This is a genomic window from Blastococcus sp. SYSU D00669, from assembly GCF_054050715.1.
In genome coordinates this window covers 55,169-110,682 of record NZ_JBJGZV010000003.1, presented here as the reverse complement: position 1 = coordinate 110,682, position 55,514 = coordinate 55,169, and the positions used below count along the sequence as shown (strand labels likewise).

Annotated in this window: 58 protein-coding genes (2 of these 58 running past the window's edge); 30 read left to right on the top strand and 28 right to left on the bottom strand. The window is 74.5% G+C overall.

Going from position 1 to position 55,514, the window contains the following annotated elements; all coding sequences use genetic code 11:
- The 9 genes from ACI8AF_RS03950 to ACI8AF_RS03910 all read left to right on the top strand — a co-directional run.
- Positions 1–939, top strand: partial view of a purine-cytosine permease family protein gene (locus tag ACI8AF_RS03950; protein ID WP_456538362.1) — the 3' portion only. Its footprint begins 507 nt before the window's first position; the window shows 939 of its 1,446 coding nt (coding positions 508–1,446); its start codon lies beyond the left edge, outside the window; its stop codon occupies positions 937–939.
- Positions 936–1,475, top strand: coding sequence for a cysteine hydrolase family protein (locus tag ACI8AF_RS03945; RefSeq protein WP_456538361.1), 540 nt, complete (start codon positions 936–938; stop codon positions 1,473–1,475). Before ACI8AF_RS03950 ends, ACI8AF_RS03945 begins: the two co-directional genes overlap by 4 nt.
- Positions 1,472–2,872, top strand: coding sequence for a mycofactocin biosynthesis glycosyltransferase MftF (gene mftF / locus ACI8AF_RS03940; protein WP_456538360.1), 1,401 nt, complete (start codon positions 1,472–1,474; stop codon positions 2,870–2,872). Before ACI8AF_RS03945 ends, mftF begins: the two co-directional genes overlap by 4 nt.
- A 91-nt stretch (positions 2,873–2,963) precedes the next feature.
- Positions 2,964–4,283, top strand: coding sequence for a GAF domain-containing protein (locus ACI8AF_RS03935; RefSeq protein ID WP_456538359.1), 1,320 nt, complete (start codon positions 2,964–2,966; stop codon positions 4,281–4,283).
- A 90-nt stretch (positions 4,284–4,373) separates the two neighbouring features.
- Positions 4,374–5,615: an MFS transporter gene (locus ACI8AF_RS03930; RefSeq protein WP_456538358.1), complete on the top strand. Its 1,242-nt coding sequence runs from the start codon at positions 4,374–4,376 to the stop codon at positions 5,613–5,615.
- 241 nt (positions 5,616–5,856) lie between these two features.
- Entirely contained in the window at positions 5,857–6,402 is a 546-nt protein-coding gene (locus tag ACI8AF_RS03925) for a (2Fe-2S)-binding protein (RefSeq protein ID WP_456538357.1), read from the top strand.
- A complete protein-coding gene (locus ACI8AF_RS03920; protein ID WP_456538356.1) occupies positions 6,399–8,906 on the top strand; it encodes a xanthine dehydrogenase family protein molybdopterin-binding subunit in 2,508 nt (835 codons plus the stop codon). Before ACI8AF_RS03925 ends, ACI8AF_RS03920 begins: the two co-directional genes overlap by 4 nt.
- A gap of 28 nt (positions 8,907–8,934) precedes the next feature.
- Entirely contained in the window at positions 8,935–9,792 is an 858-nt protein-coding gene (locus ACI8AF_RS03915) for an FAD binding domain-containing protein (protein ID WP_456538355.1), read from the top strand.
- A gap of 108 nt (positions 9,793–9,900) precedes the next feature.
- Positions 9,901–10,926 (top strand): SRPBCC family protein, encoded by a 1,026-nt coding sequence (locus tag ACI8AF_RS03910; protein ID WP_456538354.1) that lies wholly within the window; start codon positions 9,901–9,903, stop codon positions 10,924–10,926.
- 3 nt (positions 10,927–10,929) lie between these two features.
- On the opposite strand, the gene ACI8AF_RS03905 is transcribed toward ACI8AF_RS03910, so the two are convergent.
- From ACI8AF_RS03905 to ACI8AF_RS03895, 3 genes are read right to left on the bottom strand one after another with little or no spacing between them, the layout of a single operon-like run.
- Positions 10,930–11,574 carry an alpha/beta hydrolase family protein gene (locus tag ACI8AF_RS03905; RefSeq protein ID WP_456538353.1) on the bottom strand — a complete coding sequence of 215 codons (645 nt, stop codon included), beginning with the start codon at positions 11,572–11,574 and terminating at the stop codon, positions 10,930–10,932.
- Positions 11,574–12,248 (bottom strand): HAD-IA family hydrolase, encoded by a 675-nt coding sequence (locus ACI8AF_RS03900; protein WP_456538352.1) that lies wholly within the window; start codon positions 12,246–12,248, stop codon positions 11,574–11,576. The genes ACI8AF_RS03905 and ACI8AF_RS03900 overlap by 1 nt, the downstream gene beginning before the upstream one ends.
- A complete protein-coding gene (locus ACI8AF_RS03895; RefSeq protein ID WP_456538351.1) occupies positions 12,245–12,931 on the bottom strand; it encodes a DedA family protein in 687 nt (228 codons plus the stop codon). Before ACI8AF_RS03895 ends, ACI8AF_RS03900 begins: the two co-directional genes overlap by 4 nt.
- Positions 12,932–12,988: 57 nt before the next feature.
- Here ACI8AF_RS03895 and ACI8AF_RS03890 point away from each other — a divergent pair, with 57 nt between their 5' ends.
- Positions 12,989–14,296, top strand: coding sequence for an amidohydrolase family protein (locus ACI8AF_RS03890; protein ID WP_456538350.1), 1,308 nt, complete (start codon positions 12,989–12,991; stop codon positions 14,294–14,296).
- Positions 14,297–14,316: 20 nt separating this feature from the next.
- Here ACI8AF_RS03890 and ACI8AF_RS03885 read toward each other — a convergent pair whose 3' ends face one another.
- Positions 14,317–15,117 carry an MBL fold metallo-hydrolase gene (locus tag ACI8AF_RS03885; protein WP_456538349.1) on the bottom strand — a complete coding sequence of 267 codons (801 nt, stop codon included), beginning with the start codon at positions 15,115–15,117 and terminating at the stop codon, positions 14,317–14,319.
- Between the two features lie 226 nt (positions 15,118–15,343).
- Here ACI8AF_RS03885 and ACI8AF_RS03880 point away from each other — a divergent pair, with 226 nt between their 5' ends.
- The 5 genes from ACI8AF_RS03880 to ACI8AF_RS03860 all read left to right on the top strand — a co-directional run bounded on the left by ACI8AF_RS03880 (position 15,344) and on the right by ACI8AF_RS03860 (position 20,510).
- Positions 15,344–16,855 carry a TldD/PmbA family protein gene (locus tag ACI8AF_RS03880; protein ID WP_456538348.1) on the top strand — a complete coding sequence of 504 codons (1,512 nt, stop codon included), beginning with the start codon at positions 15,344–15,346 and terminating at the stop codon, positions 16,853–16,855.
- The gene (locus ACI8AF_RS03875) at positions 16,852–18,240 is read left to right on the top strand and encodes a metallopeptidase TldD-related protein (RefSeq protein WP_456538347.1); all 1,389 of its coding nucleotides are present in this window, start codon (positions 16,852–16,854) and stop codon (positions 18,238–18,240) included. Before ACI8AF_RS03880 ends, ACI8AF_RS03875 begins: the two co-directional genes overlap by 4 nt.
- A gap of 241 nt (positions 18,241–18,481) precedes the next feature.
- Entirely contained in the window at positions 18,482–18,784 is a 303-nt protein-coding gene (locus ACI8AF_RS03870; protein WP_456538346.1) for a hypothetical protein, read from the top strand.
- A gap of 42 nt (positions 18,785–18,826) precedes the next feature.
- Positions 18,827–19,318 carry a hypothetical protein gene (locus ACI8AF_RS03865; protein ID WP_456538345.1) on the top strand — a complete coding sequence of 164 codons (492 nt, stop codon included), beginning with the start codon at positions 18,827–18,829 and terminating at the stop codon, positions 19,316–19,318.
- Positions 19,319–19,550: 232 nt separating this feature from the next.
- On the top strand, positions 19,551–20,510 hold the full coding sequence (locus ACI8AF_RS03860) for a C40 family peptidase (protein WP_456538344.1): 960 nt from the start codon (positions 19,551–19,553) through the stop codon (positions 20,508–20,510).
- Positions 20,511–20,595: 85 nt separating this feature from the next.
- Here the strand turns inward: ACI8AF_RS03860 and ACI8AF_RS03855 are convergent, their stop codons facing one another.
- Positions 20,596–20,985: a hypothetical protein gene (locus ACI8AF_RS03855; protein WP_456538343.1), complete on the bottom strand. Its 390-nt coding sequence runs from the start codon at positions 20,983–20,985 to the stop codon at positions 20,596–20,598.
- 122 nt (positions 20,986–21,107) lie between these two features.
- Here ACI8AF_RS03855 and ACI8AF_RS03850 point away from each other — a divergent pair, with 122 nt between their 5' ends.
- Positions 21,108–21,455, top strand: coding sequence for a VOC family protein (locus ACI8AF_RS03850; RefSeq protein ID WP_456538342.1), 348 nt, complete (start codon positions 21,108–21,110; stop codon positions 21,453–21,455).
- 3 nt (positions 21,456–21,458) lie between these two features.
- Here ACI8AF_RS03850 and ACI8AF_RS03845 read toward each other — a convergent pair whose 3' ends face one another.
- The gene (locus ACI8AF_RS03845; RefSeq protein ID WP_456538341.1) at positions 21,459–22,037 is read right to left on the bottom strand and encodes a YdeI/OmpD-associated family protein; all 579 of its coding nucleotides are present in this window, start codon (positions 22,035–22,037) and stop codon (positions 21,459–21,461) included.
- Positions 22,038–22,084: 47 nt separating this feature from the next.
- Here ACI8AF_RS03845 and ACI8AF_RS03840 point away from each other — a divergent pair, with 47 nt between their 5' ends.
- Together ACI8AF_RS03840 and ACI8AF_RS03835 are read left to right on the top strand one after the other, a co-directional pair.
- Positions 22,085–22,825: a histidine phosphatase family protein gene (locus ACI8AF_RS03840; RefSeq protein ID WP_456538340.1), complete on the top strand. Its 741-nt coding sequence runs from the start codon at positions 22,085–22,087 to the stop codon at positions 22,823–22,825.
- Entirely contained in the window at positions 22,806–23,696 is an 891-nt protein-coding gene (locus tag ACI8AF_RS03835) for an NAD(P)H-hydrate dehydratase (RefSeq protein ID WP_456538339.1), read from the top strand. The genes ACI8AF_RS03840 and ACI8AF_RS03835 overlap by 20 nt, the downstream gene beginning before the upstream one ends.
- 59 nt (positions 23,697–23,755) lie before the next feature.
- Here the strand turns inward: ACI8AF_RS03835 and ACI8AF_RS03830 are convergent, their stop codons facing one another.
- A complete protein-coding gene (locus tag ACI8AF_RS03830; protein ID WP_456538338.1) occupies positions 23,756–24,790 on the bottom strand; it encodes a uroporphyrinogen decarboxylase family protein in 1,035 nt (344 codons plus the stop codon).
- 47 nt (positions 24,791–24,837) lie between these two features.
- On the opposite strand from ACI8AF_RS03830, the gene ACI8AF_RS03825 reads away from it, so the two are divergent.
- Positions 24,838–25,431: a gamma carbonic anhydrase family protein gene (locus ACI8AF_RS03825; protein ID WP_456538337.1), complete on the top strand. Its 594-nt coding sequence runs from the start codon at positions 24,838–24,840 to the stop codon at positions 25,429–25,431.
- Between the two features lie 31 nt (positions 25,432–25,462).
- On the opposite strand, the gene ACI8AF_RS03820 is transcribed toward ACI8AF_RS03825, so the two are convergent.
- The 8 genes from ACI8AF_RS03820 to ACI8AF_RS03785 form a co-directional block, all read right to left on the bottom strand.
- Positions 25,463–26,242 (bottom strand): amino acid ABC transporter ATP-binding protein, encoded by a 780-nt coding sequence (locus ACI8AF_RS03820; protein WP_456538336.1) that lies wholly within the window; start codon positions 26,240–26,242, stop codon positions 25,463–25,465.
- Positions 26,239–27,198: an amino acid ABC transporter permease gene (locus ACI8AF_RS03815; protein WP_456538335.1), complete on the bottom strand. Its 960-nt coding sequence runs from the start codon at positions 27,196–27,198 to the stop codon at positions 26,239–26,241. The genes ACI8AF_RS03820 and ACI8AF_RS03815 overlap by 4 nt, the downstream gene beginning before the upstream one ends.
- A gap of 12 nt (positions 27,199–27,210) precedes the next feature.
- Positions 27,211–28,158: an ABC transporter substrate-binding protein gene (locus ACI8AF_RS03810; protein WP_456538334.1), complete on the bottom strand. Its 948-nt coding sequence runs from the start codon at positions 28,156–28,158 to the stop codon at positions 27,211–27,213.
- Positions 28,159–28,240: 82 nt separating this feature from the next.
- Positions 28,241–28,720 carry a hypothetical protein gene (locus ACI8AF_RS03805; protein WP_456538333.1) on the bottom strand — a complete coding sequence of 160 codons (480 nt, stop codon included), beginning with the start codon at positions 28,718–28,720 and terminating at the stop codon, positions 28,241–28,243.
- Complete coding sequence (locus tag ACI8AF_RS03800; protein WP_456538332.1) at positions 28,717–29,610, bottom strand: mechanosensitive ion channel family protein; 894 nt, start codon at positions 29,608–29,610, stop codon at positions 28,717–28,719. Before ACI8AF_RS03800 ends, ACI8AF_RS03805 begins: the two co-directional genes overlap by 4 nt.
- A gap of 50 nt (positions 29,611–29,660) precedes the next feature.
- The gene (locus ACI8AF_RS03795; RefSeq protein WP_456538331.1) at positions 29,661–30,440 is read right to left on the bottom strand and encodes a thioesterase family protein; all 780 of its coding nucleotides are present in this window, start codon (positions 30,438–30,440) and stop codon (positions 29,661–29,663) included.
- Positions 30,441–30,462: 22 nt separating this feature from the next.
- Entirely contained in the window at positions 30,463–30,861 is a 399-nt protein-coding gene (locus tag ACI8AF_RS03790) for a hypothetical protein (RefSeq protein ID WP_456538330.1), read from the bottom strand.
- Complete coding sequence (locus ACI8AF_RS03785) at positions 30,858–31,316, bottom strand: hypothetical protein (RefSeq protein ID WP_456538329.1); 459 nt, start codon at positions 31,314–31,316, stop codon at positions 30,858–30,860. The genes ACI8AF_RS03790 and ACI8AF_RS03785 overlap by 4 nt, the downstream gene beginning before the upstream one ends.
- A 129-nt stretch (positions 31,317–31,445) precedes the next feature.
- Between ACI8AF_RS03785 and ACI8AF_RS03780 the strand changes: the two genes are divergently transcribed.
- Positions 31,446–31,895 carry an STAS domain-containing protein gene (locus ACI8AF_RS03780; RefSeq protein ID WP_456538328.1) on the top strand — a complete coding sequence of 150 codons (450 nt, stop codon included), beginning with the start codon at positions 31,446–31,448 and terminating at the stop codon, positions 31,893–31,895.
- A 114-nt stretch (positions 31,896–32,009) separates the two neighbouring features.
- Here ACI8AF_RS03780 and ACI8AF_RS03775 read toward each other — a convergent pair whose 3' ends face one another.
- Entirely contained in the window at positions 32,010–32,954 is a 945-nt protein-coding gene (locus ACI8AF_RS03775; protein WP_456538327.1) for an ABC transporter substrate-binding protein, read from the bottom strand.
- 102 nt (positions 32,955–33,056) lie between these two features.
- Between ACI8AF_RS03775 and ACI8AF_RS03770 the strand changes: the two genes are divergently transcribed.
- Positions 33,057–34,010 (top strand): siderophore-interacting protein, encoded by a 954-nt coding sequence (locus ACI8AF_RS03770; RefSeq protein ID WP_456538326.1) that lies wholly within the window; start codon positions 33,057–33,059, stop codon positions 34,008–34,010.
- Between the two features lie 7 nt (positions 34,011–34,017).
- Here ACI8AF_RS03770 and ACI8AF_RS03765 read toward each other — a convergent pair whose 3' ends face one another.
- From ACI8AF_RS03765 to ACI8AF_RS03755, 3 genes are read right to left on the bottom strand one after another with little or no spacing between them, the layout of a single operon-like run.
- Positions 34,018–34,851 carry an ABC transporter ATP-binding protein gene (locus ACI8AF_RS03765; RefSeq protein ID WP_456538325.1) on the bottom strand — a complete coding sequence of 278 codons (834 nt, stop codon included), beginning with the start codon at positions 34,849–34,851 and terminating at the stop codon, positions 34,018–34,020.
- Positions 34,848–35,936 (bottom strand): FecCD family ABC transporter permease, encoded by a 1,089-nt coding sequence (locus tag ACI8AF_RS03760; RefSeq protein WP_456538324.1) that lies wholly within the window; start codon positions 35,934–35,936, stop codon positions 34,848–34,850. The genes ACI8AF_RS03765 and ACI8AF_RS03760 overlap by 4 nt, the downstream gene beginning before the upstream one ends.
- Complete coding sequence (locus ACI8AF_RS03755; RefSeq protein WP_456538323.1) at positions 35,933–37,003, bottom strand: FecCD family ABC transporter permease; 1,071 nt, start codon at positions 37,001–37,003, stop codon at positions 35,933–35,935. The genes ACI8AF_RS03760 and ACI8AF_RS03755 overlap by 4 nt, the downstream gene beginning before the upstream one ends.
- A gap of 175 nt (positions 37,004–37,178) precedes the next feature.
- On the opposite strand from ACI8AF_RS03755, the gene ACI8AF_RS03750 reads away from it, so the two are divergent.
- On the top strand, positions 37,179–37,670 hold the full coding sequence (locus ACI8AF_RS03750; protein WP_456538322.1) for an Lrp/AsnC family transcriptional regulator: 492 nt from the start codon (positions 37,179–37,181) through the stop codon (positions 37,668–37,670).
- An 11-nt stretch (positions 37,671–37,681) separates the two neighbouring features.
- On the opposite strand, the gene ACI8AF_RS03745 is transcribed toward ACI8AF_RS03750, so the two are convergent.
- The 5 genes from ACI8AF_RS03745 to ACI8AF_RS03725 all read right to left on the bottom strand — a co-directional run bounded on the left by ACI8AF_RS03745 (position 37,682) and on the right by ACI8AF_RS03725 (position 43,506).
- Positions 37,682–38,605, bottom strand: a complete 924-nt coding sequence (locus ACI8AF_RS03745; protein WP_456538321.1) for an oxygenase MpaB family protein — start codon at positions 38,603–38,605, stop codon at positions 37,682–37,684.
- 16 nt (positions 38,606–38,621) lie between these two features.
- On the bottom strand, positions 38,622–40,067 hold the full coding sequence (locus ACI8AF_RS03740) for a gamma-aminobutyraldehyde dehydrogenase (RefSeq protein WP_456538320.1): 1,446 nt from the start codon (positions 40,065–40,067) through the stop codon (positions 38,622–38,624).
- Positions 40,068–40,155: 88 nt separating this feature from the next.
- Positions 40,156–40,473 carry a hypothetical protein gene (locus tag ACI8AF_RS03735; protein ID WP_456538319.1) on the bottom strand — a complete coding sequence of 106 codons (318 nt, stop codon included), beginning with the start codon at positions 40,471–40,473 and terminating at the stop codon, positions 40,156–40,158.
- Complete coding sequence (locus ACI8AF_RS03730) at positions 40,460–42,013, bottom strand: FAD-binding oxidoreductase (protein WP_456538318.1); 1,554 nt, start codon at positions 42,011–42,013, stop codon at positions 40,460–40,462. The genes ACI8AF_RS03735 and ACI8AF_RS03730 overlap by 14 nt, the downstream gene beginning before the upstream one ends.
- Positions 42,014–42,015: 2 nt before the next feature.
- Positions 42,016–43,506, bottom strand: coding sequence for a (Fe-S)-binding protein (locus tag ACI8AF_RS03725; protein WP_456538317.1), 1,491 nt, complete (start codon positions 43,504–43,506; stop codon positions 42,016–42,018).
- A gap of 124 nt (positions 43,507–43,630) precedes the next feature.
- On the opposite strand from ACI8AF_RS03725, the gene ACI8AF_RS03720 reads away from it, so the two are divergent.
- The 5 genes from ACI8AF_RS03720 to gabT all read left to right on the top strand — a co-directional run bounded on the left by ACI8AF_RS03720 (position 43,631) and on the right by gabT (position 49,322).
- Positions 43,631–44,407 carry a FadR/GntR family transcriptional regulator gene (locus ACI8AF_RS03720; RefSeq protein WP_456538316.1) on the top strand — a complete coding sequence of 259 codons (777 nt, stop codon included), beginning with the start codon at positions 43,631–43,633 and terminating at the stop codon, positions 44,405–44,407.
- On the top strand, positions 44,404–45,111 hold the full coding sequence (locus tag ACI8AF_RS03715) for a cache domain-containing protein (protein WP_456538315.1): 708 nt from the start codon (positions 44,404–44,406) through the stop codon (positions 45,109–45,111). The genes ACI8AF_RS03720 and ACI8AF_RS03715 overlap by 4 nt, the downstream gene beginning before the upstream one ends.
- A 132-nt stretch (positions 45,112–45,243) precedes the next feature.
- Positions 45,244–46,791, top strand: a complete 1,548-nt coding sequence (locus ACI8AF_RS03710) for an APC family permease (RefSeq protein ID WP_456538314.1) — start codon at positions 45,244–45,246, stop codon at positions 46,789–46,791.
- Positions 46,788–47,861, top strand: coding sequence for an LLM class flavin-dependent oxidoreductase (locus tag ACI8AF_RS03705; protein ID WP_456538313.1), 1,074 nt, complete (start codon positions 46,788–46,790; stop codon positions 47,859–47,861). Before ACI8AF_RS03710 ends, ACI8AF_RS03705 begins: the two co-directional genes overlap by 4 nt.
- Before the next feature lie 108 nt (positions 47,862–47,969).
- Entirely contained in the window at positions 47,970–49,322 is a 1,353-nt protein-coding gene (gene gabT, locus ACI8AF_RS03700; protein WP_456538312.1) for a 4-aminobutyrate--2-oxoglutarate transaminase, read from the top strand.
- Positions 49,323–49,357: 35 nt separating this feature from the next.
- On the opposite strand, the gene ACI8AF_RS03695 is transcribed toward gabT, so the two are convergent.
- Positions 49,358–49,621, bottom strand: coding sequence for a helix-turn-helix domain-containing protein (locus tag ACI8AF_RS03695; protein WP_456538311.1), 264 nt, complete (start codon positions 49,619–49,621; stop codon positions 49,358–49,360).
- Positions 49,622–49,669: 48 nt separating this feature from the next.
- Between ACI8AF_RS03695 and map the strand changes: the two genes are divergently transcribed.
- Entirely contained in the window at positions 49,670–50,467 is a 798-nt protein-coding gene (gene map / locus ACI8AF_RS03690; RefSeq protein WP_456538310.1) for a type I methionyl aminopeptidase, read from the top strand.
- Here the strand turns inward: map and ACI8AF_RS03685 are convergent.
- Positions 50,438–51,646, bottom strand: coding sequence for a saccharopine dehydrogenase family protein (locus tag ACI8AF_RS03685; RefSeq protein WP_456538309.1), 1,209 nt, complete (start codon positions 51,644–51,646; stop codon positions 50,438–50,440). The two genes, map and ACI8AF_RS03685, sit on opposite strands and share 30 nt — an antisense overlap.
- Positions 51,647–51,735: 89 nt before the next feature.
- On the opposite strand from ACI8AF_RS03685, the gene ACI8AF_RS03680 reads away from it, so the two are divergent.
- Both ACI8AF_RS03680 and ACI8AF_RS03675 read left to right on the top strand, forming a co-directional pair.
- Positions 51,736–53,265, top strand: a complete 1,530-nt coding sequence (locus tag ACI8AF_RS03680; protein WP_456538308.1) for an APC family permease — start codon at positions 51,736–51,738, stop codon at positions 53,263–53,265.
- A gap of 28 nt (positions 53,266–53,293) precedes the next feature.
- On the top strand, positions 53,294–53,713 hold the full coding sequence (locus ACI8AF_RS03675) for a universal stress protein (RefSeq protein WP_456538307.1): 420 nt from the start codon (positions 53,294–53,296) through the stop codon (positions 53,711–53,713).
- Between the two features lie 9 nt (positions 53,714–53,722).
- Here the strand turns inward: ACI8AF_RS03675 and ACI8AF_RS03670 are convergent, their stop codons facing one another.
- A complete protein-coding gene (locus ACI8AF_RS03670; RefSeq protein WP_456538306.1) occupies positions 53,723–55,114 on the bottom strand; it encodes an aspartate aminotransferase family protein in 1,392 nt (463 codons plus the stop codon).
- Positions 55,115–55,172: 58 nt separating this feature from the next.
- A protein-coding gene (locus tag ACI8AF_RS03665) for a CGNR zinc finger domain-containing protein (protein WP_456538305.1) crosses the window boundary here: on the bottom strand, positions 55,173–55,514 show its 3' portion. Its footprint extends 213 nt past the window's final position; 342 of the gene's 555 nt are visible here — the last part of the coding sequence; its start codon lies off the right edge, out of view; it ends in the stop codon at positions 55,173–55,175.

Genomic DNA, 55,514 nt, shown 5'->3' with positions numbered 1-55,514 from the left:
CGCATGCAGACGGTCATCACCGTCGTCACCGGGGTGCTCACCGTCGTCTACCTGGGGCTCGTGCTCGGCGAGGTCGACTGGTCGGCGGTCACCGCCGCGCCGAGCGGGTCGACGGCGGCGTTCGTCGGGGCGCTGACCCTGGCCATGACCGGCTACGGCTTCGGCTGGGTCAACGCCGCGGCCGACTACTCGCGCTACCTGCCCCGCTCGTCGTCGACCGCCGGCGTCGTCGGGTGGACGACGTTCGGCGGCGCGCTGGCGCCGGTGCTCCTGCTGCTCGCCGGGCTGCTGCTGGCCGGCTCCGACCCCGAGCTCTCCGCCGCGATCGCCCTCGACCCGATCGGCGCGCTGGGCACGATCCTGCCCACCTGGTTCCTGGTGCCGTTCTTCGTCGTCGTGGTGCTCGGCCTGATCGGCGGCGCGCTGCTGGACATCTACTCGTCCGGGCTCTCGCTGCTGGCCGCCGGGCTGCGCGTGCCGCGGCCGGTGGCCGCCGGCATCGACGGCGCGCTCATGGTGGCCGGCACCGTGTTCGTCGTCTTCGTGGCGGAGAACTTCTTCTTCCAGTTCCAGGGCTTCCTGATCACCCTGGGCGTCCCGATCGCGGCCTGGTGCGGCATCTTCCTGGCCGACCTGGCGCTGCGGCGCCGCGCCTACGCCGAGCCCGACCTGTTCGACGCCCGCGGACGCTACGGCAGCGTGCAGCCGGTGCCGCTGGTCCTGCTGCTCGTCGGCACGGTGCTCGGCTGGGGGCTGGTCACCAACACCTACGCCGGCTGGCTCGACTGGCAGGGTTACCTGCTCGGCCCGTTCGGGCTGGGCGGGAAGACCGGCGACTGGGCCTTCGCCAACCTCGGCGTGCTGGCCGCCTTCCTCGTCGGCCTGCTCGGCACGCTCGCGCTGCGCCGCTCCGCCGTCCGCTCCCAGGAGGTCGTGTGAAGCCCCCGGGCTGGCTCGTCGTCGTCGACCTGCAGCACGTCTTCGGCGACCCCGACTCGCCCTGGACGACGCCGCGGTTCGAGGAGGTGCGGCCGCGGATCCGCCGGCTGGTGGAGGCCTTCGAGGGCTGCGTCGTCTTCACCCGGTTCGTCGCGCCGCAGGAGCCGGTCGGCGCCTGGGAGGACTACTACGAGCAGTACCCCTTCGCCCTGCAGCCCCCGGACGCCGAGCTCTACCGGCTGGTCGAGGACCCGGGCGCGGCGCAGGTGCTCGACGTCACCACCTTCGGCAAGTGGGGCCCCGACCTCGCCGAGATCGTCGGCAGCGGCCCGCTGACCGTCACCGGCGTCGCCACCGACTGCTGCGTGATCTCCACCGTGCTGCCGGCCGCCGATGCGGGGGTCCCGGTGCGCGTGGTGACCGACGCCTGCGCCGGGTCCAGCGACGACGACCACGACCGGGCGCTGCGGGTGATGTCGCTGTACGCCCCGCTGGTCGAGCTGCGCACCACCGACGAGGTGCTCGCCGGGCGATGACGGTCGGCACCCCGCCGGCCGCGCGGCTGCCGGACGGGTTCGCGGTCCGGCTCGACCCGGCGGTCCGGCGGCGGGACGGCGGCACGGCCCTGCTCGGTGGCTCGCCGCTGCGGCTGCTCCGGCTCTCACCGCGGGCCCGCGCCCTGCTGGCGGGTGAGCGCCTGGAGGTGCGCGACGCGGCGACGGCGGAGCTGGCCGCCCGGCTGCTCGACGCTGGTGCGGCGCACCCCGACCTGCCGCCCCGGCGCCCGGACGAGGTCACCGTCGTCGTCCCGGTGCGGGACCGACCGGCGGAGCTGGCCCGGCTGCTCGCCGCGCTGCGCGCGGACCCCGGGACCGCCGGGGTCCCGGTGCTCGTGGTCGACGACGGCTCGGCGACCCCCGTCGTCGCCCCGGGCGCCCGGGTGGTCCGGCACGCGACCGCCCGCGGCCCCGCGGCGGCGCGCAACACCGGCCTGCGCGCGGCGACGACGGCCGCCGTCGCGTTCCTCGACTCCGACTGCGTCCCCCGGCCCGGCTGGCTCGCCGCGCTCGCCCCGCACCTCGCCGACCCCCGGCTCGCGCTGGTCGCACCGCGGATCGTCGCCCTGCCGGTCGACCGGCCGGGGTGGCTGAGCCGGTACGAGGCGGTGGCCAGCGCGCTCGACATGGGGCCGCGGCCGGCGCCGGTGCGCCCGCTGTCGGCCGTCTCCTACGTGCCGAGCGCGGCCCTGCTGGCCCGGCGCGCACCGCTCGGCGACGGGTTCGACGAGGCGATGCACGTCGCCGAGGACGTCGACCTGGTCTGGCGGCTGGCCGCGGCCGGCTGGCGGGTGCGCTACGAGCCCGCGGCGCAGGTGGCGCACGACCACCGCTCCGCGCCCGCGGCGTGGCTGCGCCGCCGCGCCTTCTACGGCACCGGGGCCGCGCCGCTGGCCGCCCGCCACGGCGCCGTCGTCTCCCCCCTGGTGGTCTCGCCGTGGTCGGCGGCCGCCTGGGCGCTGCTCCTGGCCGGCCGCCCGCTGCCGGCGGCCGGCATCGTGGCGGGGGCGTCGGCCCGGCTGGCCCGCCGGCTGGCGCGGCCGGGGGAGCCGGTGCCGTGGGCGTTCGCCGCCGGGCTCGTGCTCCGCGGGACGGCGACGGCGGGGGCGACGCTGGCGCGGGCGGTCACCCGCCACCACTGGCCGCTGGCGGTGGGCGCCGCGCTGGTGTCGCGCCGGGCGCGGCGCCTGGTGCCGGCGGTGGCCGCGCTCGACGCCGTCCAGGGGTGGTGGCCGCACCGGTCCGAGGCGGCGCTGCTGCCGTTCGCCGCCGCCCGGCGGCTGGAGGACCTCGCCTACGGCGCCGGGCTGTGGGCCGGCGCACTGCGGGCACGCGACGCCCGCGCCCTGCTGCCCACCGCGCCACCGCGCTTCTGAGCGGCGGATTCGCCCGTCCGGCGGGCGCTGGTGGAAACGTCGTCCACAGGTCACGATGGGTGCGACACAGGCCACTCGACGGGGAGCGCGCGTGACGTCGACCCTCAATCCGTGGCTCGCGCTGCCCGACGGGCAGCCGAGCGCTGGGCTGACCCGGCGGCTGCGCGCTGCCCACGAGCACCTCGTCACCTCGGGCCTGCCGGCCTCCGACGCCGGCGTCCGGTCGGTGGTCTGGGACAGCTGGCGGCGCTCGCTGGGGAGCGGCGTCGACCCCGACGGCAGCAGCTCGCCACCGGTCGAGCTGGTGGACGGCGACCTGCTCGCCTACCGCGAGGCGCACCCGCTGGCGCCGGTGATGCCGGTGATCCGCCGGCTGCTGGTCGAGGACGCCGAGGCCGACCAGATGATCGTCGCCGTCTCCGACGCCGCCGGCCGCATGCTGTGGGTGGAGGGCGACTCCCGGCTGCGCTCGCGCGCGGCGGGCATGAACTTCGTCGAGGGCGCCCGGTGGGCGGAGGAGGTCGCCGGCACCAACGCCCCCGGCACGGCGCTGGCGCTCGACCACGCCGTCCAGATCTACGGCAGCGAGCACTTCCGCCGGCCCGTCCAGCCGTGGAGCTGCTCGGCCGCGCCCGTGCACGACCCGCTCTCGGGCGTGCTGCTGGGCGCCATCGACGTGACCGGCGGCGACCACGTCGCCAGCCCGCACATGCTCACGCTGGTCCGGGCCACCGTGGCCGCGGTCGAGTCGGAGCTGCGGCTGCTGCACCGCGAGCAGGCCGCCCGCCGGCCGGGCGCGCCGCCGGCCGCGCGCACCGCACCGCGGCTGGAGGTCCTCGGGCGGGAGCGGGCGCGGCTGACCCTGCCGACCGGGCGGATCGAGCTGTCGCTGCGCCACTCCGAGCTGCTGCTCCTGCTGGCCGAGGCGGCGGTGGCCGCGGAGGGCCGGACCGCCGAGCAGCTCGCCGGCGAGTGCCACCCCGGGGGGACGGCGGCGGTGACGGTCCGCGCCGAGCTCTCGCGGCTGCGCCGGCTGGTGGGGCCCGCGCTGGTCGGGTCGCGGCCGTACCGGTTGCTCGGCCCGCTGGAGACCGACCTCGACCGCGTGCGCCGGCTGCTGGGCCAGGGCTCGGTCGGCGCCGCGCTCGAGCGCTATCCCGGCGGCGTGCTGCCGGCGTCGCGGGCGCCGGGCGTCGCCCTGGCCCGCGAGCGGCTGGCCGCGCTGCTGCGGCACCACGTGCTGCGCAGCCGCCGTCCGGAGCTGCTGCTGCGCTACAGCACGCTGCCCGAGGCCGCCGACGACGTCGCCGTGTGGCAGGCCTGCTTCGACCTGCTGCCCTCGACCTCGCCGCGCCGGGCCGAGGCCGCCGCGCACCTGCTCCGCCTGCGCCGCGGCACCCGCCCCCGCTGACGGCCGCGGGGGGCGGGAGGACGGCGGGACGCTCGTCACACGTGCGCCCGCCGGGAATGCGGCCACAGGGCACGGGCTTCGCAGTTCTACGTGAGTGCCCCGCCCGAGACCGCCCTTCCCCCGTCCCGCGTCACCCCGCGCGCCGTCGTCGCGCTGGTGGCGCTGGCCCTCGGCGGCTTCGCCATCGGCACCACCGAGTTCGTCACGATGGGCGTGCTGCCCGACATCGCCGACGGCGTGGGCGTGAGCATCCCGACCGCGGGCCACGTCATCAGCTACTACGCGCTCGGCGTCGTCGTCGGCGCCCCGGTGATCGCCGCGCTGTCCGCCCGGCTCCCCCGCCGCGCCCTGCTCGTCGGCCTCATGGCCGCGTTCCTCGTCGGCAACGCGCTCAGCGCGCTCGCGCCCGGCTACGGCACGCTCTCCGTCGCCCGGTTCCTCAGCGGCCTGCCCCACGGCGCGTACTTCGGCGTCGCCTCGCTGGTCGCCGCCTCGCTGGTCGCCCCGCACCTGCGCGGCCGCGCGGTCAGCTCGGTGATGCTCGGTCTCGCGGTGGCCATGGTCGCCGGCGTCCCGGCGGCCACCTGGCTCGGGCAGTCGGTGGGCTGGCGGGCGGCCTACTGGCTCGTCGTCGTCCTGGCCGCCCTCACCATGGCCGCCGTCCTCGCCGTCGTGCCGCACTCCCCCGGCCGCGCCGACGCGACCGTGCGCGGCGAGCTCGACGCCCTGCGCCGGCCCCAGGTGCTGCTCACCATCCTCGTGGGGATCGTCGGCTTCGGCGGCATGTTCGCCCTCTACAGCTACATCGCCCCGGTCGCGACGGACGTCGCCGGCCTCGCCCGCGGCACGGTGCCGTGGGTGCTGCTCGCCTACGGCCTCGGCGGCATCGTCGGGACGGCGCTCGGCGGACGGCTGGCCGACCTGGCCCTGTTCCGCTCGCTGGTGGGCAGCCTCGTCGTCCTCGGGGTCCTGCTGGCCGTGGTCGCGCTCACCTCCCCCTGGGCCCCGGCGCTGTTCGCCGGCGTCTTCCTGGTGTCGGTCGCCGCCTCGACGCTCGCCATCTGCCTGCAGCTGCGGCTCATGGAGACCGCCGGCGAGGCGCAGATGCTCGGCGCCGCGCTCAACCACTCGGCGCTGAACACCGCCAACGCCCTCGGCGCGTGGCTGGGCGGGCTGGTCATCGCCGCCGGCCTCGGTTACCAGGCGCCCAGCGTCGTCGGCGCCGGCCTGGCCGCCGCCGGCCTGGTGCCCCTCGTCGCCTCCGCCCTGCTGCGCCGCCGGTCCACCCCGGCGCCGGTCGAGCGCGACCCCGCCTACGCGTCGGCCGGCTGACCGGCTCGACCCGCGCTGCAACTACGCTGCAACGTTGCGCCACTCCGCAGCTGCGGAGGTCCGGCGTAAGCGGGCCGCCGCACCCGCGGAAGTCGCGTCGCCCGGCCCGGCAGCGCCGGGGAGACAGTCGGGCCCAGCCGCAGGTTAGCGTGGCCTAAGTCACTCCTGAGGCGACAGACTCCGCTCGCGTGACCCGGGTGACGCCTGGGTCACACGTTTCTGCGAGCCGAGCGGAGGACGCGTGACATCCATAAACGTGCGGGTCGACGGGGCCTCGTACACCGACGACGTCGAACCGCGGACCCTCCTGGTCCACTACCTGCGCGAGCAGCTGGGCAAGGTCGGGACGGTCGTGGGCTGCGACACCAGCAACTGCGGCGCCTGCACCGTCCACCTGGACGGCGAGGCCGTGAAGAGCTGCACCGTCTTCGCGGTGCAGGCCGACGGGTGCGAGGTCACGACCATCGAGGGCGTGGCCGCCCCGGACGGCACCCTGCACCCGATGCAGAAGGCCTTCCACGAGATGCACGGCCTGCAGTGCGGCTTCTGCACGCCGGGCATGATCATGGCCTCGATCGACCTGGTGAACGACAACCCGGACCCGAGCGAGGACGAGGTGCGCGAGGGCATCGAGGGCAACCTCTGCCGCTGCACCGGTTACCAGAACATCGTCCGTGCCGTGCAGCAGGCCGCCGCCGAGATGAGCGGCCGGCAGACCGGCAACGGGCACGTCTCCCCGGCCGAGGTGGACACCGCGGCCGCTCCCCACGTGGCGGTGCAGTCATGACGGTCACCGAGGACCGGCCGGACGCCCGGCCCGAGGACGTGGCCCCGGCCAAGGAGGTCGGCCAGGCGCGCCGGCGCAAGGAGGACGCCCGGCTGATCACCGGCCGGACGCAGTGGACCGACAACCTGGTCCTGCCGGGGATGCTCCACCTCGCGGTGGTCCGCAGCCCGGTCGCGCACGCCAAGATCAGCAACGTCGACACCGAGGCCGCCCGGTCGGCGCCCAACGTCGTCGCCGTCTTCACCGGCCGCGACTTCGCCGAGGAGCAGGGCTCCATCCCCTGCGCCTGGCCGGTGACGCCGGACATGGTCAACCCCGGCCACCCCTCGCTGGCGGTGGAGGAGGTCAACCACGTCGGCGAGGCGGTCGCCGTCATCGTGGCGCGCAGCAAGGCCGCCGCCCAGGACGCCGTCGAGCTCGTCGACGTCGACTACGAGCCGCTGCCGGTCGTCCTCGACATGGAGCAGGCGGTCGCGGAGAACCCCGACCTCTGCCACGACCACCTCGAGTCGAACCAGAGCTTCCGGTTCGTCTTCGACGCCGGCGAGGCGGGCACCGGCCAGAACACCGACGAGGCGTTCGCGAACGCCGACGTGGTGGTGCGCCGCCGGTTCGTCCAGCAGCGGCTCATCCCCGCGTTCATGGAGCCCCGGGCCACCGTCGTCCAGCCCCAGGGCGACAACTACACGATGTGGTCCTCGACCCAGGTGCCGCACATCCTGCGGCTGATGCTGGCGATGATCACCGGCACCCCGGAGCACAAGCTGCGGGTCATCGCGCCCGACGTGGGCGGCGGCTTCGGCGGCAAGCTGCAGATCACCCCGGAGGAGGTGATCACCCTCCTGGTGGCCAAGCGGCTCGGCAAGCCGGTCAAGTGGACCGAGACCCGCAGCGAGTCGCTGATGAGCGCCCACCACGGCCGCGACCAGATCCAGTACATCGACATCGCGTCCGACCGCGAGGGCAACGTCAAGGGCCTGAAGGTCCACATCCTCTCGGACATGGGCGCCTACCTGCGCCTGGTCAGCCCGGGCGTGCCGGTGCTGGGTGCGTTCATGTACCCGGCGATCTACAAGTTCCCGGCCTACCGGTTCGACTGCCAGGGCGTCTTCACCAACAAGACGCCCACCGACGCCTACCGCGGCGCCGGCCGGCCCGAGGCGACCTTCGCCATCGAGCGGATCATGGACGAGCTCGCCGTCGAGCTCGACATGGACCCGCTCGAGCTGCGCCGCAAGAACTGGATCAAGGCCGAGGAGTTCCCGTTCACCACGGTGGCCGGGCTCGAGTACGACAGCGGCGACTACGACCAGGCCACCCAGCAGGCGCTGCAGCTGCTCGGCTACGACGAGCTGCGCGAGGAGCAGCGGCGCCGGCGCGAGTCGGGCGACCCCGTCCAGCTGGGCATCGGGTTCTCGACGTTCACCGAGATGTGCGGTCTGGCCCCGTCGCGGGTGCTGGGCTCGCTCGCCTACGGCGCCGGCGGCTGGGAGCACGCCTCCATCCGGATGCTGCCCACCGGCAAGGTCGAGGTCGTCACCGGCTCCACCCCGCACGGGCAGGGCCACGAGACGGCGTGGAGCCAGCTGGTCGCCGACGAGCTCGGCGTGCCGTTCGAGGACGTCGAGGTGCTGCACGGCGACACCTCGATCTCCTCCCGCGGCCTGGACACCTACGGCTCCCGCTCGCTGGTGGTCGGCGGCGCCGCCGTCGTCCGGGCCTCGCAGAAGGTCGTGGCCAAGGCGAAGAAGGTCGCCGCGCACCTGCTCGAGGCCAACGAGGACGACCTGGAGTTCGCGGGCGGGAAGTTCTCCGTCCGCGGCACCCCCGGCACCGCGCTGTCGATCCAGGAGATCGCGCTGGCCACCTTCGCGGCGCACAACTTCCCCGAGGGCGTGGAGCCGTCGATCGACGCCGACGCCACCTTCGACCCGGTCAACTTCTCCTTCCCCCACGGCACGCACATCTGCGCCATGGAGGTCGACACCGAGACCGGCATGGTGAAGATCCGCAAGTACGCCTGCGTCGACGACGTCGGGAAGATCGTCAACCCGCTCATCGTCGAGGGCCAGGTGCACGGCGGCCTCGCCCAGGGCATCGCCCAGGCCCTGTACGAGGAGGCGGTCTACGACGCCGACGGCAACCTGACCACCGGCACCTTCGTCGACTACCTCGTGCCCTCGGCGTCGGACCTGCCGCACTTCGACACCGGCAACACGGTGCACGAGGCGCCGGGCAACCCGATCGGCGCCAAGGGCGTGGGCGAGGCCGGCTGCATCGCCAGCACCCCGGCCGTCGTCAACGCCGCACTCGACGCCGTCCGCCACCTGGGGGTGTCCGACATCCTGATGCCGCTCACCCCGGAACGGGTCTGGCGGGCGGTCCACCAGGGCGGGGACGGCGGTGGCCGCGCCACGGCCGGCACCGTCGCGTACGGCGGCGCGCAGACCGAGACCACCACCGGCGTCTCCACGCCGGAGTCGTCGCTGGGAGGCGACCGATGATCCGCCGAGACGACGAAGGAGTCGAGCAGTGATCCCCGCCCCGTTCGAGTACGCCCGGCCGTCGACCGTCGACGAGGCCCTGCAGGCCATCGCCGCCGGCGGCGAGGACGTCAAGATCCTCGCCGGCGGGCAGTCGCTCATCCCGGTCATGCGGCTGCGCCTCGCCGCGCCGTCCACCGTGGTCGACCTGACCCGGGTGACGGAGCTGCGCGGGGTGCGCGACGACGGCGACGCGATCGTGATCGGCGCGATGACGACCCACTCGGACGTCATCTCCGACCCGCTGGTCCAGCAGCACGCGCCGCTGATCGCCCAGGCGACCGAGACGGTCGCCGACCGGCAGGTGCGCCACCGGGGGACCTTCGGCGGCGCGCTGGCGCACGCCGACCCCGCCGGCGACCTGCCGGCGGTGGCGCTCGCCCTGGACGCCGAGTTCGTGCTCGCCGGCCCGTCGGGACGGCGCACGGTGCCCGCGCGGGACTTCTTCGTCGACTACCTGACCACCGCCCTCGAGGAGGGCGAGTTGCTGGTCGAGGTGCGCATCCCCAAGCTGCAGGGCGAGTGGGGCATGCACTACGAGAAGTTCAACCGGGTGGCGCAGGCGTGGTCGATCGTCTCGGTGGCCGCGGCGGTGCGCCGGGAGGACGGGCACATCGCCGAGGCGCGGATCGGCCTGGCCAACATGGGGCCCACGCCGCTGCGGGCGACCGCCGCGGAGCAGGCCCTGGCCGGGGCCGCGGCGAGCGCGGAGTCGATCGCCGCGGCGGCCGAGCAGGCCGCCGAGGGGACCGAGCCCAGCAGCGACCTCAACGCCCAGGCCGACTACCGGCAGCACCTCGCGAAGGTGCTCACGCGCCGGGCGGTCAGCGCGGCCGCCGGGCTGTAGTTTCCGGGTAGCCGCGCCGGTTCCGCACCGGTCCGTACCGTTCCGTCTCGGCCGGCCCGCCCCTCCCCGGGGCGGACCGGCCGAGCCGCATCCCCCTGGAGGTTTCGCGTGCAGCTCGAGAACTCGTTCACCGTGCCGGTGCCTATCGACGAGGCGTGGCGGGTGCTGCTCGACATCGAGCGCATCGCCCCCTGCATGCCCGGCGCCGCCCTCGACTCGGTCACCGGCGACGACTTCACCGGGCGGGTCAAGGTCAAGCTCGGCCCGATCAACCTCACCTACCAGGGCAAGGCGTCGTTCATCGAGAAGGACGAGGCCGCGCACAAGGCCGTCATAGACGCCCGCGGCAAGGACCAGCGGGGCAACGGCACGGCCGCCGCCGTGGTCACCGCCCAGCTCAAGCCCGAGGGCGACGTCACCCGGGTCGACGTCCTCACCGACCTCAACATCACCGGCCGGCCGGCCCAGTTCGGCCGCGGCGTGATGACCGACGTCGGCAACAAGCTGCTCGGCCAGTTCGCCGACAAGCTGGCCGCGCAGCTGGGCGCCGGCGAGCCGGCGCCGGAGCCGTCGCCGGCGGCCAAGGCGGCCGCGACCGCCACGGGCGCTGTCGAGGAGATCGCCGCCTCCGCCGAGGGTGCCGCCGCCGACGGGACGGCGGCGAAGAAGGCCGCCGCCGCGACCAAGCAGGCGGCCGCCTCGGCCACCGAGCGGGTGACGGCGACGAGCACGGTGCCCGCCAAGTCGGCGGCCCCGGCGAAGAAGGCGACGCCGGCCAAGAAGGCGGCCCCCGCCGCCGCCGACACCGCCCCCGCGGCGGCCGACACGGCGCCGGCCGCTGCCGACACCGCGCCCGCGGCCACCGACACCGCACCGGCCACCCCCGCGGCGGCGGCGCCCAGCGCGCCGAGCGTCCCGGCCGCCGAGGCCACCACGCCCGCGGCTGCGGCCCCGCCGACGCCGTCCGCACCGTCCCCGGCCGCGGCGCGCACGGTCCTGCAGTCCGAGCCCGAGCCGATCGACCTGCTCGAGGTGGCCGGCGGCGCGGCGATGGCGCGCTACGCCAAGCCGGCCGGCGGCCTGGCCCTGCTGCTGCTGTTCATCTTCCTGGTGGCCCGCCGCCGCCGGGACTGACGCTCACGGGGCTCTGTCGCGATCGAGCGCGCGCGCTCGATCGCGACAGAGCACCTCGAGCCAGGGGAGGACGGCGGACACGACGGCCGCGAGGTCCTTCTTCAGCGCGTGGTCGCCGGGGACCCCGCGCACCAGCGCGTGCGGCGCTGCCGCGGCCACCTCGCCCGGCCCGCCGAACGCGTCGGTCGTGCCCTGCACCACCAGCAGCGGGACGGCGACCGGGGACAGCTCGTCGGCCCGGCTCTTCTCCGGCCGCCCCGGCGGGTGCAGCGGGAAGGCCAGGGCCAGCACGCCGGCCGCCCCCTGCTGCGCCGCCGAGCGGCAGGCCACCCGAGCCCCTGCGCTGCGCCCGCCGAGCACGAGGGGACCGGCCAGCAGGCCGTCGTCCCGGAGCCGGTCGAGGACGGCGGCCCAGGCGACGTCCAGCCGCAGCGGCGCCGCGGCGACCCGCCCGCCGGCCACCTTCCACGGCTGCTCGACCCCGAGCACCCGCCAGCCGCCGCCCGCGGCGGCGTCGGTGACGGCGGTGAGGTCGGGGGAGTCGATCCCGCCGCCGGCGCCGTGCCCGAGCACGAGCGTGCCGCGCACCGGCCCGGACGGGTCGCGGCGCAGCACCCGCGCCGGCCCCAGCGGGGTGTCGACCTCCATCAGGCGGGCAGCGCGAGCAGGGCGCCGACGGCGCCGGGCAGGTCGGCGGCGAGCACGTGCGGCGGCTCGAAGACGGCCGGGTAGACCCGCTCGCTCCGCGGGAACCAGGCGCCGGTGAGCCCGGCGCGCTGGGCGCCCTGGACGTCCCAGCCGTGCGCCGCCACCAGCGCCATCCGCTCCGGGGCGACGTCGCAGGCGCCGGCCGCCCACAGGTACACCGCGGGGCTGGGCTTCCAGGCGCGGATGGTCTCGCTGGACAGGGTCCGCTCCACCAGCGGTGCCACCCCGCCGCGCCCGAGCCCAGCCTCGGCCACGCCGGGGGAGCCGTGGGTGAGCGTGACCGCGCGGACGCCCGCATCGGCCAGCAGCCGCAGCGCCGGCTCGACGTCGGGGTGCGGCGCCAGCTCGGCGAAGGCGTCGGCGACCCGGGCGCGCTCGACCGGCGCCAGGTCGGTGGCCTGGGCCAGGGCGGCGTCGAAGGCGTCGCGGAAGCGGCACCAGCTGCCGACCACGGCCGCGGCGAAGCCGGTCAGCAGCGTCCGCGAGAACACCGTGGGCAGCAGGTGCTCGGGCTGCCCGGCCTCCATGAGCGCGGCCCGCACCGGCGCCAGGTCGAGCAGCGTCTCGTTGACGTCGAAGGCGACGACCTCGGGACGCGACCGGGGCGCGGTCACGGGCGCTGCGGCTCGTCGCGCTCGTCGACCGGCAGGTCCAGCCCCGCCGTGGGGGGGCGCCGGAGCCGGCCGGACAGCTTGCGCCAGACGAACCAGCCGACCGCCAGGACGACGACGGCGACCACCACGTAGTCGAGGTACTTGAGGTTGGCCTGCACCCAGTCGCCGGCCGCCACCCCGAGGCCGATGAGCACGCTGTTCCAGATCAGGCTGCCCGCTGCGGTGAACAGCAGGAACTGCGGCCACGGCATGCGCACCACGCCGGCCGGCACCGACACGAAGCTGCGCACGATCGGCACCATGCGGCCGAAGAACACCGCCGCCCGGCCGTGCCGCTCGAACCAGTCGAAGGTCTTGTCGACGTCGGACGTCTCGACCAGCGGCAGGCGGTCGAGGAAGGCGTGCGAGCGGCGCGGGCCGAGGGCGCGGCCGACGGAGTAGAGGACCACAGCGCCGACCAGCGACCCCAGGGTGGCGAAGAGGACCACCGGGACGACGCTCATCCGGCCCTCGTTGATCAGCACCCCGGCCGCGCCCAGCACCGCCTCGCTGGGGATCGGGGGGATCACCGTCTCGATCAGGATCGTCAGGCCGACGCCCACCGGCCCCAGCTTGTCGACGAGGTCGAGCAGGAAGCCGGTGATGCCTCCCTGGTCGGCGGCAGCAGCGGCGAGGGTCGACACGGGATCCCACCGTACGTGAGAGAGGTGGGCGGGGCCGGTGAGCTCTAGCGTTCGGGCATGCAGCGTTTCCGCGCCCGCGCCGTCGTCGTCGGCGACCGCGCCGGCACCGTCGTCCCCGATGCCGTGCTCGACGTCGCCGACGGCGAGATCCGCTGGGTCGGCCCGGCGGCCGAGGCGCCGCCCGCCCCCGACGCCGAGACCGTCGAGCTGCCGGGGGTGCTGGTGCCGGGGCTGGTGAACAGCCACTCGCACGCGCCGATGGTGCTGTTCCGCGGCCAGGCCGAGGGGCTGCCGCTGGACCGGTGGCTGCGCGAGGTGATCTGGCCGCGCGAGGCCCGCCTCACCGAGGAGGACGTCGAGGTGGCGATGACCGCGGCGTCGGCGGAGATGCTCTGCAACGGCGTCACCACCAGCGTCGAGATGTACTTCCACCCGCAGCGGATCGCCGCGGCCGTCACGGCCACCGGCGCCCGGGCGGTCATCGCCTCACCGCTGCTGCCGCTGCCCGGCATGCCGCCGCTCGAGGAGCAGCTCCGCGACGCCGTGGCGCTGGCCGCGGCGACGCCGACCGGCGGCACGGTCGAGTACGGCATCGGCCCGCACGCGGCGTACACCCTGCCGCTGCCGGTGCTGACCAAGGCCGCGGCCTCCGCCCGGGAGCACGGGCTGCTGCTGCACCTGCACGTGGCCGAGACCGCGACCGAGGGCGACGACCTGCTGGCCCGGCACGGGCTGTCGGTGCCGGCCCTGCTGGCCGCGCACGACGTCCTGGGCGGCCGGGTGCTCGCGGCGCACTGCGTGCACATGGACGACGGCGACCTGGAGCTGTGGCAGGAGTACGACGTCGCGGTGGCGCATTGCCCGGCGTCCAACGCGAAGCTGGCCAGCGGCGTGGCACGCGTGCGCGACATGCTCGACCGCGGCATCCGGGTGGGCCTGGGCACCGACGGCCCGGCGTCCAACGACGGCCTGGACCTGCTCGCCGACGCGCGGCTGGCCGCCTCCCTGGCCCGGTTGGCCACGGCCGACCCGACCGCGCTGACCGCCGCCGAGGCGCTGTGGCTGGCCACCGGGGCCGCCGCCGATGCGATCGGCCGGCCCGACCTCGGCCGGCTCACCCCCGGCCGGCAGGCCGACCTGGTGCACGTGGACACCCGCAGCCTGCTGTTCGAGCCGGTGGGCGACATCGAGGACGTGCTCACCCACCTGGTCTGGTCGGGCGCCGCACGGCTGGTGCGCGACACGTGGGTGGCCGGCCGGCAGGTGGTGCGCGACGGCGTCTGCACCACGGTGGACACCGAGGCCCTGCGCGCGGAGGTCGCCGCCCGCGCCGCCCGGCTGGCCGGAGTGGACCCGTCGGCGTGACCGCGACGGACCCGCTCCGCTCAGGGCCGCAGCGAGAGCGTCTCCCCGCGGTGGGCCGTGCGCAGCTCCCCGGGTAGCTGCCGCCGGGCCACCTCGGTGACGAAGTCGCCGATCGGGGACCTGAACCGGTCGTAGTCGTCGAAGTGCACCGGCACGGTCACCGGCGGCTTCAGCAGCTCGACCAGGTCGGCGCCCTGCCGGCCGTCCATCGTCACGGTCACGCCCAGCGCCTTCGTGCCGCCCAGGTGGGGGATCACGACGTCGAGCGGCCCGCAGCGCTCCAGCACCTCCCCGAGCCAGGGGCGGTAGATCGTGTCGCCGCTGACGTAGCCCCGCCAGTCGACGGTCCCGCCGTCCGACACCAGCTCGAGCACGCTGCCCATCACCGGCGGGAGCACCTTGGCCATCGGGCCGGGGCCGTGCACGCCGGGTGCCGAGGTGACCCGGAGCGTGCGGCCGTCCCGGGTGAACTCGTGGGTCTGCCACGGCGACAGGTCGGCGGTCGCGGTGAAGCCCCGGCGGGCCAGCGCCTTCGCGGCGGCCGGCGTGGTGAGCACCGGCGTCGTCTTCTCCAGCGAACGGGTCGCGATCCGGTCCCAGTGGTCGGCGTGCAGGTGGGACAGCACGATCCCGTCGAGCGCCGGCAGCTGCGTCGGCTGCAGGGCCGGCTCGGTCAGCCGCTTGGCCCACAGCCCCTTGCCGAGGTAGGCCCGCTGGCCGCGGTGCAGGAAGTTCGGGTCGGTGAGCAGCGTGAACGGCCCGATGCGCAGCAGCATCGTCGCGTTGCCGCCGAAGGTCATCGTGACGTCGTCCCCGGGCACCGTCCCCGCCTACCCGGTGATCCGGTGCGGGACACCGCCCCGCGTGGACGGAGCTCGGGATCCCGGACTCGCACGTCGCCTTCGAGGAGCGCCGCGTCGCCCGCGCCCCGGACCAGCTGCCGGGGCCCGGCGCCGGCCCGGCCTTCGGCGTCCTGCCCCCGGACGATCGGTAGCCGCGCTCACGATGCCTCCCCGTCCCCTGGGAGGCGGCTGGTAGACAAGGGGCGTGTCCGGGCGAACAGTCGACGAATCCTTCCTGGCGCTGCCCCTGTCGGCGCTCACCGACGCGGCGCTGACCCGCGCCGTGGACCTCGGGTGCGAGCACGCCGACATCCGGGTCGAGCGGATCCGCACGCAGGTCATCAGCCTGCGCGACGCGCGGCTGGAGTCGCTCACCGACGGCGAGGACCTCGGCCTGGCCGTCCGCGTCGTGCACGAGGGGACGTGGGGCTTCGCCGCCGGCGTCGTCCTCACCGCGGCCGAGGCGGTGCGGCTGGCCGAGGAGGCCGTCGCCGTGGCCCAGGTGTCCGCGGCGATCAACACCGACCCCGTCGAGCTCGCCCCCGAGCCGGTGTACGCCGACGGCTCGTGGGTCTCCGACTACGCCGTCGACCCGTTCGAGGTCCCCGACGCCGAGAAGACCGGCCTGCTCACCGAGCTGTCCGAGCAGCTGCTCGCCGCCGACGGCGTGGAGCACGTGCAGTCGTCCTGCATGCACGTCAAGGAGCAGAAGTACTACGCCGACACCTCCGGCACCCGGACCCGCCAGCAGCGGGTGCGCATCCACCCCGAGTTCACGGCGCTGACCGTCGACCGGGCGACCGGCGCGTTCGAGACCATGCGCACCCTGGCGCCGCCGACCGGCCGCGGCTGGGAGTACCTGACGGGCACCGGCTGGGACTGGCGCGGCGAGCTGGCCGAGATCCCCGAGCTGCTCATGGAGAAGACCAAGGCGCCGTCGGTCGAGCCGGGGCGCTACGACCTGGTCATCGACCCGTCGAACCTGTTCCTGACGATCCACGAGTCCATCGGGCACGCCACCGAGCTCGACCGTGCGCTGGGCTACGAGGCGGCCTACGCCGGGACCAGCTTCGCCACCGTCGACAAGCTCGGCAGCCTGCAGTACGGCTCGCCGCTCATGAACGTGACCGGCGACCGCAGCGCGCCGCACGGCCTGTCCACCGTCGGGTGGGACGACGAGGGCGTCGCCGCCCAGCAGTGGGACATCGTCGAGGACGGCGTCCTGGTCGGCTACCAGGTCGACCGGAACATGGCCCGGCTGCGCGGCATGCCGCGGTCCAACGGCTGCGCCTTCGCCGACAGCCCGGCGCACACCCCCGTGCAGCGGATGCCCAACGTCTCGCTGCAGCCGGCGCCGGGCGGCCCCTCCACCGAGGAGATCATCGCCGGGGTCGACCACGGCATCTTCGTCGTCGGCGACAAGAGCTGGTCGATCGACATGCAGCGCTACAACTTCCAGTTCACCGGCCAGCGGTTCTACCGGATCGAGGGCGGCCGGCTGGCCGGCCAGGTGCGCGACGTGGCCTACCAGGCGACGACGACGGACTTCTGGGGTGCCATGTCGGTCGTCGGGGGCCCGCAGACCTACGTCCTCGGCGGGGCGTTCAACTGCGGCAAGGCCCAGCCGGGGCAGACCGCCCCGGTGAGCCACGGCTGCCCGACGGCCCGCTTCGACCAGGTCAACATCCTCAACACGGTGCAGGAGGGCGGGCGATGACCACGCTGTCGCCGCAGGAGGTCGTCGAGAAGGCGCTGGCCGCCTCCACCGCCGACGGGCAGGTCGCCTTCGTCGTCGAGAGCTCCGAGGCCAACCTGCGCTGGGCGGGCAACAGCCTGACCACCAACGGCTCGATGCGCTCGCGCCAGGTCGTCGTCGTCTCGTTCGTCGACGGCGGCGCGGGGATGGCGACCGGCACGGTCGCGCGCACCGGCAACCCCGACATCGCCGAGCTGGTGGCGGCCAGCGAGCAGGCCGCCCGGGACGCCGGGCCGGCCGAGGACGCCGTCCCGCTGATCGGCGAGGCGCCGCCGGGGTCGGGGGACTGGGCCGCCGAGCCGGCCGACACCTCCATCGCCGTCTTCACCGACTTCGCCCCCGCGCTGGGCGAGGCGTTCGGCGCGGCGAAGAGCCGCGACGAGCTGCTGTTCGGCTTCGCCGAGCACCGGATGTCCACGACCTACCTCGGCACCTCGACCGGGCTGCGGCTGCGGCACGACCAGCCCACCGGCCGGGTGGAGCTCAACGGCAAGAGCCGCGACTTCACCCGCTCCGTGTGGGCCGGCACGGGCACCCGCGACTTCACCGACGTGTCGGTGCCCGACCTCGCCGCCCAGGTGGAGCGCAAGCTCGCCTGGTCGCAGCGGCGGGTCGAGCTCCCGGCCGGGCGCTACGAGACGCTGCTGCCGCCGTCGGCGGTCAGCGACCTGTTCATCTACGCCTACTGGACGATGCAGGCCCGCGACGCCGACGAGGGCCGCAACGTCTACGCCAAGGCCGGCGGCGGCAACCGGCTCGGCGAGCGCCTCGCCGCGCTGCCGCTGACCCTGCGCAGCGACCCCGACGCCCCCGGCCTGGAGACCGCCCCCTTCCAGGTGGTGGCCGCCTCCTCGAGCAGCGCGTCGGTGTTCGACAACGGCATGGCCACCCCCGCGGTGGACTGGATCCGCGACGGCGTCCTGGCCAACTTGATCCGCCCGCGGGCGTGGGCGCTGAAGACCACCGCGCCGGCCGTCGGCGCCGTCGACAACCTGATCCTCGAGGACCCGGGCGCGACCGCCACGCTCGACGAGATGGTCGCCGCGACCGACCGCGGGCTGCTGCTGACCACGCTCTGGTACATCCGCGAGGTCGACCCGCAGACCCTGCTGCTCACCGGGCTCACCCGCGACGGCGTGTTCCTCGTCGAGGGCGGCGAGGTCACCGGCGCGGTGAACAACTTCCGGTTCAACGAGTCGCCGGTCGACCTGCTGGCGCGGGTGACCCAGGCCGGGCGCACCGAGCGCACCCTCCCGCGCGAGTGGAACGACTGGTTCACCCGGGCGGCGATGGCCCCGCTGCGGGTGCCGGACTTCAACATGAGCAGCGTGAGCCCCGCCAGCTGACGTCCGGGAGGCCTCGCGGCTGTCGCTTGTTGACAACGAGTGTCCGCCGAACACGCCGTCCTACCCAAAAGGTGCCGGAAGTACTCCCATCGAGCGTATTTGCGTTGTTACGCTGCGCTCACTGCACTGACAGCACACGCCCAAGCACGTGCTGTGAGGCGCCGATGGAGTCGCTGCGTGGTGCAGACGCACACCGCACGCCCGGCCCCGGAGAGGCGGGCAGTCGAGGGGGGAGGCTCCCATGAGCCGGAGTCGTAAGCCGTCGGTCTTCCAGATCGGCAAGATCCGTGACGACGGCCGCACCGTCGTGATCTCGGGCTGGGGTCTCGGCCTCTGCGCCGCCGCCTGCACCTGCCACCGCCACCCCATGGCCGGCCACCTCGCCATCGCCGAGGACCAGGACGGCGGGACGCTCGGCCTGGTCACCTTCGCCGAGGGCGGCTGCGACTGCTGCGAGCCGTGGACGGCGGAGGAGCTCTCCGGCGTGCTGCGCGACTTCGAGACCCTCGCCCGCCTGGACGCCTCGGAGCCCCTGGCCGGCTGATGCCGGTGTACCCCTGCCCGGTCCCTGGGTAGGGGTCACCGCATGCTGGGTCGAGCCGCGCTGAGCGGTGCCCTGGCCGGCCTGGCCGGCACCGCCGCCATGACGCTCGGCGAACAGCTCGAGCAGCGCCTCACCGGCCGGCCGGACTCCTACGTGCCGGCCAGGACCCTCACCGCGCTGACCACCCGCCGCCGGCTGCCCGGCTCCGCCCGGCCACCGGTGCGCAACCACCTCATGCACTGGGGGACCGGCGCGGCCGTCGGTGCCCTCCGCGGCATCTGGGCCGCGTCCGGGCTGCGCGGCTGGCGCGCCTCCGCCTGGCACACCTCCGTGCGCCTGGCCACCGACCAGACCCTCGAGAACGCCACCGGCGTCGGGTCGCCGCCGTGGACCTGGTCCGGTCGCGACCAGGCGGTCGACCTGGCCGGCAAGGCCGTCTACTCCTTCGTCACCGGCGCGGTCGCCGACCGCCTGGTCCCGCTCGCGCCCGACCGTCGGCACCTGACGCCCGGCCGCAGCCGCCCCACCTGGTGACCTCCGGGACGCCTGTGACCTCCTGAGGCGCGCGGGGCGGGCGAGATCGGCCGCGCAGCTCGGCGTCAGCGCGCCGCCCCCTACTTGTCGACACCGGTTCCCTACCGTCCGTATCGGCTCGCGAGAGGACGTCGTCCCTTCCCCGGACGCGGCGCGGCCACGGACGGAGGCGACGGTGCAGCCCACGAGGACGACGACCCGCCGGGTGAGGCGCGCCGTTCTGGTGCTCTCCGTGGCCCTCACGGCCTCGCTGGCCGGCACCCTGGCCCCCACCGCCGCGACCGCCGAGCCGGGGACCGTCGCCGAGGCCGCCGAGCTGGTGGCCCAGGCCGGCGCCAAGCTCGCCGAGGTCGAGGAGCAGGTGCACCAGGCCGAGCTCGCGGTCGCCGCCCAGCAGCAGGCCGCCCACGACGCCGCCGCGCAGGCGTCCGTCGCGCAGGCCGCCGTCGACGCGTTCGAGCCCCAGCTGCGGGCCATCGCGCAGAGCGGCTACACCGGCACGCAGTCCGGCCTCGCCGCCTTCCTCACCAGCGAGTCGGCCGCCGACCTCGTCGCCCAGATGACCACGCTGGACATGATCGCCAGCCACGTGGACTCGGTGATCCAGGCCGCCGCCGCCGCGCAGCGGGCCGCCGACGAGGCGCGGGCCGCCGCCGACCAGGCCGCCGCCCAGGCCACCGCCTCGCTGGCCCAGCTGCAGCAGCAGCAGGCCCAGCTGCAGGCCGAGGTGGCGGAGTACCAGGACGACTTCGACCGGCTGACGGCCGACCAGCAGGCCCGGGTCACCACCCAGCTGGCCGGCCCCTCGCTCGAGGCGCCGACCACCATCGAGGGCGCGCCCAGCGAGGTCGTCGAGATCGCGATCCGCACGGCGCTGGCCCAGGTCGGCAAGCCCTACGAGTACGGCGCCGTGGGTCCGGGCAGCTTCGACTGCTCCGGCCTGACGATGTACGCCTACGCCGCCGCGGGCATCGGCCTGCCGCACTCCAGCGCCGCCCAGGCCCGGCTCGGCGTGGCGGTCTCCCGCTCGGAGCTGCAGCCCGGCGACCTCGTGTACTTCTACTCGCCGGTGAGCCACGTGGGTCTCTACATCGGCGGCGGCAAGATGGTGCACGCCCGCACCTACGGCTCGCCGGTCGCCGTCACCAGCGTGGACATGCGCGGCTACGCCGGCGCCCGCCGCATCGTCTGACTGCTGGCGGCCGCTCACCCTCGCGGTGTGGTCGCCACCCCCGCCGTGCACCGGGCGGGCGACGACCACACGCCGCGGGTGGGCTCTAGGCGGCGGTGTCGGCGTCGTCGGCCAGGTCGGCCAGACCCTCCGCGAGCGCGCGGGCCAGGTGCGCCGGGACCACGAGGGACAGGTCGCGGTCGTGCTCGGGAGTGCCCTCGAAGCCGTACGTGAGGTCCAGCTGCACCAGCCCCTGCCGCCGGCCGTCGACGACCTGGACGCTGTCGGCCACGCGGGCCTGCAGCCGCTTGACCGCGCGCGGCAGGTCGTAGAGCGCGTCGACGCCGACGACCAGCGAGCCGCCGCCGTGCCGCGACCAGGGCACGCCCCCGGCGATCGCCTCGCGGTGCCCGTCGCACAGCGCCCAGGACGCCGGTCCACCCGGGACGGAGGTCGGAGTACCGGGACGACCGCACCGCAGCACCTGGCAGCTCATGCGAGGCAGGGTCCTCAGCGCCCGGGCGCTGCGCCAGCCCCCGCGCCGCGGCACGGCAGCGGGCGCGACCCGGCCGTCCCAGGGGTCCCACCAGGCGGCGCCCGCCGCTAGCGTCCGGGGCCGTGGCGGTCGAACTCTTCGCAGGCATCCCGGTGGCCGACAGGGAGCGCGCCCTCGCCTGGTACGAGCGCTTCCTCGGCGCGGCCCCGGCATTCCTGCCCAACGGCACGGAGGCGGTCTGGGAGATCGCCGAGCACCGCTACCTGTACATCGACGTCCGGCCGCAGCACGCCGGGCACGCGATGCACACCCTCTTCGTCGACGACTTCGAGGCCCGCATCGGCGACATCAGCGGCCGCGGGATCGAGCCGACCGTCCGCGAGACCTACGACAACGGCGTGCGGCACGTGACCTACCACGACCCCGACGGCAACGAGATCAGCTTCGGCGGCGCCCCGCTCGACCCGTGAGCGTCAGTGGATCGTGCGCCCCTCGGCCAGCATCTCCACCAGCGCGGCGATCCGCTTCGCCCGCGTCGCCGGCGTCGTCGCCGTGTGCACCCGCCACAGGACGGCGTACCGGTTGGCCCCGTCGAGCCCGGCGAAGGCCGTCTCCGCCTCCGGTGCCGCCGCCAGCGCGGCCGCGAGGTCGTCGGGCACGGTGATCGTCGCCGGGCCCGCGTAGGCGCGGTCCCAGCGGCCGTCGGCGCGCGCCGCCTCCACCGCGGCCAGCCCGGCCGGGCGCATCCGGCCGGCCTCGAGCAGCCGGCCCACCCAGTCGACGTTCTTCATCGACCACAGGCTCTTCGCCCGCCTCGGGGTGACGCGGATCGTGTAGTGGTGGTCGTCGAGGCGGTTGGCCCGGCCGTCGATCCAGCCGAAGCAGAGCAGCGACTCGACCATCTCCTGCTGCGTGAGCGTCGGCTCCGGGGCGCCCTTCTTGGCGATGACGACGTAGGCGCCCGGCGAGCGCTCGTGCTCGGCCTCCAGCCACTCCTCGAAGGCCGCCTGGTCGGCGAAACGGTGGACGGGCAGGTCGGTGGGGGCGCTCACCCGTCCATCCTGTTTCACCGGCGGGGGCGGGGGCTACCGGCCTGCGGGTGGGACGACGACAGGAGCCGGGGCCCGGCGCGATCTGGCTGGTGCGGCACGGCGAGAGCCTGGGCAACGTCGCCGACGCGCAGGCCCACGAGCAGGGCACCGGGCGGCTCGACCTCGACGTCCGCGACCCCGACGTCGCGCTGTCCGACACCGGCCGGGACCAGGCCCGCGCGCTGGGCCGGTGGCTGGCCGACCTGCCGGCGGCGGAGCGGCCGACCGCCGTCCTGAGCTCGCCCTACGAGCGGGCCCGGACGACGGCAGAGCTGGCCGCCGCGGCGCTCGACCTGCCGGTGCGCACCGACGAGCGGCTGCGCGAGCGCGACCTCGGCGCCTTCGACGGCATGACCGGCGCCGGCATCCGCGAGGAGTACCCGGAGGAGGCGCGCCGCCGCGACCTGCTCGGCAAGTTCTACTACCGCCCGCCGGGCGGCGAGAGCTGGGCCGACGTCGCCCTGCGGGTGCGCAGCCTGCTGGCCACCGAGGCCCTCCGGCACGACGGCGAGCGCCTCTTGCTCGTCGCGCACCAGGCGGTGATCATGGTCTTCCGGTACGTGCTGGAGGACCTCAGCGAGCAAGACGTGCTCGCCATCGACGCCGCCGAACGGGTCGCCAACACCTCTCTCACCCGCTACGAGACCGGGGACGGCGGCCTGCGTCTCGTCGCGTTCAACGCCGTCGACCACCTCGACGCGCAGGACGAGGACGTCACCGAGGAGCCGCATGCCGTCGAGCAGGCCTGACGCCACGCCGGTCACCCCGCCGCTGCTGCGCGGGTGGTCGCTGCCCGAGCCCACGGGCGGCAAGAACTCGCGCGGCTCGATCCTGGTGATCGGCGGCAGCAGCGAGACCCTCGGCGCCGTGCTGCTCGCCGCGGAGGCCGCGCTGCGCGCCGGCGCCGGCAAGCTGCAGGTCGCCACCGCCGAGTCGGTCGCCCCCCACGCGGCCACCGCGCTGCCCGAGGCCCTGGTGCGGGCCCTCCCGCAGAGCGACGCCGGGGCGATCCGGGCCGAGGCGGCCGACGTCGTCCGCGAGCTGGCCGAGTCCGCCGACGCCGTCCTGATCGGCCCCGGCATGGTCGACGTCGAGGAGACCCAGGGTTTCGGCGACCGGCTGCTGCCCCACCTGCGCGGCCCGGTCGCGCTCGACGCCCTGGGGCTGGCCAGCGTCACCGCCGACGTCTCCTGCCTCGAGCACCTCGAGGCCAACGTGGTGCTCACCCCCAACCCGACCGAGCTCGCCATCGCCCTGCACGCGGAGGAGTCGGAGATCGAGGACGACCCCGCCGGGGCCGCGCTCGAGCTCGCCGCGCGGGCCCGGGCCGCCGTGGGGCTGGGCGGCGCGACCTCGTGGGTCGCCTCGTCCGACGGCAAGCTGTGGCGCGACGACAGCGGCGGCGCCGGGCTCGGGGTCTCCGGCTCCGGCGACGTCCGCGCCGGCATCGTCGCCGGGCTGCTCGCCCGCGGCGCCGACCCGGTGCAGGCCGCCGTCTGGGGCTCGCACCTGCACGGCCGGGCGGGGGAGCGCCTGGCGGCCACCATCGGCCGCCTCGGCTTCCTCGCCCGCGAGCTGCCGCGCCAGGTGCCCGCGGTGATCGACGAGATCTCGATCTAGGAGGACCCCGTCCCCCTCACCCCTCGCAGGCTCGGGGAGCCTCTGGACGAAGCCGCCGGCTAGATCTCGGCGCGGAGGATCTCCGCGGCCCGGGCCAGCGAGCGCATCTTGCCCGCTGCCGACGCGCGCGGCAGGTACTTCAGCCCGCAGTCGCTGGAGAGCACCAGCTTGTCGACGTCGACGTCGTCCAGGGCGCGGCGGACGCGGTCGGCGACGACCTCCGGGGTCTCGACCTCCGGCGTGGACAGGTCCAGGACGCCGAGCGCGATCCCCTTGCCCCGCAGCGGCCGCAGCGTCGCCGGGTCGAGGTGCGACTGCGCCGTCTCCACCGAGATCGCGTCGGCCGGGGTGTCGGCGAGCTCGGGCAGGAACGAGTAGCCCTCGGGACGCTCGGACACCATCGCCGCGTAGCCGAAGCACAGGTGCAGGTGCACCGGGCCGGGTGCGCCCTCCAGCGCGCGGGTGACGGCCTCGGCGCCGTACGCACGGGCGACCTCGGGGCGGGCCTGCAACCACGGCTCGTCGATCTGCACGAGGTCGGCGCCGGCGGCGAACAGGTCGGCGATCTCCTCGCGGACGACGTCGGCGTAGGCCAGCGCCAGCGCCCGGTCGTCGCCGTAGTGGTCGTCCTGGGCCTGCTGCGCCATCGTGAACGGTCCCGGCACCGTGATCTTGACGGTCCGGTCGGTGTGGGCGCGGAGGAACTCGACGTCGCGCACCTGGATCGGCGCCGGGCGGCGGAGCTCACCGGTCACCCGCGGCACCGGGATCTCCTTGCCCGACCGGTTGAGCACGGTGCCCGGGTTGTCCAGGTCGATGCCCTCCAGCGCGGTGGCGAAGTGGTTGGAGTACGACTCCCGCCGGATCTCGCCGTCGGTCAGGATGTCGAGCCCCGCCTCCTCCTGCGACCGGATGGCGGCCAGCGTGGCGTCGTCCTGCGCCTCCTCGAGCAGGTCCGGCGGGATCCGCCACAGCTCCTTGGCGCGCACCCGCGGGGGGAACTGGTGGGCCAGCCGGTCGCGGTCGATCAGCCAGTCGGGTTGCGGGAGGCTCCCGACGATCGAGGTGGGCAGCTTCGGCAGCGGTCTCGGCATGGGCCCATCCTCTCGCGAGAAGCCCTCCGCTCTGCCACGGTGTGCGGATGGCGGAGAACTACATCGCGGAGCTCGACTTCGGCGCACCGAAGATCGACGACGCGGCGTTCGTGGCCCCGACGGCGGTGGTCGTCGGCGCGGTGACCATGGGGCCCCGGGCGAGCATCTGGTACGGGGCGGTCGCGCGCGCCGACCACGAGATCATCGACATCGGCGAGGGGTCCAACGTCCAGGACGGCTGCATGCTGCACTCCGATCCCGGCTTCCCGCTGGTGATCGGCCGCGGCGTGACCGTCGGCCACGGCGTCATCCTGCACGGCGCCCAGGTGGAGGACGACGTCCTGGTCGGCATGGGCAGCGTGGTCATGAACGGCGCCCGCATCGGCAGCGGCTCGATCGTGGCCGCCGGCGCCGTCGTCACGCCCGGGACGCAGGTGCCGCCGCGCTCGGTCGTCGGCGGCGTCCCGGCCAAGGTGCTGCGCGAGGCGACCGACGACGACCAGCTGCACATCCGCGGGAACGCCGCCAGCTACACCGACCGCCTCGACACCGCCCGCCGGGTGCGCCCCGTCGTCCGCCAGAAGCTGCCACCGGCGGGCCTGGTGGCCGGCGACTTCGGGCCCGACGACGACAGCCCCTGAGGGGCGCCGCCGGAGAGCCCCGGGGCGCGCCTCACAGCACCTTGGAGAGGAACTCCTTGGTGCGCGGGTGCTGCGGGTCGGTGAGCACCCGCGCCGGGTCGCCGGCCTCGACGACCACGCCGTCGTCCATGAACACGAGGGTGTCGCCGACCTCGCGGGCGAAGCCCATCTCGTGGGTGACGACGACCATCGTCATGCCGTCGGCGGCCAGCCCGCGCATGACGTCGAGCACCTCGCCGACCAGCTCGGGGTCCAGCGCCGACGTCGGCTCGTCGAAGAGCATCAGCGACGGCTCCATGGCCAGCGCGCGGGCGATCGCCACCCGCTGCTGCTGACCGCCGGAGAGCTGGCTCGGGTAGCTGTGCACCTGCCGGGCGAGGCCCACCCGCTCGAGCAGCTCGGTGCCGCGCTCCCGGGCGGCGTCCCGGGCCACCTTCTTGACCTGCACCGGGGCCTCGACGACGTTCTCCAGCGCGGTCATGTGCGGGAACAGGTTGAACCGCTGGAAGACCATGCCGATGTCGCGGCGCTGTGCGGCGACCTCGCGGTCGCGCAGCTCGTGCAGCCGGCCGCCGTGCTCGCGGTAGCCGACCAGGTGCCCGTTGACCCACAGGCGGCCGGCGTCGATCTTCTCGAGGTGGTTGATGCAGCGCAGGAAGGTCGACTTCCCCGAGCCCGAGGGCCCGATGATGCACATGACCTCGCTCGGGGCGACCTCCAGGTCGATCCCCTTGAGCACCTCGACCGAGCCGAACGACTTATGCACGCTCTCGGCCTTCACCATCGGCCCCGTCGACGTGGTGCTGGTCAATGCGTGCTCCCCACCTCGCGGGCCCGGCGCGCCGCCCGCTGGGCCCGGGTCTCCCGGCCGCCGAAGCCGCGGCTGAACCGCCGCTCCAGGAAGTACTGGCCGACCATCAGCACGCTGGTCAGCGCCAGGTACCAGAGGATCGAGGCCACGGCCATCGGGATGATCTGGAACGTGCGGCTGCCGATGGCGCGCAGCTGGAAGTTGAGCTCGCTGGTCACCGGCACCGCGATGAGCAGCGAGGTGTCCTTGAGCATCGCGATCGTCTCGTTGCCGGTCGGCGGGATGATCACCCGCATCGCCTGCGGCAGCACGATCCGGCGCATGGTCCGGCCGCGGCTCATCCCCAGCGCGCTGGCCGCCTCGGCCTGGCCGGGGTCGACCGACTGGATGCCGGCCCGCACGATCTCGGCCATGTAGGCGCCCTCGGACAGCGCCAGGCCGAGCAAGCCGGCGGTGAAGCCCGCGAAGATCTGGTTGCCGTCCAGGGAGAGGAACCGCCAGTCGGCGTCGAAGCCGAACAGGTCCATCAGCTGCTGGTCGAACGGGAAGCCCAGGTCGTAGGTCGCGTAGAGGGCGCCCAGGTTGGCGATGAAGAACAGCAGCACGTAGCGGGGGATCGCGCGGAAGAACCAGACGAACACCCACGCGGTCCCAGAGAGGACCGGGTTCGGCGAGAGCCGCATGACGGCCAGCAGGATCCCCAGCAGGATGCCGATGACCATGGCCGCCACCGTCATGATCAGCGCCGTCCGGGCCCCCCGGAGGACGGGCTCGCTGAACATGTTGTCGAGCATGAAGTCCCACTGGAACACCGGGTTGGTGGCCAGCATGTGGACGAACATCGCGAACAGCACCGCGATGACGGCGGTGGCGACCCACCGGCCGGGATGACGGACCGGCACCGCCTTGATCGGAGCAGGCGGTGCCGGTCGCGTCGTCGTCGTCTCGGAGGACATGGGGGAGGGACGTCAGCCGACGGCCGGGTTGACCTCGGGCGTGTCGATGGCGCCGTCCTCGACACCCCAGTTGGTGAGGACCTCCTCGTAGGCGCCCTCCTCGATCAGCGCGGCCACCGCGGCGCGGACGGCCTCGGCGAACTCCGCCTGGTCCTGCGGGATCACGTAGCCGTACGGGGCGGCGTCGTAGATGTCGCCGAGCAGTTCCAGCTGGCCGTCGGTCTGCTGCACGGCGTAGGCCATGACGGGGGAGTCGGCCAGGCCGGCGGCCACGCGGCCCGACGCGATCGCGGCGGTGGCGTCGCTCTGCGCGTCGAACTGCTCGATGGTGATCGGCTCCTCGCCGGCCGCCTCGCACTCCTCCGAGCGGGCGGTCAGGTCGTCGACCTGCACGGTGCCGCGCTGGACGGCGATCGACAGGCCGCAGGCGTTGTCGGGGTCGACGCCGTCGGGGTTGTCGGCGCGCGTCGCCCACTGGGTGCCGGCCTGGTAGTAGCTGACCATGTTCACCTGGCCGAGGCGCTCCTGGTTGATGGTGAACGACGAGACGCCCACCTCGTACCGGCCGGAGCTGACGCCGGCGATGATCGAGTCGAAGGCCGCCGTCTCGAACTCGGCCTCGAGCCCCAGCTTCTGCGCGACCAGCGTGAACAGGTCGACGTCGAAGCCGATGATCGTCTCGCCGTCCTCGTCGAGGAACTCGCTGGGCGCGTAGGTGCTGTCGGTGCCGACGGCGATGACGCCGTCCTCGGCGATGGCCTCGGGCACCATGGCGGCGAGCGCCTCGTCGGCCTCGACGCTCGGCAGCGACGCCGTGGGCGAGCTGGCGCTGCCGCCGCCCTCGCCGGAGCCCGAGGAGGAGTCGGAGGAGTCGTCGCCGCCGCAGCCGGCCACGGCCAGGACGGTGACGAGCGCGGCGGCCACTGCGGCCGGACGCCGGGACAGGGAGCGGAAGTTCACCGCGGGTTCTCCTTCACGTGGTTCGACGCGACGATCTTGCCCTGTGGACCCCCGTCGTGCGCCGCAGGGGCGCCATATTCCCTCAACCGGTGGGCGTGGTGGTGTCGGGCGCCGTCGTCGTCCGGGGGACCGTCGAGGTGCTCGTCCCGGGGGTCGGCGTCGGGCCGGTCGTCGTGGTGGGGGCGGTCTCCTCCTCGGGCGGCGTCGTGGTCCCGGTCGTGGTCTCCTCCGCCGGCGCCTCGGACGTGGTCGGCGTGGACCCGGGCGCCTCCGACGTCGGAGCCGGGGGCGGGGTGGTCGTCGTCGCCGGCGGGGCGGTCGAGCCGACGGTGCCGGTGCCACCCGTCGTGCTCGTGCCCGTCGCCGCCGGGTCGGGCCGGACGGACAGGTAGAGCGCGAAGACGGCGACGAACAGCACGGCCAGCACGACGGTCGAGGTCCGCGCCGGCCCCACGTGCGACGGCACGTTGCCGAAGCGCCAGCGCGACCGCGGTGGCGCGGTGCTCACGGTGGGGCCCGCGGGCACCTCCGTGCGGCGCTGCTCCTCCCCCGGCGTCGTCACCGCAGCACCTGCGTCGGGGCCTCGCCGTCCTCCGACTGCGGCGGCAGGACCAGCCCCTCCCGCCGGAAGGCGAGCACGATCCGGGCGCGCAGGTCGCGGCCCACCTCGAACTGCTTGCCGGGCAGGGTGCGCGCCACCACGCGCACGTTGACCTGGTCGATGTCGAGGCTCTCCACGCCCATGACGCTCGGCGGGTCGAGCAGCAGCTTGTTCAGCGCCGGGTCGCGGAAGGCCTCGTCGCCGACGGTGCGCAGGATCTCGCTCACCCGGGCGACGTCGCTGGACGTCGGCACCGGGACGTCGACCACCGCGCGGGCCCAGTCGCGGGAGAGGTTGACGACCTTGACGATCTGGCCGTTCGGGATGGTGATGACCTCGCCGTTCACCGAGCGCATGCGGGTGATCCGCAGGGTGACGTCCTCGATCGTGCCGGTGGCCGCCTCCGCCGCCCCGGTGACCGCGATGGCGACGACGTCGCCGAAGCCGTACTGCCGCTCGGTGATGATGAAGAAGCCGGCCAGGACGTCGCCGACGATCCGCTGGGCGCCGAAGCCCAGGCCGACGCCGAGCACGGTGGCCGGTGCGACCAGGCCGGTGATCGGCACCCCGAGCCGGTCGAGCACGAAGAAGACCGCGATGGCGTAGATCAGCACGATCGCCGTCCACTGCAGCACCTGGGTCAGCGAGTGCCGGTGCTTGGCCGCCTCCGACCGGACCAGCGCGTCGCCGCCGGTCGAGCGGGCGTCGATGCGCGAGGTCACCTTGCCGCCGGTCCACGACACGAACCGGGCCAGCAGGATCGAGCCGAGGACGATCAGCACGACCTCGAGCCCCCGACCGGTCACCCAGTCGCGGACGTCGTCGAGCGGAGCGATCGCGAGAGTCTCCATCGGCTCCCCAGCCTCCCCGGCCGGTGATCATCTCGCCAGCCGGTGGCTCCTCAGCGCGGCTCGACGAACAGCGCGTGCGAGGACCGGCCGATGCGGCCGCGGGTGTCGTAGAGATCGGCGAAGCACTGCGCCGCGCCGGTGCCGCCGAGGGTCGTCCGGGCGTCCATGCCCAGCCACTCCCCCGCCGGCGGCCGGTGCAGCGCCACCGAGAGGTCGACGTTGGCGAAGGTGTGCTCCCGCCAGTCCAGCTCGGTCGAGATGCCGCTGGCGGCGTCGGTCATCACCAGCAGGTGCTGCAGCGGGGTGATCGGCTCCCCCTCGACCAGCGCGCAGGCGGGGCGCGTCCACGCGGCGGCCGGCCCCGGCCCGTTGAAGGTGCCCGACACGAAGCGCCAGTCCAGCGCCCGGTGGTAGGCGACGTCGGTGGTGAAGAACCCGGCCACCTCCGGCCGGCCGTCGCCGGGTCCGGGGATCGCGAGCGGCGCCTCCGTCGCCGGCCCGCCCTCGACCACCCGCATCCGCCAGGCCGACAGCCGCATCAGCGGGCGGTCCCCGGTGTCGAGGGTCGCCTCGACGAGCTCGATCCGGCGGCCCGGGCGGACGACGGTCGACCGCAGCCGCACCGGCCCCACCGGCACCGGCGCGAAGATGTCGTAGGCCAGCCGCACGGTCTGCCCGCCGGCGATGCCGCTCGCCCGCTCGGCCTCGCGCAGCAGCAGCGCCGCCGGCGGCCCCGCGTGCTGCAGCCCCGGGTCCCAGGGGCCGATGGTCAGCCCGGTGGCGACGAAGCCGTCGTCCGCCGGGACGTACAGGGCGGCAGGCAGGTCCATGCCGGCAGTCTGCCGCGCCCGCTCACCGGCCGGACCTGCGGTTCTCCCACACGGCGAACGCCGTCCAGCCGGCCGCGGCGACGGCGGCGAGGATCCACAGCCAGCGCAGCGACTCCCCCGCGTTGGACAGCGCCAGCAGGACGGCGACCACGGTCACCGAGCCGGCCAGCGGCGCGGTGCGCAGCAGCTGCCCGAAGGTGTCCGGCGGGGGGATCGCCACGAACACCACCGTCGCCGCGACCAGCAGCAGCGCGCAGACGGCGGCGGCCAGGCCCGACCCCACGCCGAACTCGTCGGGCAGCGTGAACGCGCCGACGCCGGTCAGCACCGCGCCGACCGCCAGCCAGAGGAGCAGCAGCTTGCGCCGCCGCGACCACGGTGCCCGGCCGGGCGGTGGCGGTCCCCACGGGGGTGAGCTCATCGGCCGTTCTGCTCGCAGGCCGCCCGCAGCAGGGCGCGGACCTCCCCGTCGACGTCGCCCGGGCTGCCGAGCGAGACCTCGTGCGTCGCCTGCCCGGGCGCCGCCGACGGCGGGTCGACGTAGCGCAGGCCGAGGTCGAGGCGGGTGGCCGTGGCCGCCGCGGGGGCGGCGAACACCGGGCGCAGCCCGGCCCGCGCGCCGGTGTACTGCCCGTCGACGTACTGCTCGACGGTCGGCCGCTGCCACCCCGCGGCGCGGGCGGCGGCGTCGGCGATCGCCCGCTGGCTGTTCTGCTTCACGCCGTGCACGTCCTCGAGCCACCGGCGGACGGCGTTCTGGTCCAGCGGGTCGATGCCGGAGGTGCCCACGGGGGCCACCCGCTCGTCGAGGCCCCGGCCGGTGCGCTCGGCCATCGAGTCGGTGACCGCGCTCATCATGTCCTCGGGACCGGGCACGGCACCGACGGTAGACCGGTCGGTTGAGACCCTCAATTCATGATCGGATCCGTGCCGGAACCTTGTAGGCGGTACCCGGGGTTACCTATCGTGACCGGACGGGGACCGCCGATCCGGGGGGAGCAGGGCATGGTCCTGTCGCACGAGTGGGACGTCTCGCGGCGCTTGGTGCGCGCACCGGCCAACCGCCGGCCGTGGTGGGTCTCCCACCCCGTCCCCGAGCCGCCCCCGATCGGGCTGGACGCCGAGTCGGGCGGCGCCCGGGTCGTGGTCCGGGTCTCGGGCGAGATCGACGCGCTCACGGCGCCGCACCTGGAGGCCTTCGTCGCCGGCCGCTCGCTGGCCGGCTGCACCGTGCTCGAGCTCGACCTCGCCGACGTCACCGCCATCGCCTCGGCCGGGCTGTCGGCGCTGCTGGAGCTGCGCCGGTGGTGCCAGCAGCGCGGCATCGAGCTGCGGCTGCGCGGCGCCCAGCGCTCGGTGTGGCGGGTCTTCGAGCTGACCGGCCTGCACCGGGTGTTCCCCGAGGGCGACGGCCCGGCGGGCCCGGGGCCGACCCAGGACCTCGCGCTCTTCTGACCCGGTGGGCGGCGCCCCGGGCGGTGCTGCCCGGGACGCCGGCCGCGGTCAGGTGAGCGGCTGCGCCTCGGTGAGGTAGCCGGCGAGCTCCTCCATGTAGGCCGCCTGCGCCCGTTAGTCCATGCCGAGGTACTTCCACGGGTAGAGCTGGTCGGCCTGGACGGCGGGGAGCAGGGCGGCGGTCGGCTGCTGGGCGTACTCCTCGGGCGCCATGCTGAACCGCAGCGAGTACAGGATCACGTCGCTGGGGTGGTCCGGGACCTCCTCCCAGCCGACCGTGTGCCAGAAGTAGTCGTCTCCGTCGCGGACGTCGACGAAGTCCACCCCGAGGTCCTCGTAGAGGTGCAGCGACGGGTCGTCGGCGGCGATGGCCATCCACCAGCCGTCGGACGGCGTGGCGTAGACCGGCAGCACGGTGACCTCCGACGACGCCGCCGCCTCGGAGAGGGTCGCCGACGCCGCCTCGTAGTCCTCGCGCAGCTGGGCCAGCTCGCCGCTGCCGAAGTCGACGCCGAGGGACTCGGCGAGCTCGACGGTGCGTTCGATGACGTCGTCGGCCGAGCCCCGCCAGGCGATGGAGACCACCGGCGCGATCTCGCCCACCTGCTCCTGCTGCTCGATCGACTCGAAGCCGTACGACGGCTGCTCGGGGTCGAGGGTGCCCTCGGCGTCGGTCGGGTAGACCGACGTGACGATCAGGTCCGGCTCGGCGGCGGCGAGGGCCTCCAGGTCGATCTGGCCGTAGCTGGTGCCCACGATCGCGAGGTCGCCGAGGTCCTTGCCCTCGAACGCGACGTCGTCCTCGGCGGAGGTCTGGCCGAAGGACGCCACCGGCTCGATGCCGTAGTTCCACAGCGAGGCGATGACGTCGGTGAGGCCGGCGATGCGGGTCGGCACCTCGTCGAGCTCGACGGTGCGGCCGAGGTCGTCGGTGAACTCCCAGCCGCCGGGGTCCTCGGCGGTGGTGCCGCCGTCGTCCGAGCCGCCGCAGGCGGTCGCCGTCAGGGCCAGGCCCGCGGCCAGCAGGCCGCCGACCAGGCGGCGGGTTCGAGTGCGCAACGCCAACTCCTGTCGATCGGGCCGGGACGGTCTTCCCGGCGTGCGGCGGGTTAGGTTAGCCTTCCCTTCAGACCGGTCGACGAGCAGTCCAGGGGTGCGCGGATGAGCGAGGCAGCAGTGGCCACGGCCACCGAGGTGGTCTCCGAGGTGGTCGCAGCCCCGGCCTACCGGTTCTTCCGGACGACCGTGCTGCGCTCGGTCCGGCTCTCCCCCTCGTTCGTGCGGCTGACCCTCGGCGGCCCCGAGCTGGCCGGCTTCGGCGCGGCCGGCGACGACCAGCGGATCAAGTTCGTGCTGCCCCGCGACGGGCAGCCGTTCGCCGAGCTGATGAGCTCCGGTGCCGGCTGGTACGCCGACTACTGCGCCCTGCCCGACGAGCGCCGCCCGTTCCTGCGCACCTACACCGTGCGCGCGTTCCGCCCCGAGCCGGCCGAGCTGGACGTCGACGTCGTCCTGCACGGGCTGGAAGACGGGCACTCCGGTCCCGCGGCCACCTGGGCCGCAGCGGCCGCCCCCGGGGACGAGCTGGTGGTCCTCGGGCCCGACCGCCCCGGCCGCGGCCGCGCCTGGGCCGCCGAGTGGGCGCCCCCGGCGTCGGCCCGCACCCTCGTGCTGGCCGGCGACGAGACCGCCGTCCCGGCGATCGCCGCGATCCTGGCCGGGCTGCCGGCCGGCCGCCGCGTGGTCGCGCTGCTCGAGGTGCCGACCCCGGGTGACGCGCTGAACCTGGCGGGGGAGTCGGGCGCCGACGTCCGCTGGCTGCCCCGCGGCGACGCCCCCGTCGGCACGCTGCTCGCGCCCGCGGTCGACGTCGCGCTCGCCGAGCTCGGCATCGCGCACCGCGCGGCGGCCGAGGCCGACCTGCCGGACGTCGACGAGGCCACGCTGTGGGAGGTCCCCGACGCCGACCCGGTGTCGACCTGCTACGCGTGGCTGGCCGGCGAGGCGGGCGTGGTCAAGCGGCTGCGCCGGCGGCTGGTCAGCGAGCTGGGCGTGCCGCGGGGCGCGGTGGCGTTCATGGGCTACTGGCGGCAGGGTGCCGCGGCCCTGGGCTGACCCGCGCTCAGCGCAGCCGGCGCACCGGGACCACCATCGGCGTCCCGGTCACCGGGTCGGGCACCACCCGCGCCTCGAGGTCGAACACGTCGGCCAGCAGCTGCTCGGTGAGCACCTCCCCCGGCGTCCCCGAGCCGACCAGGACGCCGTCCTTCATGGCGACGAGCCGGCCGGCGTAGCGCGCGGCCAGGTTCAGGTCGTGCAGGACGACGACGACGGTCCGGCCGCGCTCGGCGTGCAGCCGGGCGACGAGCTCCAGCACGTCGATCTGGTGCGACAGGTCGAGGTAGGTCGTCGGCTCGTCGAGCAGCAGCAGGTCGGTGCCCTGGGCCAGCGCCATCGAGATCCACGCCCGCTGCCGCTGGCCGCCGGAGAGCGCGTCGACCGGCCGGTCGGCCAGGTCGGCCATGTCGGTCCAGGCCAGCGCCTCGCTCACCGCGGCCTCGTCGTCGCGCGACCACTGGCGCAGCCAGCTCTGGTGCGGGTAGCGGCCGCGCGCGACCAGGTCGGCGACGGTGAGCCCCTCCGGGGCGGTCGGCGTCTGGGGCAGCAGACCGAGGACCTTGGCCACCTCGCGGGTCGGCTGCTCGAAGATCGACCGCCCGTCGAGCAGCGTGCGCCCGGCCGCGGGGCGCATCAGCCGGCCCAGCGCCCGCAGCAGCGTGGACTTGCCGCAGCCGTTCGGGCCGACGATCGCCGTGAACGACCCCTCGGTCAGCTCGAGGTCGAGGTCGTCGACGACGACCTTGGTGTCGTAGGCCAGCCGCAGGCCCTCGGCGGCGAGCCGGACGCGCCCGGCCCTGGCGGTGCCGGCGCCGGAGGAGGGGAGGGTCGAGGTCACAGGGTGGTTCGCCGCCTTCCGCGGACCAGGAGCCAGAGCAGGTAAGGGGCGCCGATCGCGGCGGTGAGGATGCCGACCGGCAGCGCCGTCGGCAGGACGGTGCGCGCGACCAGGTCGGCCCCGACCACGAGGGTGGCGCCGAGCAGGCCGGCGGCCAGCAGCGGCGGCCGCGGCCCGCCGGTCAGCCGGACGGCGATCTGCGGCACGACCAGGGCGACGAACGCGATCGGCCCGGCGGCGGCCACCGCGGCGGCGGTCAGCGCGATCGCGACCAGGACGACGGCGGCCTGCGCCCCGGTCACCCGGACGCCGAGCCCGCGGGCGGTGTCGTCGCCGAACTGCAGGACGCCGAGCGCGCGGCTGGTGAGCAGCGCCAGCGGGACGAGCACCGCGAGGCTGACGCTCAGCGCGCCGGCCTGCTCCCAGGTGCGGGCGTTGAGCGAGCCGGTGAGCCAGACGTACGCGGCCGCGGCGTCCCAGATCTGGGCCTCGGTGAGCAGCCAGTCGATCAGCGCCTGGAACCCGGCCCACAGCGCGATGCCGACCAGCACCAGCCGGTAGCCGTTGATGCCGGCCCGCCACGCCAGGAGGAACAGCAGGGTGCCCGCGACGAAGGCGCCGACCAGCGCGGCCAGCGGGATGCCCACCGCGCCGAGCACCGAGCCGGCCGTCGAGGCGCCGCCGCCGATCACGATCGCGGCCACCGCGCCCAGGGAGGCGCCCTCCGTGATGCCGAGGACGTCGGGGGAGGCCAGCGCGTTGCGGGAGAAGGTCTGGAACAGCGCCCCGGCCATGCCCAGCGCCATGCCCACGAGCAGGCCGACGACGATCCGCGGCGCGCGCAGCTCGACGACGACGAACCGCTGGCCCTGCTCGCCGAGGCCCACCAGCGCGCGCAGGACGTCGGTCACCGGGATCGGGTAGTCGCCGCGGCCCAGGCTCAGCGCCGACAGCAGCACCAGCAGCGCCAGGGTGACCAGCGGGACGAGCACCGCCCGCCAGCGGACGACGGCCGACAGCGGCCCGAGCCGCACCACCCCCGGCGGGCGGACCCGCGGGGCCGGGCGGTCGAGGGTGGCGGTCACACGGAGACCAGCCTGCGGCGGCGGATGAGCGCGATGAAGAACGGCGCCCCGACGACGGCCAGCACGATGCCGACCTGCAGCTCCGCCGGGCGGACGACGACCCGGCCGAGCACGTCGGCGAAGAGCATCAGGACGGCGCCGAGCAGGGCCGAGCAGGGCACCAGCCACCGGTTGTCCGGGCCGGTGAAGGCGCGCGTGATGTGCGGCGTCATCAGCCCGAGGAAGCCGATCGGCCCGCAGGCCGCGGTGGCCGCGCCGGCGAGGAGGGTGATGGCGAGCAGCCCGACGGCGCGGGCCAGCCAGATGCGCTGCCCTAGGCCGCGGGCGACGTCCTCGCCGAGGCCGAGCAGGTTCAGCGCCGGCGCGTTCGCCACGGCCAGGACCAGCCCGACGAGCAGGAACGGGGCGACCTGCCAGGCGACGGAGGCGTCCCGGCCGGCGAGCGCGCCGACCACCCAGAACCGGTAGCTGTCGAGGGTCTGCTCGTCGCTGACCAGGATCCCGCGGATCAGCGCGAACAGCAGCGCCGACAGCGCCGCCCCCGCCAGCGCCAGGGTCACCGGGGTGGGGCCGCCGCGGCCGACCGAGCCGATGGCGAAGACCAGCACCGTGCCGAGCAGGGCGCCGGCGAAGGCGAACCAGACGTACCCGGCCGGCGCCCGGACGCCGAGCAGGAAGATCGCCAGGACGACGGCGAGCGACGCCCCCGCGGTGATGCCGAGCAGGCCCGGGTCCCCGAGCGGGTTGCGCGTGTGGCCCTGCATGAGCGCGCCGGCCGCGCCCAGCGCCGCGCCGACCAGGAGGCCGAGCAGCGTGCGCGGCAGGCGCAGCTCGCGGACGATGACCGCCTCCTCGCCGGTCCACGACGGGTCGGTGAGCGCCCGCCACACCTCGGGCAGCCCGATGGCGCGGGTCCCCACGGCGGTGCTGAGCGCCGCGGCGACCACGACCAGCGCGGCGAGGACGAGCAGCAGGCCCAGCCGCCGGCGGGTGCCGTCCCGCGGCGCGGTGCCGGCCCCGGCCGGGGCCGTCCGCCCGGCGGAGCCGGCGGGGGCCTCGGCGGTCACGAGCGGCTCCGGTGGACGAGGGCAGGCAAAAGGAAGCCTTACCTTACTTCGCGCCTGCGTCCGACGGGAACCGGGCAGCCCCGCTGCGGATCGGGCCGTCCGCGGGCGCCCGCAGCTACGATCACGACCGTCGAACCCGTCGCGGACGACGGGTCCAGCAGGAGGGTGGTGCACGGTGACGGTCCGGACCGGCGTGGTGCTGGACGACGTCTCGCGGGCGATCATCGAGCAGCTCCAGGAGGACGGCCGCCGTCCCTACGCCCGCATCGCCGCCGCGGTGGGGTTGTCGGAGGCCGCCGTCCGGCAGCGGGTCCAGCGGCTGCTCGACGCCGGCATCGTGCAGATCGTCGGGGTGACCGACCCGATGCAGGTCGGCTTCGCCCGGCAGGCCATGGTCGGCGTCCGCACCCGCGGCGACACGCGCAAGGTCGCCGACGCGCTGGCCGCCTTCGACGAGGTCGACTACGTCGTGGTCACCGCCGGCTCCTTCGACGTGCTGGTCGAGGTCGTCTGCGAGGACGACGACCGCCTGCTCGACACGGTCAGCCGGATCCGCGACGTCGAGGGCGTGGAGTCGACCGAGACGTTCGTCTACCTGGGGCTGCGCAAGCAGACCTACGCCTGGGGCACCCGCCGTCCCGACGCCCCGGTCGCCGCCGACCTCTGAGCGCGGGTCGGTCAGGCGGCCCCCAGGCCCAGACGGCGGCGGGCGGCGTCCTCCGAGGGGCTGCGCGGGCCGAGCGCGACCTGCAGCGCCCGCAGCTCCAGCCGGGTGACCGCCAGCTGCCCCCGCTCGGCCAGCCCGCCGGCCCCGCGGCCGGGCACGCCGGCGAACGGCGCCACCGACGGCGACACCAGCACCCCCGCCGCCGCGGACAGCCCGGCGTAGAACACCCGCTCGGCGGCGCCGAGACCGGGCGGGGCGGAGAGGAAGGCGCGCAGGTCGGCCGGCACCGGCTCCAGCGACGGGACGCACGCCGCCAGCGCCTCGGCCAGCTCGGCGGCCGAGCGCGGCAGGTCGGTGGCGCCGAGCGCCTCGGCGCTGCGCGCCCAGTCGGCGACGTAGGCGTCGGGCCAGCGCCGGCCGAAGCGGCTCATGTCCCGGCCGACGGCGAGCTGCGCGGCGAGGAAGGCGTCGGTGAAGGCCAGGTGCACCCAGCGCAGCAGCTCCGGGTCGCCGGCGGAGTAGGTCCGGCCGCGCTCGTCGGTGCCGGCGACCCGGCGGTGCATCGCCCGTACCCGCGCCGCTTCGCGCTCGGCCAGCTCGGCGGAGCCGAACGTCGTCACCACCAGCCAGCGGGCGGTGCCGGCCAGCCGCTGCCACGGGTCGTCCCGGTAGGCCGAGTGCCCCTCGACGCCGGCCAGCGCGAGCGGGTGCGCGGCCTGGCCGAGCAGCGCCGTCACGCCGCCGACCAGCGTGGACAGGTCGCCGTGCACCCGCCAGACCACGCCGTCGGGCTCGAACCAGCCGGGTCCCCCGCCGAGGCGGCCGATGTCGCGGACCCAGGCGGGGGTGCCGGACGGGTCGCCGGAGACGCGGGACCGGAAGGCGGACCGGGCGCCCTCGAGGAACGGCGAGGCCAGGGCGGGGAGGAGGTGCACCCCGCCCAGCCTGCGCTCAGCTCTCGATGTTCGCCATGACGTGCTTGATCCGGGTGTAGTCCTCGAACCCGTACATCGACAGGTCCTTGCCGTAGCCGGAGTGCTTGAACCCGCCGTGCGGCATCTCGGCGACCAGCGGGATGTGCGTGTTGATCCACACGCAGCCGAAGTCCAGCCGCTTGCTCATCCGCATGGCGCGGCCGAAGTCCCTGGTCCAGACGCTCGAGGCCAGCCCGTACTCCACGCCGTTGGCCCAGCGGACCGCCTCGTCCTCGTCGGTGAACCGCTGCACGGTGATGACCGGGCCGAAGATCTCCCGCTGCACCATCTCGTCGTCCTGGCGCAGCCCGGCGACGACGGTGGGCTCCACGAAGAAGCCGCGGTCGCCCTGCCGGTGACCGCCGGCGGTGATCTCGGCGTGGTCGGGTGCGCGGTCGAGGAAGCCGGTGACGTGCGCGAGCTGGTTGGCGTTGTTCACCGGCGGCACCAGCGCGTCCTCGTCGCCGGCGCCCTTCTCGAACGTGGTCGCGGTGTTCCGCGCCTGCTCGCTGAGCGCGGCGACGAAGTCGTCGTGGATGCCCGGCCCGGCCAGCACGCGGGTGGCGGCGGTGCAGTCCTGCCCGGCGTTGAAGTAGCCGGCGATCGCGATGTTCTCCGCGGCCGCCTCGAGGTCGGCGTCGTCGAACACGACCACCGGGGCCTTGCCGCCGAGCTCGAGGTGCACCCGCTTGAGGTCGTGCGAGGCGGCCTCGGCCACCTGCATGCCGGCGCGCACCGAGCCGGTGATCGCCACCAGCTGCGGGATCTCGTGCGTCACCAGCGCCCGGCCGGTGTCGCGGTCGCCGCAGACCACGTTGAGCACGCCCGCCGGGAACGCCTCGGCGGCCAGCTCCGCCAGCCGCAGCGTGGTGGCCGGGGTGGTGTCGGACGGCTTGAGGACGACGGTGTTGCCCGCGGCCAGCGCCGGCCCGATCTTCCAGACCGCCATCATCATCGGGTAGTTCCACGGCGTGACCTGGCCGACGACGCCGATCGGCTCCCGCCGGATCCACGACGTGTGGCCCTTCATGTACTCGCCGGCCGCCTTGCCCTCCAGCGTCCGCGCGGCCCCGGCGAAGAACCGGAGCTGGTCGACCATCGGCGGGATCTCCTCGCTGGCCGTCAGCGCGATCGGCTTGCCGGTGTTGCGGCTCTCCAGCTCGACCAGCTCGTCGGCGTGCTCCTCGACCAGGTCGGCCAGCTTCAGCAGGGCCTTCTGCCGCTCCGACGGCGTGGCGTCGCGCCAGGTCTCGAACGCGTCGGCGGCCACCCGGTAGGCGCGGTCGACGTCCTCCTCGGTGGAGACCGGTGCGGTCGCGAACACCTCCCCCGTGGCCGGGTCGACCAGGTCGGACCGGCGCCCGTCGGCGGCGTCGACGTGCTCGCCGCCGACGAAGTTGCGCAGCTCCAGCTTGTCGCTCACGACCGTCCTCCATGCTCTCGGTGGGCGCCCTGCACTCCACCGGTGAATCGCCGGGTTGTCAACGGAACCAGTGGTGCAAGCGTACGGATCACGCGGAAACCGTCGTCCCGTCGCCGCCGTCCAGCTCGGCCAGCAGCTCCGAGCCGGTCACCACCTTCGTCGCGAAGTGCCGGTGCATCCAGTCGAGGTGGTCGTGCCGGCTGCGCATGATCCGCAGCGTGTCCCAGTTCGGGAACACCTGCTGCAGCACGTGCACCTGCATCAGCCGGGGGTCGACCTCGTAGACGTGCTCGAAGGTCGTCTGCGCGACCTCGCTGACGCGCAGCGGCTGCGGCGGGGTGTGCTGCTCGGCGAAGCGGTACGGGGCGGTCGCGGCCGGGCCGGCGGGCTGGTCATCGGTTCTCATCGGTCGTGTCCCTCCCGTAGGCGCGGTCGAGCAGGTACTTGCCCGGGTTCATGACGTTGTTCGGGTCGAGCGCGCGCTTGACCTCGAGCATCACGTCGAACCCCTTGCCCAGCTCCTGCGGCAGCAGGTCGACCTCACCCTCGCGGCAGGAGCCGTGGCAGGCGCTCATCGACCCGCCGTTCGCGATCGCCACCGCCGCGATGTCGCGCTTGGCCTGCACCCACGCGGCCCAGGCGGCGTCGTCCAGGCGCTGCTCCCAGATGCCGACGTCGATCTCGGTGAGGTAGTCGACCCCGGTGTTCGCCGAGGTGTAGGCGAACATCCCCCAGTCGTCGAACACGTCGGTCTTGCGCCGCAGGTCGGCGACGATCTCGTGCCAGGCCTTGCTCACCGCCGGGACGGCCGAGTAGTTGACCGCGGCGTCCTCGCAGTGCCACGACATCGGGATGACCTGGCCGTCCTTGGTCCGGCCGTGCAGGGGGGTGGCGTACCGGTCGTGCCGGGCCGCCCAGTCGCCCTCGGAGATCTCGTCGCCCAGGTAGCGCGCGTTGTGCTCCTTGGCGATCCGGAACAGCCGCCGGCCGCCGGCCCGCACCTCGTCCTCGTAGCCGTACATCACCGCGCAGACCAGCGCGCGGACGTCGGCCGGCTGCGGGATGTACGCCTCGTCGTCGCGGCGCAGGTAGGCGACCTTGTGCTCGTCGAAGAGCACCGCACCGGCGAACGTGGCCACCCCGGCCCGGGCCAGCGCGCCGACGCAGGCGTACGCGTCGTCGTAGTTGTCGAACGACCAGAACGGCGAGAGCTCGGCCTCGGGCTTGGGGAAGAGCTTGAGCGTCGCCTTCGTCGCGATGCCCAGCGTGCCCTGGTGCCCCATGAACAGGTGCTTGAGCTGGTACCCGCTGGAGCTCTTGCTGATCTTCTGCCCGATGCCGTCGCCGACGTGCAGCACCTCGCCGGTGGGCAGCACGTGGTCGAAGCTGAGCACCAGGTCGCGGGTGTGCCCGTAGCGGGCGCCGATCAGCGACCAGCCGCTGGTGCCGATCCGGCCGCCGACCAGCGAGCACGGGTAGGACGCCGGGTCGTCCGGGTAGAACAGCCCGTGCTGGGCCAGCCGCTCGTTGAGCTTGAGCATGTTGATGCCGGTGCCCACGGTGACCGTGCGGTTGACCAGGTCCAGCTCGTGGATCTGGTTCATCTTCTTGACGTCGACGACGATGCCGCGGCGCATCGGGACGGCGCCGTCGGTCAGGCCGGTGCCGCCGTCGCGGGGGACCACGGGGATCCGCAGGTCGTTGGCGATCTTCACGACGGCCGCGACCTGCTCGGTGGAGGTGGGCATCACGACGACGTCGGGCACCCGCTCCGACCAGCGGTGCACGGGGAAGGGCGCGGGCACCCGGGCGCGGTTGTAGCGGTCGGTCTTGGCCAGCAGGATCTGATCGTCGCCGAGGACGGGACGCAGGGCCGTCACCAGGGTGGCGAGGGCGGCGTCGTCGAGCGGCTCGCGCGTGAAGGGCGCGGGTTCGGTGATCGTCATGGTCAGTGCCCCCCGCACCCGCAGCCGCCGGACCCGTTGCCGCAGCCGCCGCCGCAGCCGCCCCCGCCGCAGCCACCGCGGCTGCTGCCCCGCTCCCGCCGGGCGCGGCCGGGGACGCCGGTGCGCTCCTGCGCCAGCCGGCGGTCGCCGACGTCGCCGCGCGAACCGCCGACGGTGATGCCGAGCGACTGCGCGAAGAGCTCGTGCAGGTCGACGACGTCGATGTCCTCCGCGTCGCCGGCCTCCGACAGCGGCCGCTCCGACCACGGGCAGGCGCTGACCAGGGTGTCGACGTCGAGCTCGGCGGCGCGCTCGAGCCGCGCCGCGCTGATCTTCGCGGTGAGCTCGGGCTTCTCGACGGGCAGGCCGCCCCCGCCGCCGGAGCAGTAGGACCACTGGGTGACCCGGTCGACGTCCTCGAACCGCAGGCCGGGGATGGCCCGCAGCAGCTCGCGGGGCTCCTGCCAGATGCCCTTGCGCTTGTTGAGCCGGCAGGGGTCGTGGTACGTGATCGCCCGGTCGACCGGCACGCTCGGCGTCAGCCGGCCCTCGCGCAGGAGCTGGGCCAGGACGTCGAGGACGAGGACGACCTCGATGTCGAACTCCTCGCCGAAGTACTTGGGGTAGTCCTCGGTGAAGCTGATGTAGTCGTGCGGGTCGAGCACCAGCACCCGCCTGGTGCCGGTGGCCCGCCAGTTGTCCAGGTTGTGCCGGGCGAACCGCTGGGCCTGCTCGGCGTAGCCCATCTCCGCGGCCGGGCCGCCGCAGCACCACTGCTCGCCCATCAGCCCGAACTCGTAGCCGGCCAGCTGCAGCATCTGCGCGACAGCGCGCGGCACGGAGGTGCGGTAGAAGGCCGCCTCGCAGTCGACGAAGAGGACCGTCTCGCCGCCGATCGGGATGTCGAGCCCCTCGGCCCAGTCGCGCACCTTCTCCTGGCTGACCGGCGTCTCGCCGAGCACCGGCTCGTGGGTGCGCAGGTCGGTGCGCTCGTTCCAGATCTTCCAGTTCGGCTGGTGCACACCCTTCTCGACCGCGAGCGAGCGCACCGCCTTGACGACGTCGACCGTGCGGGTGCGGAAGCGGTAGAAGTCGCCGGTGAACAGGGTGTTGGGGCACCGCAGCTCGCAGGCCCCGCACTGCGTGCAGTTGACGTAGTCGGCGGCGATGTCACCGATGTCGAGCTCGCCCCGCTCCATCGCGACCACGTTGGCGTGGAACGCCGTGGGCGTCCACGACTCGTTGCGCTCCACCTGCGTGACCGGGCAGACCTCGCGGCAGAACTTGTGGCCGGAGGAGAAGCAGTTGTACGAGGTGTTGCGCCACTGCTCGACGAAGGCCGCCGTCTGCGGGTCCTGCCGCGGGGCGGGCACCGGGCCGGCGAGCGTCTCGGGGAACTGCGCCAGCTCCGGGGGGTTCGACGGGGCGCCCGGGGTGAACGGTTCGGACAGGGCGTCGGGGGCCGACGACCGTTCGGGCTGGACCTGTGTCACGTCGTGCTCCTCGTCACAGGATGGGTGGGGCGAGCGCCACGCTAACGAGGAAAACCTATGGAATCAACGCTTATGCATCGATCCCCGAGGTGCGACACTCTGCCCGTCCGGAGGGGAGGGGACGGTGCAGCTGCTCAGCGGTGACGCCCGCCGTGCCGTGTTCGCCCCCCTCGACGACCGCGCCCTGCGCAGCGAGGCGGTGGTGCGGCGGGTCGGCAGCGCGATCGCGCTCGGCCTCCTCGGCGACGGCGAGCAGCTGCCCACCGAGACCGACCTGGCGACGATGCTCAACGTCTCCACCATGACCCTGCGCGAGGCGCTGGCCGAGCTGCGCGGGCTGGGGCTCGTCGAGACCCGGCGCGGCCGCGGCGGCGGCAGCTTCGTGCGGGCGCGCGACGACGTGCTCGGCGCCCTGGCCGACACCCGGCTCGCGGAGCTGGGCACCACCGACCTGCGCGAGCTCGGCGACGTCCACGGGGCGGTCGCGGCGGCCGCGGCCCGGCTGGCCGCGACCCGGGCCTCCCGGACCGAGATCGCGCGGCTGCGCGACATCGTCGAGCGGCTGGCGCGGGCCGACTCGGTGACCGACCAGCGGCGGGCGGAGGGCCGCTACTACATCGAGCTGGCCGCCTGCGCCCAGTCGGTGCGGCTGACGATGCAGCTGATGGACCTCCACCTGGAGCTCGGGCAGCTGCCCTGGCCGCCGGCGCACGCCCCCCAGCTGCTCGGGGTCATCGTCGCCAGCCACCGGGCCGTCGTCGACGCGATCGCCGCCCGCGACGCCGTCACCGCCCGCGCCCTCACCGAGGGGCACATCGAGACGCGGACGCTGTGGTCCACCGAGCTGCGGTTGCGCGCCGGCTCGGCCGACGGGGGAGCGGCCCGGCTGGAGGTCTCGTGACGCCCGGCGCCCTCCCGCGCGTGCTCGGCGCCGTCACCGAGGTGGTCGAGCACGTCTTCGCCACGGTCGCCGAGGTGCACTCCGCCGTCCTGCGGCCGGCGGCGCAGGACGGGCTGCGCAGCGGCGGGCCGGTGCTCGGCGACGACGTCGCGCGGCTGCTGCTGCGACCGGACCAGCTGGCCGTGGGGCTCGGGCTGGTGGCCGCCCCGCAACCGCAGCGCGGGCTGCCGCTGCGCCTGGAGTGGTGGCAGGTCGACCCCGAGGGCGGCCGGCCGCGCTCCCTCGAGCCGGACCTGCGGCCCAGCAGCCTCGGCTACTACGACTACACCGCGGCCGAGTGGTTCGACGTCCCCCGGCGGACCGGACGGCGGTACGTCGTCGGCCCGCACGTCGACGTCCACGGCACCGGCCGCTACGTGCTCACGCTGACCGAGCCGGTCGTCGTCGACGGCGAGTTCGCCGGCGTGGTGGGGGCCGACGTCCCGGTCCGCCGGTTCGAGACGCACCTGCTGACCGAGCTGGGCGCGCTGCCCACCCGCTTCCTGCTCGTCAACGACGAGGACCGGGTGGTGCTCTCCACGTCCCCGCGACGGCTGGTGGGGGAGCTGCTCCCCGCCGGCGCGTCCGAGGGTCCCGCGGCCGAGGTGCCCGGGGTGCCGTGGCGGGTGGTCCCCGTCGCCGACGCGGGCGTGCTGAGCGCCTGACGGCGGCCGCGCGGCGAAGAGATCGCCCGCTGGCCCTTGTCCTCAGAACTCTGCCTCTATAGGTTTTCGCGCGAACCTGTGGTCCAGGGCACACCGTGCCCACGACGACTTCCTGGCAGACGAGGAGGCCCGGTGCACGACTCCGGACCGCACGCCGCACCGCTCGACGACGACGCCCAGCTCGCCGCGCTCGGCTATTCGGGGCAGTTCGAGCGGAGCATGGGGCTCTGGGCGAACATGGCGCTCGGCTTCACGTACCTGTCCCCGCTGGTGGGCGTGTACTCGCTGTTCGCCTACAGCCTCTCGATCGGCGGCCCGCCGGCGATCTGGTGGATCGTCATCGTGGGCGCCGGCCAGCTGCTCGTCTCGCTGGTCTTCGGCGAGGTGGTCTCGCAGTACCCGCTGGCCGGCGGCATCTACCCGTGGGCGCGGCGGCTGTGGAACCGCCGGTACGCCTGGATCGTCTCGTGGGTCTACATCTGGGCGATCATCGTCACCGTCACCTCGGTGGCGCAGTTCGGCGGCGGTTTCGTCGCCGCGCTCTTCAGCATCGAGGCCACCCCGGGCGTCGCGCTCGCGACCGCCGTCGGGCTGCTGGCCCTCGCCTTCGCCATCAACTACAGCGGCACCCGCACCCTCGCCCGCATCGCCAAGATCGGTCTCGCGGCCGAGCTGATCGGCGTCATCGTGCTGGGGCTCTACCTGCTGCTGTTCCAGCGCGAACAGCCGTTCTCGATCTTCTTCGACACCCTGGGCACGGGCGAGGGCGGCTACCTCGGCCCGTTCCTGGCCGCCTCGCTGTCGGGCCTGTTCCTCTTCTACGGCTTCGAGGCGTGCGGCGACGTCGCCGAGGAGGTCTCCGACCCGACCCGCCGCATCCCGCGGGCGATGATCCTCACCATCCTCGTGGGCGGCGTCTCCGGCCTGCTGTCCTACGCCGGCTACGTGCTGGCCGCGCCGAACCTGCCGGCCATCGTCGCCGGGGAGGACGCCGACCCCATCCCGTCGATCCTCGAGAGCACCCTGGGCACCGCCGGGTCGAAGGTCTTCCTCGTCGTCACGGTGACGGCCTTCATCTCCTGCGTGCTCTCGCTGCAGGCGGCCGGCAGCCGGCTGCTCTACGCGTTCGCCCGCGACCGCATGCTGCCGGCCAGCGGCTGGCTCGCGCACGTCTCGAGCCGGCACGCCGTCCCCACGAACGCGCTGCTCGTCGTCTGCGTCGTCCCGATGCTCATCTGCCTGTTCGTCTTCTTCCAGCCCGACGCCCTGCCGCGGGTCACCGCCTTCGCGGTGCTCGGCATCTACATCGCCTTCCAGGCCGTCGTCCTGGCGGCGCTGCGGCAGCGGCTGAAGGGCTGGCGCCCGGCCGGGCTGTGGAACCTCGGCAGCGCCGGGCTGGTCGTCAACGTGCTGGCGCTGGCCTACGGGATCTTCGCGATCATCCTGCTGATCAAGCCCGCCCCCGGGACCGTGACGTTCCTCGACCGCTGGATCGTGGCGATCGGCCTGGCCATCGTGGCCGGCAGCGGCCTGCTCTACCTGTTCCTGGCCCGGCCCGACCGGCACTCCGCAGACATCCCCGAGGGCGACGCCCGCGAGGTGGCAGCACAGCTCCGTCAGATCCGGCGCGACGCCTCCCCGGGCGCCGCGCGCACCCAGGCGAGTGAGGAGATCCGATGAAGTTCAGCTACGCGATGTTGCCCGACTACTCGTTGGAGGAGGCGCTGCGAGCCATCGAGCTGGCCGACCAGCTCGGTTTCCACGCCGTCTACGCGGCCGACGAGACGTGGCACAAGGACCTGTGGCTCCTGTTCGCCGCAGCGGCGGCGCGGACCTCGAGGGTGCGGATGGGGCCCAGCGTGTCGTCGGTCACCCTGCGCGAACCGTCGCTCATCGCCCAGGCCACCGCCACGCTCGACGAGCTCACCGGGGGGCGAGCCGAGGTGGTCCTGTCCAGCGGCAACTTCGGGCTGCTCGCTCAGTACAAGATGGACTGGAAGCAGATGAAGCCGCTCTCGCGCACGATCGAGGGCGTCAAGGTCGTCCGGACCCTGCTCGACGAGGGTGCGATCACCTTCGACGGCGAGTTCTTCAAGTACGACGGCCTCTTCACCTTCGCCCGGCCGGTGCAGGAGCGGGTGCCGGTCATGATGGGCGCGATGCGCGGCCCGCGCTCGTTCGAGGCCGCGGCCGAGTTCTCCGACGGCTGCCACCAGGCCCTGAGCTACAGCCGCGAGGCGTACGAGTACGCGGCCGAGCACTTCCGGGCGGGGGCCGAGCGGGCCGGCAAGGACTGGACGACGCTCGACTTCGGAGCCTGGGTCGTCGTCGCGGTCGGCCGTGACTCGGCGGCGGCCAAGGAGGCCGCCCGCAGCATGGTCGGCATCTACGCCTCCTCCATGCCGGCCGAGCAACTACAGCGGCACGGGGTCGACCCAGCGCAGCTCCAGCCGATCATCGACGCGATCGCCGGTGGTGACCTCGCGCGCGGCATCGAGCTGACCACGCCCGACATCACCGAGCGGCTCTCCTTCGCCGGCACGCCGGACGAGGTGGTGGCCAAGATCCGCGAGATCGAGCCGGCCGGCGTCAACCACGTCATCGCAGCGATCAACGACGCCTCGATCGTCAAGGCGTTCACCGGCCGCGAGATCCCCGGAGTGGCCACCGTCGAGGAGCAGCTGCAGCTGATCCACGACGAGGTCATGCCGGCGTTCGCGCGGACCCCGGCGGGTGCGTCCGCCGGCTGAGCAGGGGTCGACCGGCTCGCCCTCGCCGGGCGGGCCGGTCGACGCATACAGTCGCCCGGAAGCCCAGATCGCGCGGAAACCGTCGCGACGAGTCCTCAGGAGGCCGCGATGACCGGCGTGCTCACCCCCACCGCGTCCCTGCCGCAGGAGCGGCGGCTGGTCACCGAGGTGCCGGGGCCGCGCTCGCGCGAGCTGATGGAACGGCGGACGGCCGCGGTGTCCTCGGCGGTGGGCGGCACCCTGCCGGTCTTCGTCGAGCGCGCCGGGGGTGGCGTCCTGGTCGACGTCGACGGCAACTCGCTGATCGACCTCGGGGCCGGCATCGCCGTGGTCAACGTCGGCAACGCCGCGCCGGCCGTGGTGGAGGCGGTGCAGCAGCAGGTGGCCGCGTTCACCCACACCTGCTTCATGGTCACGCCCTACGAGGGCTACGTCGCCGTCAGCGAGGAGCTCAACCGGCTGACCCCCGGGGACCACGAGAAGCGCTCGGCGCTGTTCAACTCCGGCGCCGAGGCGGTGGAGAACGCCGTCAAGGTCGCCCGGGTGGCCACCGGCCGGTCGGCGGTCGTGGTGTTCGACCACGCCTACCACGGCCGCACCAACCTCACGATGGCGCTGACGGCGAAGGCGATGCCCTACAAGTTCGGCTTCGGGCCGTTCGCACCCGAGGTCTACCGGGTGCCGATGAGCTACCCGTTCCGCGACCCGGAGGGCATGACCGGCGCCGAGGCCGCGGCCCGGGCGCTGGCGCTGGTCGAGAGCCAGATCGGTGCGGCCAACGTCGCCGCGGTGCTGATCGAGCCGATCCAGGGCGAGGGCGGCTTCGTCGTCCCGGCGCCGGGCTTCCTGCCGGCGCTGGCGGAGTGGTGCCGGCAGGCCGGGGCGGTGTTCATCGCCGACGAGGTGCAGACCGGCTTCTGCCGCACCGGCGACTGGTTCGCCGGCGAGCACGAGGGCGTCGTCCCCGACCTGGTGACGACGGCGAAGGGCATCGCCGGCGGACTGCCGCTGGCCGGGCTGACCGGCCGCGCGGAGCTGGTGGACGCCGTCCACACCGGCGGCCTGGGCGGCACCTACGGCGGCAACCCGGTCGCCTGCGCGGCGGCGCTGGCGTCGATCCGCACGATGCGCGAGCAGGACCTCTGCGGTGCCGCGCGCGGGATCGAGGCCACGACGCTGCCCCGGCTCCGGTCGCTGCAGGAGCGGTTCCCGGCGATCGGCGACGTGCGCGGCCGCGGGGCGATGCTCGCGGTGGAGCTGGTGAAGCCCGGGACGCTGGAGCCGGACGCCGCGCTCACCGGCCGCGTGGCCAAGGCCTGCCACGCCCGCGGCGTGCTCGTCCTGACCGCGGGCACGTTCGGCAACGTGCTGCGCTTCCTGCCGCCGCTGGTGATCGGCCAGGACCTGCTGTCGGAGGCGCTCGACGTCCTCGGGGAGGCCTTCGCCGCCGAGGCCGGCTGACCGACCTCGCCATGATCACGGGCGACCGGGCCGGGTCAGACGGCCTCGGCGGTCTCCACCGGCTCGTCGATGGCGGCGAGCCGCTCCAGCGGCAGGTCGAGGGCGCGGGCCAGCGCCGCGACGGTGAAGAAGGCCGGCGTGGGCACGCGGCCGGTCTCGATCTTGCGCAGCGCCTCGAGGCTCACGCCGGACGCCGCCGAGATCTCGCCCGGGCTCCGTCCGCCACGGGCCGCGCGCAGGAGGGCGCCCAGCCGGCGGCCGCGTTCGCGTTCGGCGGCCGTGAGCGGCGGTCGGACCATGGCGTGATACTAATACCGGGATAGGAATACCACCCCGGAGGGACGGTCATGGTCGAGCTGCGGACACCCGGCGAGATCGACGCGATGCGCGCGGCGGGGGAGGTGGTCGCCCGGGTGCTGGCCGCGGCGCGCGCCGCCGTCGCCCCGGGGGTGCGGCTGCGCGAGCTCGACGACGTCGCCCGCAGCGTCCTCGCCGACGCGGGCGCGACGTCGCCGTTCCTGGGCTACCAGCCGCACCGCTCGATGCCGCCGTACCCCGGCGTCATCTGCACCTCGGTGAACGACGTCGCGCTGCACGGCATCCCGTCGGCCCGGCGGCTGGCCGAGGGCGACCTGCTCAGCATCGACGCCGGCGCCACCCTCGACGGCTGGGTCGGCGACTCGGCGATCTCGCTGACCGTCGGGACGGGCGCCCCGGCGGACCTCGCCCTGATCGACACCACCGAGCGGGCGCTGGCGGCCGGTATCGCCGCGGCGGTGCCCGGCGGCCGCCTCGGGGACGTCTCGGCCGCGATCGCCGCCGTCGGCCGCGCCGCCGGCGTCGGCATCGACCCCTCCCACGGCGGGCACGGCGTCGGCCGCCGCATGCACGAGGAGCCGCACGTCGCCAACGAGGGCCGCGCCGGCCGGGGCCTGCGGCTGCGCGCCGGCCTGGTCATCGCCATCGAGCCGTGGTTCATGGCCGGCGGCGACGACACCTCCTGGATCGATGACGACGGCTGGAGCGTGCGGACCTCCGACGGCAGCCGCGCCGCGCACGTCGAGCACACCGTCGCCGTCACCGACGACGGACCGCGCGTGCTCACCGCCGCGGGGTCAGCCGCCCTCGCGCATCCCCCATGGTGAGCCGTAGGCGGTGAGCAGGTCGAGGAACGGCACCGCGTCGAGCGCCTCCGGGCCGAGCACGCCGCTCCCCTGCCAGGCGCCGGTGGCCAGCAGCTCCATCGCCACGACCGGGTTGACCGCGGTCTGCCAGACCACCGCCTGGGCGCCGTACTCGCTCATCGACCAGGCGTTGTCGACGACGTGGTAGAGGTAGACCTCCCGCGGCCGTCCGTCGGTCCCGGTGCCGCGCACCCACAGCCCCGCGCAGGTCTTGCCCTCCATCAGCTCCCCCAGACCCGCCGGGTCGGGCAGGCAGGCGGCGACGACGTCGCGCGGTGAGACCTCCACGCCCCCGACCCGCACCGGCGTCGTCGAGTCCAGCCCGAGCTTGTGCAGGGTCTGGAGGACGTCGATGAACTCCTCGCCGAGGCCGTACTTGAAGGTCACCCGCCGGGCGTCGACCCAGCGCGGCATGAGGAGCACCTCCTCGTGCTCCACGTTGACGCACTCGACCGGCCCGATGCCCTCGGGGAAGTCGCAGACCTCCGGCTCGCTGAAGGGCGCGGTGGTGAACCAGCCCTTGTCCTTCTCCCACACGACCGGCGGGTTCAGGCACTCCTCGATCGTCGTCCAGATGCTGAAGGACGGCGCGAAGTCGTACCCGCGGACGGACAGGTCCGCCCCGTCCCGCACGCCGAGCTCGTCGATGGTCGAGAACAGGTGGTCGGCCGCGTAGCGGGCGAAGACGTCGGAGAGGCCGGGCTCCACGCCGATGCCCACGAGCGCCAGCTGCCCGTGCGCCTCCCACTCGCCGGCCAGCGCGAACTGCTCGTCGCCGAGCTTGACCCCGGTCAGCTCGTACGGCCGCTCAGGGTGCGGTCGGGACAGCGACATCGCCATGTCCAGGTACGTCGCCCCCGCCTCCAGCGCGGCCCGGAACAGCGGCATCACGAAGCGGGGGTCGGTCGCGTTGAGCAGGACGTCGCACCGGTGCTCGGCCAGCAGCGCGCGGACAGCGGCCTCGTCGGAGGCGTCGACCCGGGCCGCGGTGAACCGGGGGTCGGCCACCGCGGCGACCGCCTTCTCCGCCCGGGCCGGGTCGTGGTCGGCCACCACCATCGCCTCGAAGAAGTCGCGGCGGGTGGCGATCGCGGTGACCGCGCCGCCGACGCCGCCGGCCCCGACCAGCAGGATGCGCATCGTTCTCCTCCGTTGCTTTTCCGTGGTGATGCACAGTCGTAGCACGCGGAACGCTTGCGTACGGAGCGTTTGACTGCGATAACCGTCGGATGAGCCAGCAGCACACGCAGGCGGAGGCCCCCGCCGAGCTCCGGCACAACGCGATCGGCTTCGTCGACGCCCTGGTCATCGGTCTGGCGTCGACCTCGCCGGCCTACTCCCTGGCTGCGGTGATCGGCGCCGTGGTGGCGCTGGTCGGGGTCCACGCGCCCGGGGTCTTCCTGGCGTCGTTCGTGCCGATGCTGCTCATCGCCTCGGCCTTCTACTACCTCAACCGGGCCGACCAGGACTGCGGGACGACGTTCTCCTGGGTCACCCGCGCCATGGGGCCCTGGGTCGGCTGGCTCGGCGGCTGGGCGATCGCCCTGACCGGCGTGCTGGTCATCGGCTCGCTGGCCGAGGTCGGCGTCCGCTACGGCCTCCTCGCCCTGCAGCTGGACGGCCTGGCGGAGAACACGTTCGTCCTGCGCGCGCTCTCCGTGCTGCTGATCCTCGTGATGACGGCGGTCTGCGTGCTCGGCACCGAGATCAGCGCCCGGCTGCAGAACGTGCTGATCATCCTGCAGATCCTCAGCCTGCTGGTGTTCGCCGTGGTGGCCATCGTGAAGGGCCTGTCCGGCGACGCCGTCGAGGGCGGGGGTCTGTCGCCGGAGTGGAGCTGGCTCAACCCGTTCGGCGCGGGCGGCGGCGCCCTCACCGGCGGCCTGCTGCTCGGCGTGTTCATCTACTGGGGCTGGGAGTCGGCGGTCAACCTCACGGAGGAGACCAAGGACTCCTCGTCCACCCCCGGGCGCGCGGCGATCGTCTCGACCGTCGTCCTGCTGGTCACGTACCTGGGGGTCGCCTACGCCGTCCTGATCTTCGCGGGACCGGGCTTCCTCGAGGCCAACGCCGCCGAGGAGGACTTCATCTTCGCGCTGCTGGCCGGTGACGTGCTCGGCGGCTGGGACTGGGTGCTGCTGCTCGCGGTCGCGACCTCGGCGGTCGCCTCGACGCAGACGACGATCCTGCCCGCCTCGCGCACCGGCCTGTCGATGGCCCGGCGGCACGCCCTGCCGCACGGCCTGGCGCGCATCCACCCGCGCTTCCGGACCCCCGACGTCTCCACCTGGTGGGTCGCCGGCATCGCGATCGGCTGGTACCTGCTGGTCAGCTGGATCAGCGAGAACGCGCTGTTCGACTCGCTGACGGCGCTGTCGCTGCTGATCGCCTTCTACTACTCGCTCACCGGCATCGCCTGCGCCGTCTTCTACCGCCGCGAGCTGACCCGCAGCGTCAAGGACTTCGTGCTGATCGGCGTCGGCCCGGTCATCGGCTCGGCGCTGCTGATCTGGCTGCTGGTCGAGTCGATCGGCGACCTCGCCGACCCGGCGAACTCCTACACCGGCGCGGCCTGGCTCGGCGTCGGCCCGCCGCTGGTCATCGGGGTCGCGATCTTCGTCATCGGCGTGGCCTTCATGCTGTTCTGGCGGGTGCGCGACGGCCGGTTCTGGCGGGAGCGGCCGACGACGTCGGACCGCATGCACGCCGACATCGCGGCCGGCCGCTCCGGCGCCGCCGTCGAGGACCCCGCGCCGTGACCCACCCGACCCCAGCGGAGGAGAACCGGTGAGCATCGTCCTGGGCTACGACGAGTCCCCCGGGGCGCGGCGGGCGCTGGACCTGTCGATCGACCTGGCCGCCCGGCTGGGCGAGCCGCTGGTGCTGGTGTTCGGCGCCGCGCCGCCCGGCATGGTCGGCGAGGAGGCCGGCGAGCACTACAAGGCGCTGGCCGAGATCGGTCAGGCCGCCGCCGGACAGGCCGTGCGGACGGCGGAGGCGGCCGGGGTGAGCACGGTGGTCGAGGTGCTGCCGGCCAAGCCGGTGGAGGCGCTGCTCGACGCCGCCGACCGGCACGACGCGCGGGTCATCGTGGTGGGCACCCACGGCGAGACGCCGCTGCGCGGGGCGTTCCTCGGCTCGGTGTCGCACAAGCTGCTGCACCTGTCCGACCGCCCGGTGCTCGCCGTCCCGCCCGAGCGCGCCTAGGCCCGGTCGTCACAGCCGGGTCCAGGCCTCCGTCAGGACCGAGCGCAGGACCTGCTCCATCTCGTCGAACTCGGCCTGGCCGCAGATCAGCGGCGGGGCGAGCTGGATGACCGGGTCGCCGCGGTCGTCGGCGCGGCAGTAGAGGCCGGCGTCGAACAGCGCCCCGGACAGGAACCCGCGCAGCAGCCGCTCGGACTCGGCGTCGTCGAAGGTCTCCTTGGTCGTCTTGTCCTTGACCAGCTCGATGCCGTAGAAGAACCCGTCGCCGCGGACGTCGCCGACGATCGGCAGGTCGAGCAGCTTCTCCAGCGTCGTGCGGAAGGCGCCCTCGGTCTCGAGCACGTGCCGGTTGAGCCGCTCGTCGTCGAAGATGCCGAGGTTGGCCAGCGCGACGGCGGCCGAGACGGGGTGGCCGCCGAACGTGTAGCCGTGCGGGAAGCTGGTCGCCCCCTGCAGGAACGGCTCCACGACCCGGTCCGAGGCGATCATCGCGCCGATCGGCGAGTAGCCCGACGTCATGCCCTTGGCGCAGGTGATCATGTCGGGCACGTAGCCGAACTTGTCGCAGGCGAACGTCGTGCCGAGCCGGCCGAAGGCGCAGATCACCTCGTCGCTGACGAGCAGGACGTCGTGCCGGTCGCAGATCTCGCGGACCCGCTCGAAGTAGCCGGGTGGGGGAGGGAAGCAGCCGCCGGCGTTCTGCACCGGCTCGAGGAAGACGGCGGCGACCGTCTCGGGGCCCTCGAACAGGATCGCCTGCTCGATCTGGTCGGCGGCCCAGCGGCCGAAGGCCTTGGGGTCGTCGCCGAACACGGGCGCCCGGTAGATGTTTGTGTTCGGCACCCGGAACGTGCCCGGCACCAGCGGCTCGAAGTCGGCCTTGAGCGCCGGCAGCCCGGTGATCGACAGCGCGCCCTGCGTCGTCCCGTGATAGGCCACAGCCCGGCTGATGACCTTGGTCTTGAGCGGCTTGCCGACGAGCTTGAAGTACTGCTTGGCGGCCTTCCACGCGGTCTCGACGGCCTCGCCGCCGCCGGTGGTGAAGAAGACCCGGTTCAGGTCGCCGGGCGCCGCGGCCGCGAGCCGCTGCGACAGCTCGATCGCGGCCGGGTGGGCGTAGGACCAGAGGGGGAAGAAGGCCAGCTGCTCGGCCTGCTTCGCCGCGGCCTCGGCGAGCACCGTGCGGCCGTGGCCTGCCTGGACGACGAAGAGCCCGGCCAGCCCGTCGAGGTAGCTGCGCCCGCGGTCGTCGAAGATCCGCGCCCCCTCGCCGCGCACGATCACCGGCGGCGGGGCGTCGGTGTAGGCGCCCATCCGCGAGAAGTGCAGCCACAGGTTGTCGGCGGCGCCCGGGCCGAAGGGCGAACCGCCGGGCGTGACGTCCTGCTCGGTCGTGGTCATGTGCGGATCCCGTCGTCCGGAGGGCCTTGCAGCACTGGGATCGTAGCGATCGGGCGCCTCAGCCGACGAGGTCGTTGCCCGCCGCGCGACGGGCGCGGTAGGCGGCCACGTGCTCCCGGTTGGCGCACGCCCCGTCGCAGAAGCGCCGGGACCGGTTGCGCGTCAGGTCCACCAGCACGTCGCCGCAGCCCTCGCGGGCGCAGGTGCGCAGCCGGTCCAGCTCGCCCGCCCGGACGAGGTCGGCCACGGCGAGGGCGGCCTCGACGGCCATCCGGTCGGCCAGCGGCGCGTCCGGGTCGGTCGCGTGCAGGTGGTAGGGCCAGCCGCCGTGCCGGACCAGCTGGGGTAGCGCCCGCGCGTCGCGGAGCAGCCGGTTGACGACGGCGACGACCTCGTCGAC

Coding starts and splice junctions, on each gene's coding strand:
- mftF (WP_456538360.1), top strand. CDS start 1,472: ATGACGGTCGGCACCCCGCCGGCCGCGCGGCTGCCGGACGGGTTCGCG.
- ACI8AF_RS03920 (WP_456538356.1), top strand. CDS start 6,399: ATGACGGTCACCGAGGACCGGCCGGACGCCCGGCCCGAGGACGTGGCC.
- ACI8AF_RS03905 (WP_456538353.1), bottom strand. CDS start 11,574: ATGGAGGTCGACACCCCGCTGGGGCCGGCGCGGGTGCTGCGCCGCGAC.
- ACI8AF_RS03890 (WP_456538350.1), top strand. CDS start 12,989: ATGCAGCGTTTCCGCGCCCGCGCCGTCGTCGTCGGCGACCGCGCCGGC.
- ACI8AF_RS03875 (WP_456538347.1), top strand. CDS start 16,852: ATGACCACGCTGTCGCCGCAGGAGGTCGTCGAGAAGGCGCTGGCCGCC.
- ACI8AF_RS03870 (WP_456538346.1), top strand. CDS start 18,482: ATGAGCCGGAGTCGTAAGCCGTCGGTCTTCCAGATCGGCAAGATCCGT.
- ACI8AF_RS03865 (WP_456538345.1), top strand. CDS start 18,827: ATGCTGGGTCGAGCCGCGCTGAGCGGTGCCCTGGCCGGCCTGGCCGGC.
- ACI8AF_RS03855 (WP_456538343.1), bottom strand. CDS start 20,985: ATGAGCTGCCAGGTGCTGCGGTGCGGTCGTCCCGGTACTCCGACCTCC.
- ACI8AF_RS03835 (WP_456538339.1), top strand. CDS start 22,806: ATGCCGTCGAGCAGGCCTGACGCCACGCCGGTCACCCCGCCGCTGCTG.
- ACI8AF_RS03830 (WP_456538338.1), bottom strand. CDS start 24,790: ATGCCGAGACCGCTGCCGAAGCTGCCCACCTCGATCGTCGGGAGCCTC.
- ACI8AF_RS03825 (WP_456538337.1), top strand. CDS start 24,838: ATGGCGGAGAACTACATCGCGGAGCTCGACTTCGGCGCACCGAAGATC.
- ACI8AF_RS03815 (WP_456538335.1), bottom strand. CDS start 27,198: ATGTCCTCCGAGACGACGACGACGCGACCGGCACCGCCTGCTCCGATC.
- ACI8AF_RS03800 (WP_456538332.1), bottom strand. CDS start 29,610: ATGGAGACTCTCGCGATCGCTCCGCTCGACGACGTCCGCGACTGGGTG.
- ACI8AF_RS03795 (WP_456538331.1), bottom strand. CDS start 30,440: ATGGACCTGCCTGCCGCCCTGTACGTCCCGGCGGACGACGGCTTCGTC.
- ACI8AF_RS03790 (WP_456538330.1), bottom strand. CDS start 30,861: ATGAGCTCACCCCCGTGGGGACCGCCACCGCCCGGCCGGGCACCGTGG.
- ACI8AF_RS03780 (WP_456538328.1), top strand. CDS start 31,446: ATGGTCCTGTCGCACGAGTGGGACGTCTCGCGGCGCTTGGTGCGCGCA.
- ACI8AF_RS03770 (WP_456538326.1), top strand. CDS start 33,057: ATGAGCGAGGCAGCAGTGGCCACGGCCACCGAGGTGGTCTCCGAGGTG.
- ACI8AF_RS03735 (WP_456538319.1), bottom strand. CDS start 40,473: ATGAGAACCGATGACCAGCCCGCCGGCCCGGCCGCGACCGCCCCGTAC.
- ACI8AF_RS03730 (WP_456538318.1), bottom strand. CDS start 42,013: ATGACGATCACCGAACCCGCGCCCTTCACGCGCGAGCCGCTCGACGAC.
- ACI8AF_RS03705 (WP_456538313.1), top strand. CDS start 46,788: ATGAAGTTCAGCTACGCGATGTTGCCCGACTACTCGTTGGAGGAGGCG.
- gabT (WP_456538312.1), top strand. CDS start 47,970: ATGACCGGCGTGCTCACCCCCACCGCGTCCCTGCCGCAGGAGCGGCGG.
- ACI8AF_RS03695 (WP_456538311.1), bottom strand. CDS start 49,621: ATGGTCCGACCGCCGCTCACGGCCGCCGAACGCGAACGCGGCCGCCGG.
- map (WP_456538310.1), top strand. CDS start 49,670: ATGGTCGAGCTGCGGACACCCGGCGAGATCGACGCGATGCGCGCGGCG.
- ACI8AF_RS03685 (WP_456538309.1), bottom strand. CDS start 51,646: ATGCGCATCCTGCTGGTCGGGGCCGGCGGCGTCGGCGGCGCGGTCACC.
- ACI8AF_RS03680 (WP_456538308.1), top strand. CDS start 51,736: ATGAGCCAGCAGCACACGCAGGCGGAGGCCCCCGCCGAGCTCCGGCAC.
- ACI8AF_RS03670 (WP_456538306.1), bottom strand. CDS start 55,114: ATGACCACGACCGAGCAGGACGTCACGCCCGGCGGTTCGCCCTTCGGC.